Origin of the sequence: Comamonas testosteroni (assembly GCF_030505195.1) — a bacterium.
Taxonomy (GTDB): Bacteria; Pseudomonadota; Gammaproteobacteria; order Burkholderiales; family Burkholderiaceae_C; genus Comamonas; species Comamonas testosteroni_G.
This window is the reverse complement of record NZ_CP129672.1, coordinates 57,672-114,189: the sequence shown is the minus strand read 5'-3', so window position 1 is coordinate 114,189 and position 56,518 is coordinate 57,672. Positions and strand designations below refer to the sequence as shown.

Genomic DNA, 56,518 nt, shown 5'->3' with positions numbered 1-56,518 from the left:
GCTGGCGCAGCAGCTAGGCCAGCAACTGGGGCAGTCGGTCATCGTGGACAACCGGCCTGGTGCCAACGGCAACATCGGCAATGCGCTGGTGGCCAAGGCACCGGCCGACGGCTATACCGTGCTCTACAACACCTCCTCGATCGCGCTCAGCTTGTCGCTCTACAAGAAGATGAGCTATGACGTGACCAGGGACCTGCGCCCGGTGGCCTTGACGGCGGTGGTGCCGCTGGGGCTTGTCGTCAATCCCAAGGTGCCTGCCAACACCGTGCAGGAGCTTGTGAAGTACGCACAGGACCACAAAGGCAAGCTCTCCTACGGCTCGGCTGGCAACGGAAATGTCACGCATCTGGCGGCTTTTCAGGTGGTGCAGCACTACAACATGGATGCAAGTCATGTGCCTTACAAAGGCAGTGCCCCTGCCGATGTTGATCTGGTGGCAGGCCAGATAGATTTCATGACCGACACCATCAATTCGGTGGCACCTTTCATCAAGGATGGCAGGCTTCGGCTGCTGGCCGTCAGCACGGCAGGGCGGATTCCCAATTTCCCGAATGCCCCTACGCTGGCCGAAAGCGGCATGGCCGGTTTCGAGGCCGGAGCCTGGCAAGGCGTGATGGTGCCCGCAAAAACACCTGTTGCAGTCGTGGAACGCCTGAATGCCGAGCTGATGCAGGCACTCAAGGACCCGGGTGTGCTGGAGAAGCTGCGCGTGCAGGGAGCGGAGCCGCTGGGGTCTACGCCCAAAGCGTATGGTGACTACATCCAGAGTGAAATCAAGCGCTGGGCTGGCGTTGTCAAAAGCACGGGCGTGTCCCTGGACTGAGAGAAAGCAAGACGATGACCATTCTCGATGGACTGAGCCTGACAGGCATCCCGCCCGAAGGTGAGGCACTGCGCGCCGAGGTGCGTGCTTTTCTGCAGGACGCAGTCAAAGACATTCCTGCGCATGTCCGCGCCAAATCCTGGAGCGGGTATGACCCGGCCCTCAGCCGCAAGCTGGGTGAAAAGGGCTGGATCGGCATGACCTTGCCCAAGGCTTATGGCGGTGGCGAGCGCAGCGCGTTCGCTCGCTATGTGCTGGTGGAGGAATGCTTGAACTACGGTGCGCCTGTGGGCTCGCACTGGATTGCCGACCGCCAGAGTGCGCCGCTGATCCTCAAATACGGTACGGAAGCGCAAAAGCAGTTCTACATTCCGAGAGTCTGCCGGGGCGAAGTATTTTTCTGTATCGGCATGAGCGAGCCCAATGCTGGTTCGGATCTGGCAAGCGTGAGGACAAGAGCGGTTCCCAACGAGCAGGGTTTTTTGCTCAATGGTCAGAAGATCTGGACCACCAACGCGCATCACTGCCAGTACATGATTGCTCTGGTGCGAACCTCCGGCAGTGCCGAGGACCGTCACCAGGGCTTGTCGCAAGTCATCGTGGATCTGGCATTGCCCGGTGTGACGGTGCGTCCCATCCAGGATCTATCGGGCGACAGCCATTTCTGCGAGGTCTTTTTCGAGAATGTGCAACTGTCTGCCGATGCATTGATCGGTGCCGAAGGTCAAGGCTGGGAACAGGCTACTGCCGAACTCGCTTTCGAGCGCAGCGGCCCGGAGCGCCTGTTCTCCAGCATCGTGCTGTTCGATCAATGGCTGCAGTATGCGCGCACGCCGCAGGGACGCACCGAGTCCGGCATGCGGCTTGCGGGAAAGGTGCTGACACAACTGGCACCGCTGCGCGCGATGTCGGTATCCGTGCAGCAGAAGCTGACTCAGGGAGCAAGTCCTGCTGTCGAAGCCGCGCTGGTCAAGGAATTGGGCACGACACTGGAGCAGATGATCCCGGCTGCCATTGCCGAGGAGCTGTTTGCCCGACCGGCCGAGGATGTTCCGGTGGAGCTGCTGCTGACGCTCAAGTACGTCACCGAAGCATCTCCCTCGTTTTCCTTGCGCGGTGGCACGCGTGACATTCTGCGCGGCATGATCGCCCGTGGCCTGGGTTTGCGCTGATCGGAGACAAGTTCATGAGCAATAACGATTTGTTTGCAGATGCCGCGCGCAAGGTGCTGGCAGACTGCTGCACCCCTCAGGTGATTCGTGGGATCGAGAGCGCTGGCAGCCGCTCAGTGGTCGTCGCCAGGCTATGGCAGAAGTTGGAGGAAACCGGTTTGGCCGATGCCTTGCTGGCCGAAGCAGAGGGCGGCGCCGGTCTGGGCCTGGGCGAGATGTTTGGAGTGCTGGAGCAATGTGGTGCCCACGCCCTGCCTCTGCCTCTGGGAGGGACCATGCTAGCTCGGGCTTTGTTGGCGCAGGCGAATATGGCCTGCCCGGCTGGCAGCATCGCGCTGGCGCAGGGTGCGGTGCAGGTAGATGGCGGGTTGCATTGCGCGCTGGTGCGAGGCGGGCAAGTCGCGGACTCGGTGCTGGTTCAAGTGCAAGAAGAAGCCGGGGTCTGGCATCTGCTGAGCGTGTCACAGGCTAGGCTTGCGCCGCACGCTCTGGCGCTGGACGCATCGCTGAGCTGGTCATCAGAGCAGTTGCGGGCCGCCGGCGTCATCCGCCCCGGGCCGCAATTCGATGCCCGGAGCCTGCAGGCCGCCGTGGTGGCCGCGCAAATGGCGGGGGCCATGCGCGAGGTGTTCCAGCGTAGCTTGCAATATGCGAACGAGCGTCAGCAGTTTGGACGTGCTATCGGGAAGTTCCAGGCGATCCAGCACCAGTTGGCAGTCATGAGCGAGCATGTTTTTGCCGCCCGCATGGCGGCCCAGCTCGGTTGCAGCGGTGACGGCATCGTGCCCGACAGTTTGCGTGTGGCGGTCGCCAAGGCTCGCTGCAGCGAGGCGGCTCCGGTGGTCACGGAGCTTGCGCATGCGATTCATGGCGCGATTGGCTTCACAGAGGAATATGACCTGCAGCTGTTTACCCGCAGATTGCATGCATGGCGCCTGACGGCCGGCAGCGAAGGCTATTGGCAGGCATTGGCCGGACAGGCCCTGATGACGCATGAGGGCATGACACTGGATCTGATTCGACGGATCACCGATGTCGAGGTCCTGGCTTGAAGCAACTCAACAACGACGGAGACCTGGAACATGGCATTTCTGAACATTGAACGCGATGGCGGTATCTTGACCGTCACCATGAATCAGCGCGAGACCCGCAATGCGCTGACCGGCAATACGGCGGTGGCGGAATTCGTGCAGCTCTGCGCAGAAGTGCGCCAGGACGCGAGCGTGAAGGTGCTGATCCTCACCGGGGCCGGGCCCATTTTCAGCTCCGGCGGCAATGTCAAGGACATGAAGCGCTATTTCGACGATGCACTCACGCCGGACCTGATTCGCGAGGAATATCGCCAGGGCATTCAGCAGATTCCGAATGCCCTCTACCAGCTGGATGTTCCCGTGATCTGCGCCGTCAACGGACCGGCCATTGGCGCAGGTCTGGATCTGAGCTGCATGTGCGATATCCGGATTGCCTCGGAGAATGCCAGCTTCGCGGAAAGCTTTGTGCGCGTGGGCATTGTTCCTGGTGATGGTGGGGCCTGGTTGCTACCGCGTGTGGTCGGCCTGTCTAAGGCCAGCGAAATGGCTTTCACGGGTGAGGCGATCAGCGCGGCCCAGGCCCTGGCCTGCGGTCTCGTGAGCCAGGTGGTGGCGGCCGACGAGCTGCTGCCGGCTGCCAGGGCATTGGCGCTCAAGATTGCGGCCAATCCGGGCGTGGTGATGCGCATGACCAAGCGCTTGCTGCGCGAGGGCCAAAACTCCACTTTGGCATCGCTGCTGGAAATGTCGGCAGGCTATCAGGCGATAGCCCATAAGACTGCGGATCATCGCGAGGCCGTGACGGCTTTTATCGAGAAGCGCGCGCCACGTTTCGCCTAAGTAGGCTCGAGCGCAGACACGCCAAAGTGAGCATTTCGCGTCACTTTGGCGTTTTTTGCGTAGATAAAGGCCTTTTGCTGCGCCGGCAGAGGCCGGGGTCGCTCAATCCAGGGGCGTAAACGCTAGATAATACTAATTACATTGTGTTGCGAATTGCGCTAAGCGAGTGACGCGGCAAGCTGCATTGCCGGATCGGCCCCCATTTCATGTATCGGAGTGGCTGCTTTGCCGGCTATTTACTTTTATATGGAATGGATGAAAGCGATGAGATTGACCAAGCTGAACATTGGTGCCCGACTGGGCCTGGGGTTCGCAGTGGTGTTGGCGTTTGCTGTGGTGATCACGGTTATCGGCATCTGGCAGCTGCACTTGGTGGGCAAGGCCACGCAGCAGATGATGCAGGAGCCGCTGACCAAGGAGCGCCTGATCAGCGACTGGAACAGCAATGTCAGCGTGGCCGTGGCGCGCACCACAGCCATCGCCAAGAGCAGCGACGCAAGTCTGGTGCAGTTTCTGGCGGCGGATGCGGCCGCCACCACCAAGAGCACGGCCAATGTGCTCAAGCAGATCGAGCCCCTGATATCCGAGCCTGCGGAGCGCGAGATCCTGGACAGGGTCATGCAGGTGCGAAAGACCTATATCGCCAGCCGCGACAAGGTCAGCCAGCTCAAGGCCGACGGCATGGCCGAAGAGGCTGAGTCCACGCTGATCAACAGCTATGTACCGGCCGCCCAGGGTTATCTGAAGCTCTTGGGAGAGCTGCTGAATCTGCAGCGCGCCAGCCTCGACGCCAAGGCGGCAGAGGTGGAGCAGATCGAGAGCAGCAGCAGGACGTACTTTCTGGTTCTGGCCTTGCTGGCCCTGGCCATCGGCACCGTCAGCGCCTGGCGTCTTACGCAAGGCATCACTGCTCCGCTCAAGCATGCTGTCGGCGTGGCCCGCCGCGTCGCCGATGGTGATCTCACGGCACAGATCCAAGTCAACAGCAGCGATGAAACCGGGCAGCTCATGCAGGCCTTGCACGATATGAATGCCAGCCTGGATAGGCTGGTGGGACAGGTGCGTCAGGGCACGGACAGCATTGCCACAGCGTCGGGCCAGATTGCAGCGGGCAACCATGACCTGTCTGCGCGCACGGAAGAGCAGGCCAGCTCCTTGCAGCAGACGGCTGCATCCATGGAGCAGCTGACTTCCACCGTCAAGCAAAATGCCGATAACGCCAGTCAGGCCAATCAGCTCGCCCTGTCGGCCTCCGATGTGGCCGTCAAAGGAGGTATGGTGGTGTCGCAGGTGGTGGAGACCATGGGCGCCATCAGCCACTCATCGCGCAAGATCTCCGACATCATCGGCGTGATCGACAGCATTGCCTTTCAGACCAATATCCTGGCGCTGAACGCCGCCGTGGAAGCGGCCCGTGCCGGTGAACAAGGCCGTGGCTTTGCTGTCGTGGCATCGGAAGTGCGCTCTCTGGCCGGTCGCAGCGCTGAAGCAGCCAAGGAAATCAAGCTGCTGATCCAGGCGTCGGTCACCAAGGTGGAAGAGGGCAGTGAGCAGGTCAGCCAGGCCGGTCAGACCATGGACGAAATCGTCAGCAGCGTGCAGCGCGTGACGGACATCATGGGCGAGATCACTGCCGCCAGCCAAGAACAGACCAGCGGCATCGAGCAGATCAACCGTGCCGTGGCCGAGATGGATCTGGTGACCCAGCAGAATGCGGCCTTGGTGGAAGAGTCCACGGCTGCAGCCCAATCCATGCAGCAGCAGACCAGTGATCTGTCACGGATGGTCAGCGTCTTCCGCCTCAAGAGCGCCTGATTCCGTGACGCTGCCGCAATCCGGGCTGAAGGGCTTGCGGTTGCCGCTTCTGCTTTGCTGATCTCCGAGACATGAAATATGGTGTGAGGCACTTCCGCCATATTCCGTCCGGGCGGCTGCCTGCATTCTTTGCAGTGTGCCAGGACTAGATGCTGAGATCGGGCTGTGAGCTGCTTGCCCGTATTAGCGGTTGCGTACTTGAGCCAGCAACTGCTTGCAGTTCACATCGTCGTCAGCGGCAGGTACGGTCAGCGGTACCAAAGCCAGTGCCGCTGGTGCAAAAACGGCAGCAGCCACTGCAGCTCCGGCGCGGGCTGCCAGTGGGCCGGGCTCCAGGCCCACATCGGGCTTGGGAAAGCTGCCGCGCACATAAAGTGGCGTGCGCAACGAAAAGAACTTCCACTTCAGCGATTCGGGGACGATGCGCAGATTGAGCTGTTCCTGCGCCAGATTGATCTCGCCCGTGGCCTCAACAACGGCTTCTGTGGTGGCCAGCTTGGCCATGCGTGGGCGGGCAATGCCTTGTTGCACATTGAAGTCGGCCACGGCACAGCGCAGCTGAACTTCCTTGTCGCTGCCAAACAGCTTGGCGATGACAATGGAGCCTACGTTCAGCCCCGCCAGGTCCAGCAGTTGCGCGCTGAAAGTGCCATCGCGTACAAACAGGCGTAGCGAGCCATTGCCCGTGCCCAGCCACTGTGCCAGCGACTCGCCCTGTCCGGTGAGCGCGACTGCGCCATCGAGCCGGCCCAGGCTTTTTTTCATCTTTTCAATCGTGGGAAACAGGGCGGAGAGCTTGAGCGACTGCACCTGTGCGTTGAGTTTGGCAGCAACGGGCTTGGCATGGCTGTCCACGCTCGCATCGATATTCAGCGAGCCTTCGGCGAGGCCGAACTTCAGTGGCGAGAGGGTGAGTCTGCCGTTGTCCAGCAGCGCATGCACGCTGAGGTTTTGCAGGGGCAGAGCTTCGGGCCGCAGAATATGGCTGCTTTCATAGCGCAGGTCGAGATCCATCTTGTCCCAGTTATCGGTCTGGAACCGGACTTGTGGCAGTACCTTGCCGTTGACGGGTTGGGGCTTGTCGGGGCTGCTGGACGGGGCTGCGCCTATGACCGGTCCCAGATCCACCAGTCGCAGTTGTTTGGAGTGCAGCTGTGCCGTCAGCTTTGGCCGAGGCTGGGCGGAGCGGTATTGGAGATCGCCACGCAAATCGCTCTGACCCAGCTTGCCCTGAAACTTTTCGTACTGCCAGACGGCCTTGCCCGGCGCTAGGCTGCCGATCAGACGGCCGTTGGTCTCGAACGGCGGAGTGGCGGGCAGCAGCAAGCCGCTGAGCTCGAACAGATCGGCCATGCTCTTGCCGCGCACCTGAACTTGAAAGTCCAGTCCATCCAGTGCCTTGGGATTATCGAGGATCCCCTCCGCAAAGGCTTGCAGGCTGCCGGCCCTGGCCGATATGCGCAGCGGAAAGCGCAGCCTGTCGTGGCGCAGATCCAGTACCGGTCCCGCCAGACCCTGGGCCTGAATTTGCGCGCGGCTCTTGCCTTGGTGCAGATAGCCAGCGAGGCCAAAGCGCAGGCCATAAGGTTGATCAGCATTGACCGGTCTACGCAGCGTGTCGATACGGGCGCGCACGGCCATGTTCTTGATGGCGTCGGACCAGCCCAGAACGCCGTCGCTGATGCGCAGCTGGCCTATGTCAAAACTCCACTTCGGTCCGCTGCTTGCGGGCTTGTCAAATGTCCAGTTGTTCTCGCCCTTGTCGTTGCGGGCCAGCACCATATCCGGAGCCTGCAACAGCAAGGAGTCGAGTTGCACATGGCGCGCCAATAGTGGCCAAAGGCGCAGGCTGGCCGTTGCTTTTGCTGCGGTGATCATGGTGCGGGCATCGCGCTCGGGCGGTTGCCGGCCGGCATCGGCAATGGCGTCCTCGTCATCTGAAGCCGTCTTTTTTTCGTTCGCTGCCTGGCCTTGCCCGGGCAGGCGACCGGTGTTGAGTTCCTTGGGCGCCGCAGGCAATACCGGCTGTTTGCCATCGGATTTTTCAGGAGCTTGATGAACCAGCCAGCCCTCTGGCTGCGAAAGCGTCAGGTCGCTGGCATGTACCACCACGCCGGGCACCCAGTGACGCCAGCCGGTATCGAGAGGCTGTGGCCAGGTCCACTGCAGTTGCAGATCGCCATTGATGGCGAATTCGCGGCCCGTGGAAGTGCTGACTTTTTCATTGATCCATGGCTTGAGCTTGTTCCAGTCCATGAAGGCAATCAGCAGTGCCGCCGCCAGAATCAAGGCCAGCAGCAGCGCCATCGCAAGGGCTGACCAGCGCAGCCAGTGACGTGTCAGGCGCGAATGTGCAGGAGCGGATTCAGGGGCTGAAGTGCTGGTGGGATCGACCATGGCTGTTGCATCCTTTTTTGCCACATGCTATTGCGCATACGTGAAATGCCTCGTCATCCAATTGCCTAATGCATGTATGCCCGCATGCAATGAGCTCAGACTTTGCGACCGAGCCGGGAAACGATGCTGCAGCTGGAAGAGTTCTGTTGCTGCGAATGCAAACATCTGCAGCAATGACTGCGGTGCTTCATGAAGTGCTGCGAAGTGTTGCTCCATTGTGCAAAGTCATTCCGCTCGGCGTTGAGGTGCCAGTGCCTATCCGGTGCCTGCCGATTCCATGCTGTTAAACGGCAAGATTGCCGATGGACCAGGAAACACCGGTATCAAAGTTTGCCTTCAACTCGTCCGCTGCATGTTCCAGCTCGGTCAGGAACATTTCCATTGCGGCCGCCATCGCATAGCCGGTGCGCTGATAAGCGCAGCTGTGCAGCAGCGAACCGGCATCGTGCAACGCACGCCAGCTAAGACGCTCAGCGGCGATGTCTTCCGCCACATTGTCCGGCAGCATGAAGGCAAGTGCCTGGCCGCTTGCCACCAGGCGCCGGGCCATGGGGATGCTGCTGGTTTCCACCAGCGGCTGGATCCGGTTCAGTGCACCGTCGCCCAGACGCTCGAGCATGCTGCGCAACTCCATGTCGGGAGTCATCATGATCAGCGGATAGGCCAGGCAGTCACGCAGGCGTAGCAGTCGAGGCCGCATGCGCAGAGGGTGTCCAGGAGCCATCACCACGCCCAAGGGCTGGGCCCAGGAGCGCATTTCCTCGACACCGGCAGGAGGCGTTCGGCGCAGGCAGTAGGCCACATCGATCTCGCCCTGAGCCACATGGCGCAGCAGCTCTTCACCGATTCCGGCACGCACGCTGAAGGTGATATCGGGATAGCTGTGATGCATTGCGGCAATTACCTGGGGCACGAGGTATTCGGCCGTCGCGTGGGGTACACCCACGCTTACATGCCCGTGCCGCAAGGCATTCAGGTCTTCGACCTGGGCAAGAGCATTGTCAAAGTCGCGCTGGCTTCGCCTGACTGCTGCCAGCACGATCTCGCCGGCCACCGTCAGCTGCATGCCTCTGGGCAGCCGGTCGAACAGAGGCTGACCCACCTGCGCTTCGAGATTGAGGATTTGCTGGTTGACCGCTGCTGCGGTCAGGTGCAGGGTCGCCGAGGCCTTGCGCACCGAACCTCGGCGCGCCACCTCGTCAAAGCATCGAAAAGCCTGAGAAATCGCTGGCATGTCCTGAGTGTAAAGTTTTATCTGACACCTCTTAAAAAACAAACAGCTATTCCTGACGCTGACGAACTTCTAGAGTGGCAGCCATCAATCCCTTCTGTCACAGAAAGAACCCCATGGCTACCACCGTTGACCAGGTCACCCAACGCCGACGCGGCACAGGTCTTATCGCTTATGACAGCGCTCTGAGCGCCGGCGGCTACACATTGATCGCTCCCCAGACGGCCGACGGGCATGTCTACCTCATAGATATCCACGGTCAGGTGGCTCATGAGTGGAAGCTGCCCGTGCGCGCCGGCCGCCATGCGGTCATCCTGCCTAACGGCAATCTGGGCTACAACGGCAACCACCGTGAATCGCCGGACCTCTATGCGCCATGGTCCATGTGGCACGGCGGTGATTTTTACGAGGTCAGGCCAGACGGACAGGTGGTCTGGCGCTATGAAGACCCGACACACCACCATGACGCACAGTGGTTGCCCAATGGCCATTTGCTCTATGCAGCCTGCGCCCCTGTCCCCCCCGGCTTTGCCGAAAAGGTGCCCGGGGGCACGTCCCTTGGCGCAGCCGAGGTGATGTATGGCGATGTGATCCGGGAAGTGGACCGAGCGGGTAGATTGGTCTGGGAGTGGAAGGCCTGGGAGCATCTGGAGCCTGAGGACTTTCCCATTCATCCCGGCTTTGGCCGCTATCACTGGCCTTTGGTCAACGGCCTTGGGCTTGCTGCTGGCGGAACGGTGCTGATGAGTCTGCGCACTACCTCGGGGATCATTGGAGTGGACAAATCCAGCGGCAGGGTAAAGCTGCATATCCCGCCATCGGTGGTCTCGCACCAGCATGCTCCGGTTCCACTGGCGAACGGCCATGTCCTGACCTTCGATAACGGCAACTTCCGCGCGGGAGCACATGTGGCTTTCTCGCGTGTGCTGGAAATAGATCCTGTCTCCACCAAGATCGTGTGGAGCTACCAGGATGAGATGGTCAACGCCTTCTACACCGCCTTCATGGGCAGCGCGCAGCGGTTGTGGAACGGCAACACGCACATCACGGAGTCGGCCACCGGGCGCCTGTTTGAGGTGACACCGCAAGGCGAGGTGGTTTGGGAGTTCATCCTGCCCTGGTTTGGCGAGTATCCCGATGCCGCTGCACGACGCACAGGCCCGGGGCGCTTGAACACGGTGTTCCAGACATGGCGCTACCAGGCAGAACAACTGCCTTGGCTGTCCCGCTGAGCCACTCCAGATCCAGCAGAAAGATCAACATGCAAATACGACGCAGACAGTTTGCAGTCTGGGCGCTGGGCGCTCCGCTGCTGCAGCAGCTATCACTGGCAAGCCAGGCGGCTGCCCAGCCCTGGCCTGCCCAGGCACTGACGGTGGTGGTTCCCTTCGCGCCCGGAGGCAGTGTGGATGTGGCCGCCAGGCTGGTGATGCCGCGTCTGGCAGAGCGTCTGGGCCAGCCCGTGATTATCGAGAATATGGTCGGCGCATCGGGGACTATTGCCACGCAGCGTGTTATCAAGGCCAGGCCCGACGGCTACACCTTGCTCTTCGGTGTGGCCAGCTCGGTGCTGGTCGCGCCCATGATCTCGCCGGCAAAGTTTCGCTACGACGGCTTGCACGAGTTGAAACCCGTGGCACCTGTAGCTTCTTCGGTGTTTGCGCTTGTCGCCCGCCCGGGTCTTGCTGCAGGCAGTGCGGACGATCTCATTGAACTTGCGCGTCAGAAACCGGGGCGACTGACCCTGGGCACCGATGGCATCGGCACCAGCTTGCACCTTACGGGGGAGCTGATTCAACAGATGTCCGGTATCGATCTGGTGCATGTTCCCTACAGGTCTGGTCCACAGGTGCTTACCGAGCTGGCAGGCAGCCAGATCGACCTCGCCGTGCTGCCTGTTGCGCTGGCTCAACCGTTTGTGCTGGAGGGCAAGGTCAAGGCACTGGGCGTGACATCCCGCCAGCGCCTGGCCACGCTGCCCCAAACGCCAAGTCTTTCAGAGACACCGGCCCTTCGCAATCTGGAGGTCGAGGCCTGGCAAGGCTTGCTGGCTCCCACTCATACGGATGCCCGTATCGTCAAGCGTCTGGCCGATGAAATCGCGGTCTTGCAAGCGGACTTCGAGATGGCCAGAAAGCTGACGGAAGCCGGCTTCAAGCCCATGCGAATGGGGCATCCCCAGTTTCTGGCCTATCTGGAGCAGGAGAAAAGAGTTCTGGAGAACACCATTCGCAAAGCGAATATCCGAACGGATTAGCCGGCGCGAAGTCGCATCACTGTCTGGCAAGTGCGCGGGCGGTCACAGATCCGGCAGCAGCTGGTCGGGGTATTCATGACGCCCCGAGCTCAGGGGCCCATGCCGCCATGAGCGCCAGGAATCGAGTCAGCCACTAAAATCCCGCGCCATGCATAACTCCCACGATCCCAAGGTTCTGCCCGTGCGCGATGGCGTCAGCCCTAGTTGTGTGGTGTTGCCATCACAGGGTGCAGGCCTGTTGATCGACTTCTTGTGCGAACGCCTGCCCGCTGTGGGGCGTGCAGGCTGGCTGCGCCGCATGGCAGTCGGTCAAGTGGTCAGCGAAACCGGAGAGATGGCGGGTCCGGATGCTGCCTTCATGCCGGGGCTGCGCTATTACTACTATCGCGAGCAGGAAGGCGAGCCAGAGATTCCGTTTGCGGCTGAAGTCATCCATCGCGATGCGCATCTGCTCGTCGCCGACAAGCCGCATTTTCTGCCTGTGGTGCCCGCCGGCCAGTATCTGCAGAACACGCTGCTGGTCAGGCTCAAGCGCGAGTTCGATCTGCCCGAGCTGTCGCCGATTCATCGCATCGACCGCGACACTGCGGGGCTGGTGGTGTTTTCGGTGCAACGCGCCACACGCGGTATCTACCAGGGGTTGTTCAGGGACAGGGCCATTCACAAGGTCTATGAGGCCGTGGCGGCTTACCGCGCACAGCTGAGCTTTCCGCGCGAGCATGCGAGTCGCCTGGAGGAGAGCGGGCATTTCTTTCGCATGCATGAGGTCGCGGGCGAGCCCAATAGCCGAACCCTGATGGACATCATCGAGCACAACAGTGCCTGGGCGCGCTACCGGCTCAGTCCTGTTTCGGGCAAGCGCCATCAGCTGCGTGTGCATATGGCGGCGCTGGGTCTGCCGCTCAGGGGTGATGCCTTCTATCCCGTAGTCAACGACCCGGAGCCGGGCGACTATTCCAATCCCTTGCAGTTGCTGGCACGCAGCCTGACCTTCGATGATCCCTTGACCGGACAACGCCGCGAATTCACCAGCCGGCGCAGCCTGCAGGCGCTGCCGCAAGACTGAGTCTGGCTGCGCATTGCCCGACCCTGACCAGGGAAGGGGAAACGTTGGGTGCTGCCAATTATCGGACAAAACTGTCCGATAATTGGCGCCATGTCCACCACCCGTCCTCCATCCGCCGAACGCCGTGCCCAGTTGCTGGACGCTGCCGATGCCGTGTTTGCCGAGCATGGCGTGACCGCACCACTGGATCTCATCGTCGAGCGTGCCCAGGTGGGCCGTGCCACGCTGTATCGCCAGTTTCCGGACCGTCGTGCCATCATGCTGGCGCTGCTGGAGCGCTCGGTCGAGAAGACCCGGGACGCTGCCATCGCCTGGTGCGACGACGACCAGGCTTTCTTCAAGCTGCTGGCTCTGGTGGGCGAGCGCATCGCTGTCTCCGCCACGCTGGTGGACTACTGGCGTACGGTGGACCAGAGCGATGCAGAGGTCATCCATGCGCGCCAGCAAATGTGGCTGGTGTTCGAAGAGCCCATGAAGCGTGCTGTGGCCAAGGGCCTGTGCAAGCAGGCCTTGAATGCCAAGGATCTGTCCCTGGTGTTCGGCATGCTGGGCGGTGCCCTGCGTGGCGAGACTACTGCCCAGCGTAAACAACTGGCGCGTCGCGCCCTGCAAATCATTCTGGACGGAATCAAGGCCTGAGGTGTATGAGTCAAGCTGCAGCACAAGCCACGGGGGCTCAAGCCAATCAAGAAGGCCCGAAACCTCCCAGCAGCCAGGCTTCAGCACCTCCAGCGATTGCGCAGGGGCCCGTCATCCTGCTGCGCCGCCCGCCGGACTGGGCCGAGCATGAAAAGCCCGCGCTGCCCGGCTCGCCGGCCATGCCCCATCACGAGCCCTGGATTCGCGTCTGCTACGGGCTGATTGCAGTCTTGGTCGGGCTGACAGGTGGCCTGGGCAATGCCTTGTTCACAGCCAATCTGCCCACGATTCAGGGACAGTTGGGGTTGACGGCGGTCGAGACCGCCTGGCTGACGGGCGCCTACGTCATGTTCAATATGACGGCCAATCTGCTGGTCTACAAATTCCGCCAGCAGTTCGGCATGCGCCTGTTCACCGAGATCGGCCTGGGTTGCTACGCTGCGCTCAGCGTGCTGCACCTGCTGCTGGGCAGCTATGACAGCCTGATCCTGCTGCGCGCTGCCAGCGGACTGGCAGCAGCGACCTGCTCGTCGCTGAGCACGCTCTACATGCTGCAGGCCGCACCACGCACCTATGTGCTCAAGATGCTGGTGATCGGCGTGGGCGTGGGCCAGCTGGCCACGCCGCTGGCCTGGATTCTGTCGCCGGGTCTGCTCTATAACAGCGAGTGGCACAACCTCTATCTGTTTGAAGCAGGCCTGGCACTGATGTCCTTTGCTGCTGTGGTGCTGCTCAAGTTGCCATCGGGCTTGTACATCAGGACTTTCGAGAAGCTGGACTTCGTCACTTTCTGCCTGATGGTGCCGGGCCTGGGCCTGTTGATTGCTGTGCTGGTCCAGGGCTACTCGCGTTGGTGGTTCGATACGCCGGGGCTGGCCTGGATGCTGGTGGCCGCGATCGCGCTGCTCAGCGTCGCGCTTTACATCGAGCACCATCGCGTCAACCCCATGTTCCACACGCGCTGGTTCGCGCAGATGCCGACGATTCGTTTTGTGATCGGTGCTATCTTGCTGCGCTTTCTCACAGCCGAGCAAAGCTACGGCGTGGTGGGGCTGATGCGCACGCTGGGCATGACGTCCGATCAGATGCAGCCACTATTCATGGTGATTCTGCTTGGAACGCTTATAGGGGTTGCGCTGTCTGCTATTACTTTCGGTGTTCCCAATATGGGCAAGCAGATTGTGGTGGCGATTGCGCTGTTTGCCGTGGCAGCGGTTCTCGATCACCACCGCAGCAGCGTGGACCGGCCTTCGGATTTTTTCTTCAGCCAGTTTCTGCTGGCGGTGGGCTCGGGCGTCTTCATGGGCCCGCTGATGTTGACCGGAATCATCCAGGGACTGAAGTTCGGCGCCAACCACATGCTCACCGCCGTGGTCACCATTTCCATGACCCAGGCCATGGGCGGCTTGCTGGGTTCGGCCTTGCTGAGCACTTACCAGACCTACCGTGAGCAGATCTACTCCGTGGCCCTGGTGGCGCAGATAGAACCGACCAACCCCGTGGTGGCCGAGCGGCTCAAGATACAGAACCAGGTCTACGGCAAGGTGACGCCCGATCCCGCCATGCGCGCCAACCAGGGAGTGCTGCAGCTGTCGCAAATCGTGCGGCGCGAGGCCAATGTACGGGCCTATAACGATGTGTTTGCGCTGACGGCCGCCATCGCCTTGCTGTATCTGCTCTGGAGCCTGGGTGCCTCGGCGCGCGTGCGCCAGGCTGCCGCCATGGTGCGCGCCATGACACGGCAAAGCGGCAACCAGGTGGCGGCAGCAGCCGGGACCGACGGCACGCCCCAGCGCGCACCTTCGGTGGCACCGGTCGCAGAGCCCGAGGCAGCGAGCGCTCATGAGCCGAATGCATCGCAGCGCGTTACGGTGGTGGTGAAGCCCACGGCCACCGATGCCTATGGCGATGTGGAGGAGGGTGCTCAGATCGAGTCCGCCAGTCCGGCGCGGACCGTGGTGATCGAAGGCGCGCAGGCCCGGCGCCTTGCTGCCGCCGCGCAGGCCGCCGAGACCCGTGAGCAGGCAGTACTGGCCAGCCGCGACCCTCTGCAGGACAACACCCAGGCGCTCGATCTCGAGGCCGAGCTGGAGCAGGAAATCGACAAGGACGTCCGCAGCAGCCCTGCGGCCGGCGATGGCGGCCGGGATGGCTCTGCTCCCCCGGCAAGGAACTCAAACCCATAACAGCAAGAGATTGAGCATGAGCGACAGTCAACAACCCCATTCCCCCGCCGCCTCTGCGGCGACAGCAGCCCCTTCACCTGCTGCAGCCTTGCCTCCCACGCCCAAGAAGATCAAGCCTTCCTTGCGCAGCGTACTCGTCATGCTGGTGGTGGCCGTGGCAGGCATGCTGCTCGTGCTGCGGGCCTGGAATCTGTGGCCCTTCAACAGCTCGGTGGTGACCACGGACAATGCCTATGTGCGCGGCGCCGTCACCGTGCTGGCACCGCAGGTCAATGGCTATGTGACCGAGGTGCTGGTCAAGGACTACGAGCAGGTCAAGGCCGGCCAGCCGCTGGTGCGCATCGATAGCCGCAGCTATGAAGCGGCCGTCGCCCAGGCGCAGGCGCAACTGGCCAATGCACAGGCGCAGCTGAGCAATTCCGAACAGACACAGGCCCAGAACCGTGCCACGCTGAGCGCCAGCCGCGCCGGTCTGGCAGCCGTGGAGGCGGAGGCTCAGCGTTCGCAGGCGGAGCTCAAGCGTGTGCAGGAGCTGGCCGAGCGAGGCTCCGTTTCTCTGAACGAGCGCGACAAGGTGCGTGCTACCTCGCGCCTGGCCGCGACCAACGTGGCCAAGGCCCAGGCCGACATCGCGATCAATCAGGAAAAGATCAAGGCTACGACCGTAGGCCGTGACTCTCTCAAGGCTCAGGTGCAGATGGCCGAAGCGATGCTGCGTCAGGCCCAGATCAATCTGGACAACACCGTGGTCCATGCGCCCAGCGACGGACAGGTCAGCGAGGTATCGGTGCGCAAGGGCCAGTACGTGGCGGCCGGTACGCAGCTCATGTATGTGGTGCCGCCCACTTACTGGGTGGTGGCCAACTACAAGGAAACCCAGACCTCCCGGGTGCAGATCGGCCAGCTCGTGAGCTTCAGCGTGGACGCGTTGGGCGGCTTGCGCCTCAAGGGCCATGTGCTGGAGATTGCGCCGGCCACGGGCTCGGAGTTCAGCGTGCTCAAGGCCGACAACGCCACGGGCAATTTCACCAAGGTCGTCCAGCGTCTGCCCATCAAGATTGCCATCGACGAGGGCCAGGCCGACGCGGCGCGCCTGCGCCCCGGCATGTCGGTCATCGTGCGCCTCGATACTGCGCAAAAAAAAGAGCATTCAGCGCAGACCCCTCAAACGATTGAGGCCGATCTGGCTCAAAAATCTCAAGAGCCCGCAGCTTCCGCATCCGAACAGGCCAAGCCATGAAGAACGCTTTCCATATCGTGCGTGCCTTGCCCCTGGCGCTTGCATTGCTGATGGCCGGCTGCAGCGTGCCCCGTCTGACCCGGGCCCCCGACAGCGCCCGGCCCGCAGTGCCTGCCAACTGGAGCACGGATCAGGCCGTAAGCGGCGCCGATGCTGTCCAGGCCGGCTGGTGGCAGGCTTTTGGTGATGCGCAGCTGAGCAGCTGGGTGGAGCTGGCGCTTGTGCGCAACAACGATGTGCTCACCGCCCTCGCTCGGGTGGAGGAGGCGCGCGCGAATCTCGATGTGGCCGGGTCCGCCGCCGCACCGCAGCTGTCGCTCAGTGCACCGGGCTTGGCCAACCGCAGCCTGAGCGCGCGAACCGGTCAGATGGTGCATGTGCGCTCGGCCCAGCCCGTGCTGCAAGCGAGCTGGGAGCTGGATCTCTGGGATCGTCTGGGCAGTCTGAGCCGGGTTGCCGATCAGCGCCTGCAGGCCAGCCAGGCGGATCGTGACGCAGTACGTCTGACGGTGGCCGCGACCGTGGCGCAGGCCTATATCGCTTTGCGTTCACTGCAGGCCCAGCTGGCCGTGGCCGAGGACACGGTGAAGTCGCGTGAGGACGCTGTGCGCCTGCTCACCGATCAGGTGCGTGTGGGCTATATCTCGCAGCTGCAGCAAAGCCAGGCGCTGGCCGAGCTGGAAAGCGTGCGGCAATCGGTGCAGCAGCTGTCTCTGGCGCTGCAGCGCCAGCGCATAGCGCTGCTGCAACTGGTGGGCGGCAGCGGTGATGACCAGGCACAGGCCTTGGAACGCTCCACCTTGAGCGACCATGTCAGGCTCGAGTCCATGAGCTTGCCCGCTATGCCTGCACCGGGCTTGCCATCGGGCTTGCTGGAACGTCGCCCCGATATTGCACGCGCCCAGCTGCTGCTGGCAGCCAGCGACAGCAATCTTGCGGCACAGCGTGCGGCCTTTTTGCCCCAGGTGAGCCTGAGTGCGAACTTCGGCAGCCTGTTCATCAACGCACTGGATTACAACCCGGCCCGAGTCTGGTCGCTGGGCGGCAGCATTCTGGCGCCACTGTTCAACGGCGGTCGCCTGCAGGGCCAGTTCGATGCAGCATCTGCCCAGCGCGATCAGGCGGCCTACGCCTATCGCGGCGTGGTCATCAAGGCCTTTGGCGATGTGGAAACAGCGCTGGTCAGCTCACAGCAGCTGCAAGCGCAGTGGGAGCATGCCAAGGAACGCGAAAAAGTGCTGGGTCGTACCCTGGGCTTTGCCAAGGATCGCTATGAGGCCGGCTACGCCAGCTATCTGGAGGAACTGGATGCCCAGCGCAATCTGTTTGCCGTGCAGCAGGAAGTGCTGCGCCTGCGTCAGAACCAGCTGGAAAACGCCGTGGCGCTGTACCAGGCGCTAGGTGGCGGCTGGCAGTTGGCCGATACGGCCGCACCGCAAGCTTGAGTTCGAGCCGAAAGATCCTGAAAAGTGAGCTTTCTTCGCTTGTCTGCTAGGGGTTTCAAGGCATCTTGAAGTAGTACCAAAGGCCGGCGGCAGCCAGTGCCAGCACCAGCAGCCACAGATACCGGCCTTGTCCTCTGGGGACTTCGCCCGGTGATGGCGCTCCGGGCTGAAATCTGTTTGGGACGCTGGCCTGCACCGATTGCCGTTGCAGAATCTGCCAGTCCAGCGCAATGCCATCCATCGCCGCATCGATATGGTCCTTGGCCTGGGCCAGACCCAGGCCTGTGGCGTCGCGCAGCAGCTTGATGGCTTCGACCTTGTTGCCGCGTGCCATGGCGTCTTCCACCTTGGCCCTGGTCTCAGCGGGCACTGCGTTCGCGCCGGACATCAACGCCTCTAGGGCCTGTGCATGATCGCCGCTCACGGTGACGTTGGCGGTGGTCTTGCCATTGACGGTGGTGGTGATGGTCTTGATGGAGGTGAAGGAGCTGCCGGGCGCGATGTCTGCCCGATTCAGCTGGTCCAGCAGCAAAGTCGCATCTTTCATGCCCAGTTTTTCCAGCTGCTCGCGCAACTGCTGCATGGCCTGTGTCTGCTCTGTTGCGCCATGCTGGACAAAGTCCGGCTTGTCGCTGGCTTCCAGCAGGTCTTTGGCCTCCTTCAGACCCAGCCCGCATTGCTCGCGCAGCTGTTTGATGGCTTCGATCTTGTGACCGTTTTGCCAGTGCTTGAGGATCTCGGGTGGAATCTGTGTGGGCATGAGCTGCTCTTCATGGTTGTGGTTGTTGAACCAGGCGTCAGCCGCAGTCCACCTGCAGATGGCCGAAGTCCCAGGTGCGCAGCCTTGCATCCTCGATAAAGGCCATGAGCCGTGCGCCGTCCTGCCAGCACCAGTGGAATTCCTCGTGCGACTGCAGCGTCAGTAGCGAGCGCCAGTGCGAGCCGCCAGGGCAATCCTCGGCGTCGGGCGTGGGATCGTAACCGAGGCTGTCCCAGGAGGGGCGGCCCAGCAGATAGTCGCGAGGCAGATCGCCGCTTTCCTCAAGCCCATGGAGCCAGTCCTGGAGCTCATCGAAGTCCACTGGCCAGTCCTTGCGCAGCTCCTCGTGACGAGGAAGGTCGATGCCGTTTTCAAACTGCAGCGCACGGCTGTCCGTGACCCACTGATGGGGAGCCTGGATTTCATGCATGCCGCTGAGGTCCGGCCAGTAAAAAGCCTTGAGATAGTCCTGGTCGCGCCAGAAGATGGCGTCGTTCTCGTCAAAGCCGTGGAATAGCGACAGCAGGCCGCTGGGCGGCAGCTCTGCTGGGCGACCGGGTCCGTCGGGGAGCTCGGCAAAGTTGATCTGTCCGACAAACAGGTAGTGACCGTCCGGATGCTCAGGCCAGACAAAGCCCGCAGGCACCATGGGCTGGCCGCCAAAGCGGCTTTGCAGGGGCGTGCCTATGGTGTGGCCCAGGCGAATGGCCACGGCGGGCAGGGCCAGATTCAGGAAGTATTGCTTGTGCGCCTTCAGCAGCGGCGAGGCATCCAGGTGTTTTTCAAGCGTTGTGAAGTCCATGAAGCTTGGAGCAGTGAGTTTGCAGGCCATTCTGACCCAGACAGCGGCCGGGCTTTGCCAGAGACCGTCCGCTAGATGCAATAAATCGTCTGTTCATGGCATTCCTGGACTCTGATGCTTGCAAATTCATAGCTGCATGCGAAGGTATGCATTGGACTTGAGGCGAAATCGGCTCAAAGTTTCCGAGGAATTGCTGCACGAAACCGAAACCGGCCTGTCCAACTGATCGGTCCATGCCTTGTAGGTACGCAGTGCCATGGCATGCAGCTGGTCTATGCGTTGCGGCAGGCGGTCCAGGATCTGGGCCTCGCTCTGGACGGCCGGGCCCCGGGCCTGCAGCAGCTCATCGTGGCCCTCGCCGCACCATTGACGCACGCTGTCTGCGGTCACTTCCAGATGGCCTTGAAACGCCCATTGCCGCCCGTGGACAAAGCCTTTGTTCAGGCAATGCTGACCGTACATGGTGCGCCTGGCGGCCGTTGGAATGTCGAAAGTGTCGTAATGCCAGTTGAAGATGATGGCTTGCTCGGGCAGGTTCATCAGTTGCTGGGCGCTGGGGGTGATGCGGACTTCGCTCCAGCCGATATTCGCGCAGGGGTTGCGCCAGACGCCTGCGCCCATGGCGCGGGCCAGCATTTGCGCGCCAAAGCAGTGGCCCAGCACGGGGATATCGTACTGCAGGGCACTTTGAAGCAGGCAGCGCTCTTCATCGATCCAGAGCAACTGCTCGTTGGCGCAATGGTTGCTGCCCAGCACGATGATGCCGCGATAGTCGCGCGCATTGGCCGGGGCCGCGCCTTCGGCACAGGGATCTATCAGCACATGGGCAATGTCTTGCTGGCGCAGATGGTCGAGCAGGATGCCGGGGCCTTGCGATGCTTCATGCTGGAGGATGGCGACAGGCTTCATGGGAGGCGGGCTTGAAGGGCAAGCCGGTTGTTGCGAAGCCTTGAATCTAGAAAATCAGGCGTCAAGCCCCGGTATGGATTGTGGCTGCTGCTATCAAGATTACATAAAGAAAGACAGCTCGTTCCGGCGTCATCCAGGCTTTCCAATTTCCCTCAGCGTGCCATACTGAGCTGCCGCAGCCCGGCTGCGGTGGCCTTTATCACTGCAAAATCATGGCTATGTCACAAAGCAAAAACGGGCTTCAGGGGGCTGGGAATACGGGGCAGGGCAGCAGCCAGTCGGCACTGACATTGGCGGCTTTGGGCGTGGTGTTCGGCGATATCGGCACCAGCCCGCTCTATGCGTTCAAGGAGGCTTTTACCGGCACACATGGGCTGACGGTGGGCCCCGAGAATGTGCTGGCCGCGCTCTCGGCCCTGCTGTGGGCCGTGATCGTCATCGTCGCCATCAAATATGTGTGGGTGGTGCTCAGCCACGATAACGATGGAGAGGGCGGTGTGTTGGCGCTGACGGCGCTGGCCCACCGCGTGATGGGCGATCAGTCTCGCCGCTCGCGCTTTGTGGTCGGGGCCGGCGTGTTTGCGGCTGCACTGTTCTATGGCGATGCCATCATCACGCCGGCGATTTCCGTGCTCTCTGCCGTGGAGGGCATGAGCATTGCCACGCCGGAGTTCGAGCATTTCATCGTACCTATCACGATAGGCATTCTGATCGGACTGTTTTCCATTCAGATGAAGGGCACCAGCGTGGTGGGGAGACTGTTCGGCCCGGTCACCATTGTCTGGTTCCTCTGCATCGCCTGGGCCGGCGTGGCCAGCATTGTGCAGACGCCCATGGTGCTGCAGGCCGTCAACCCGCTGCATGCACTTCGCTTCGCCGTGCAACACACAGACAAGGCCTTCTTCCTGCTGTCGGCCGTGTTTCTGGCCATGACAGGTGCCGAGGCCCTTTATGCCGATATGGGCCACTTCGGCAGCCGGGCCGTGCGTCTGGGCTGGTATGGGCTGGTGTTCCCGGCTCTGATGCTCAATTACTTCGGCCAGGGCGCGTTGCTGTTGCGCGATGCGACTGCGGCCAGCAATCCCTTCTTTTTACTGGCTTCGCCTTCCTGGTTGCTTATTTTTGTCGTGCTGGCAACGGCTGCCACGGTGATTGCCTCGCAGGCAACCATCTCGGGGGCTTATTCCATGACGTTGCAGGCCAGTCGTCTGGGGTATTTGCCGCGTGTGCGTGTATTGCACACCTCCGATCAGGAGCAGGGGCAGATCTATATTCCCAGCGTGAACTGGTTGATGCTGCTGGCCGTGATCGCGCTGGTGCTGGCCTTCAAGTCCTCGGGGGCATTGGCTGCGGCCTATGGCATTGCCGTGTCGGGCACCATGCTGATCACCACCATGCTGGTGGGCTTTGTGGTCTATCTGGGGCGCAGCCGCGCAAGAGTCGTCACATTAGCAGCGTTGGCCTGTTTTGCGGTGCTGGAGATAGGTTTTTTTGCATCCAACCTGACCAAGCTGGAGCAGGGCGGCTGGCTGCCGCTGACGCTAGGCGCCATCATCTTCATCGCGCTGACGACCTGGCGCGACGGCACCCAACTGGTGGCCGAACATCGCCGTCGCCTCGATATTCCCATGAGCGATCTGATGAGCTCGCCCATGAGCGGCGTGCCGGTGGTCTCCGGCACTGCGGTCTATCTGACTTCCGATCCCAAGCTGGTGCCGAACGCGCTGTTCCACAATCTCAAGCATTTCAAGGTCATGCACGAGCAAACGGTGTTTCTCCACGTGATCAACGAGAACATACCCTATGTGCATGATGGCGAGCGCCTGCAACTGAAGCCTATGTGCAATGGGGTCTGGGCACTGGACATGCATTTCGGCTTTCGCGAGCAGCCTGATATTCCGGCGGCGCTCCAGCGGCTGACACCGGATGCCGATGGTGAAATACCAAATCTGGACCCCATGTCGACCAGCTTTTTTGTTGCCAGGGTGCAGGTTGTGGATGGGCCCGGCGGTCTCTCTGCCTGGCGTTGTGCACTGTTTGGCTGGATGTCCCGCCAGTCGGCCAGCGCGGCGACTTATTACAAGCTGCCAGCCAACCAGGTGGTCGAGCTGGGCACGCAGGTTGTACTTTGAAGGGCAGGGATGGCAAGCCTGCCAAGCGCTGGCTGGTATCTTTTAGAAGATTACTCGTCCAAAGCGTCCAGAGCGCGGGCCGAGTAGACCATGGCGGCGCCCGCATTCAGGGCCACGGCTACACCCAGGGCTTCTGCAATTTCTTCCCGGCTGGCACCGGCCGCCTTGGCGGCCTTGGTATGCACGGCGATACAGCCGTCGCAGCGCGTGGTCACCCCCACGGCAATGGCAATCAGCTCGCGTGTTTTGGCATCGAGATGACCGGTCTTCTTGCCCGCGCCGGACAAGGCCTTGTAGCCCTCCATGGTGCCTGGACTCAACTCGGAAAACTCTCCCAGCCTGCCTGCCAATTCCTTGCGGTATTCGTTCCAGTCCAGCATTGCCAGCTCCTTGTTGAATGAAGCTTTGATTGTGTGCCACTGTCATCGGGCATTCAAGCTGCAAGCGTTTCGTCCGCTGATCAGCAATCATTGGTCGGATGAATCTGCAGGGATTTATGAGCTGTATGAAAATACAGGTCGTATGGTCGGCACCCACCCGTCTTTTCGCCGAGCATTTTGTGAGGGGCATCGTGACCGCATCCCAAGCCGCCATTCTTCCGCCGCACCGCTTCTACTATCTGCATAACTTCCAGCGGGCGCTGGACTGGTTGGCGCAGCGCTATGGCGATCTGCTTAGCGAGCAGGAGGCCGATTTCATCGCCGGCTTTGCGCGCTTGCCGCAGAACGCCAGGGCGCTGCTGGTACGCATGCTGATGCGGCGCGGGCCCTGGTTTCGCGCCAGCAAGCTGGCTTACGAGGAGATTCCGGTGACGGTCGATGCCGCAGCGCCCTTGCTGGAGCGTGGCTGGCTCAGTGCTACCGAGCCCATGGAGGCGGTCGAACTATTCGGCCTGCACACCAAACCCGAGCTGCTGCAGATCTTGACTGGCTTTGAGCTGTGCTCTTCCATGCGCAAGGCCGAGATGCTGCAGCGGCTGGCCGAGAGGCAACCCGAGCCCCGGCCTTATGCCGTCTGGCATCCCGAGGCCGTGGAGCCTGTCTGGCGCGTCATGGTGGGCGAGTTGGGAGAGCGTCTGCGGCTGATGTTCTTTGGCAATCTCCACCAGGACTGGTCGGAATTCGTGCTGGCCGACCTCGGTATCTTCCGCTACGAGCCGGTGGCGCTGGATGCCGACTCGCGTGCATTTCAGCGCCGCGAAGATCTGGACTTCTATCTGGAGATATCGGCCCGGCGTCAGGCTCTCGACGAAGGCGTGGAGCCCGCGCAACTGCTGCCTGCGCTTATTGAAAATAATAGCGAAAACCCATGGCTGGACATGCGCCGGGCCAAGGTTTTGCTCAAGCTTGGCCAGGTGTGCGAGAGGCTGCAGGACTGGCCGCTGGCGGCTCAGGCCTACACGGCCAGCCGCTATGCGGGTGCACGCCACCGTCATATTCGCGTGCTGGAGCGCATGCAGTGCTTTGATCAGGCGCTGGCTCTTGCCAGCCAGGCGCAAGCCGCGCCTGAAAGTGAGGAGGAGCGTCAGCGCGTGGCGCGCATGCTGCCGCGTCTGAGCCGCAGCATGGGACTCGGCGCCATGGGGCGCCAGCGAGCTCTGGCCCCGGCCGTGGCGGCCCTGCGCGGCGATGTGCAGCTGGAGCGACCCGCCCAGCCCATGTCGGTGGAGTACGCTCTGCAAGCCTATTGGCATAGTGCCGAAGCGCCCGTGTTCTATGTGGAGAACGCGTTGGTCAACTCGCTATTCGGTCTGCTGTGCTGGCCCGCCATCTTTGCGCCGCTACCGGGGGCGTTTTTTCATCCCTTCCAGAGTGGGCCGGCCGATCTGGGGGCACCGGACTTTGTGCCGCGCCGCCAGCCGCTGTTTGATGCCTGTCTTGCCGAGCTGGAGGACGGTCGCTATCGGGCCACGATTCGCCGGCGTTTTGCCGAAAAGCAAGGGGTGCAGTCGCCGTTTGTGTTCTGGGGCACGTTGAGCCAAGAGCTGCTGGAGCTGGCGCTCGATTGCATGCCTGCCGCCCATCTGCAGATTCTTTTTACACGGCTGCTGCTGGACGTGAAAGCCAACCGCACCGGCTTTCCCGATCTGGTGCGCTTCTGGCCCCAGCGCTCCGGTGCCGATTCACGCTACGAGCTGGTGGAAGTCAAAGCGCCGGGAGACAAGCTGCAGGACAACCAGATTCGCTGGCTGGCCTATTGCACGGAGCAGGGCATTCCCGTGCGCGTATGCCATGTGCAATGGCGTGACGAAGGTAGCACGCCATGAAGCCTGCGCTCTGCGTGGCAGTACGCGCGCTGTGCGAGTTCACGGCGCGGGGCGGCGATCTGAATCTGCGTTTCACGCCCGCGCCAAGTGCCCTGGATGGGATGGAGGGCCATGCCGTGGTGCAGAAGCGGCGTAAAAACATCAGCGGCTACGAGACGGAGCTGGTGCTCGGCGGCCGGTTCGAAGAGCTTCAGGTTCGCGGCCGTGCCGATGGCTTTGATGCCGTCAAGCAGCAACTCGAAGAGATCAAGACGTACCGGGGACGGCTCGACAGCGTGCGCCCTCATCATCGGGCCCTGCACTGGGCCCAGGCCAGGGTCTATGGTCATTTGTTGTGTCAGGAGCGCGGCCTTGAGCGGATCAAGCTGGCGCTGGTTTATTTCCAGATCGGCAGCGCAGAGGAGACCGTGCTGGTAGAAGAGTGTTCTGCCACCGAACTGCAAGCCTTTTTCGAGTTGCAATGTGCCCGCTATCTCGACTGGGCACGCAGCGAGGCCGCCCACCGGCGGGCGCGCGATGCGTCCATGGCGCAGCTGCAGTTTCCTATGCCTGCCTTCAGAGCCGGGCAGCGGGAGCTGGCCGTGGTCGTCTATCGCACAGTCCATGGCAGCACAGGCGGTCGCTGTCTGATGGCTCAGGCACCGACCGGCATCGGCAAGACTTTGGCCACGATTTTTCCCATGCTCAAGAGCATGGCAGCAGTCATCGCCAAGGGTCCCTCTGAGGCTGATACAGCCGGCCTGGACAAGCTGTTCTTTCTCACTGCCAAGGGGACGGGACATGGACTGGCGCTGCATGCGCTGGGCCAGCTGCAGCAAGCCTTGTCGGCATCGGCATCGGCATCGGCATCGGTTGCGCCACTGCGTGTCCTGGATATGCAGGCGCGCGAAAAGACCTGCGAGCATCCCGACAAGGCCTGCCATGGGGAGTCCTGTCCGTTGGCGCGTGGCTTCTTTGACCGACTGCCTGCGGTCAGGCAACAGGCGCTGCAACTGCCTCTGTGGGATGCACCGACGTTGCGGACTCTGGCCTTGGAGCACTGCATCTGCCCCTATTACCTGTCGCAGGAGTTGGCGCGCTGGGCTGATGTGGTGGTGGCCGACTACCACTATTACTACGACAGTGCCGCCATGCTCTATGCGCTGGCCTCGCAGCAGGACTGGCGCGTGGGCGTGCTGGTGGACGAGGCGCACAATCTGCTGGAGCGCGCACGCAGCATGTACACGGCACCGCTGTCCCAGTTGGATCTGGCGCAGGCCCGCCAAGGCGCGACCGGTGCTGTCAAAAAAGCACTTGATGCACTGCAACGCCAGTGGCAGGCGCTGAACAAGGCCCAGCATCAGGCCAGTTACCAAAGCTACGAGAGCATTCCTGGCGCGCTGCTGGGCGCCATACAGCGGGCCGCAGGCGCAATAGCTGATCAACTGGCTGAGCAGGAGGTAGTCGGCCATGCGGCCGCAGGGGGGCAGCCTGCGCTTGCCGACCATGCCTTGCTGGATTTTTACTGGGAACTGCTGCACTTTCAGGCGCTGGCCGATCAGTTCGGGCCGCATGCGCTGTTTGATATTCAACTGGCCACGCCGCTGCAGCGTGCGAGCAGAGTGCGTACGCCGGCATCCACACTGTGCATTCGCAATGTGGTGCCCGCGCCGCATCTGGCGGCACGCCATGAGGCGGCACAGGCCACGGTGCTGTTTTCGGGCACGCTGAGTCCACCACAGTTCTATCGCGATCTGCTGGGCCTGCCTGCGGATACGGCCTGGCTGGATGTTCCGGCGCCGTTTTCGGCCCGGCAGTTGGAGGTGCATATCGCACGCCATATCTCGACACGCTGGCGAGATCGCGAGGCATCACTGATTCCCATGGCTGAGCTGATTGCGCAGCAATATGCACGACTGCCTGGCAACTATCTGTGTTTTGTCAGCAGTTTTGACTATCTGCAGCAGGTTGCCGCCACCCTGGAACGCCTGCACCCGCAACTGCCGCTATGGCTGCAGCAGCGCGGCATGGACGAGTCCGGGCGTGCCGAATTCCTGGCCCGCTTTGTCGATGACGGTCAGGGCCTGGGGCTGGCTGTACTGGGCGGGGCGTTCTCCGAGGGGGTGGATCTGCCCGGCAGCCGTCTGATAGGTGCTTTTATTGCCACGCTGGGTCTGCCCCAGCTCAATCCTGTCAACGAAGCCATGCAGCGTGCCATGGATCAGGCCATGGGATTGGGGCAGGGCTATGACTACACCTATCTTTACCCGGGCTTGCGCAAGGTGGTGCAGGCAGCTGGCCGGGTTATACGCAGCGAGCATGATCGCGGCGTTGTGCTGCTGATGGACGACCGCTTCGCGCGCGCCGAGGTGCGTGCACTGCTGCCTGCCTGGTGGCAGATCGATGGGGGTGAACGGGGCTTTTGAACCCATGGTTGCCAGAAACGCTCGCTCACATCTCAGTTTGTAATCCTGCTCGAACGGCTTTCGCCTGCCTTGATACTTGGGGCAAAGGAGAAAAAGGCCATGAATTCCCGCGAAACCTACGACTCTCAAACCCACGCTAACGGGCAAGAGGGCAGCCAGGGATGGGATGCAATCGATGGGGCGCTGCAGACGGTTTATGGCGATCAGCAGCCCGCGCATTTCGGCCCGCTAATCAAGTTTCGTCTAGGGGGAGAAGAGCCGCTGGACGGCGTCAGCGTTTATAGAAGCGAGCAGGGCGCGCCACACTGGCACTATGTCAGCTATGGCTTTAGCGACCTGTATGGCGATCTGGATGACAGCTACGACATCGCTCCAGGCAAGCCCAGTGGCTATGGTTTCGAGTTGAGCTTCAGGCTGATGCGTGCCGCCAGCGAGCAGGAGCCACCTAGTTGGCCTGTTAACTTTTTGCAAAATATTGCTCGATATGTATTTCGCACCGGCAATGTGCTGGCCCCCGGCCACTGGATGACGGCCAACGGCCCTATCAAGGCCGATGCCGACACGTTGCTGACCGAAATGGGCTTTGCGCTGGATCCGGAGCTGCCGGCCATTCATACGCCCTATGGCGACCTGATGTTTCTGCAACTGGTGGGGCTGACCAGTGATGAGTTGCGCGAGGTACGCCGATGGAATGTGCAGGGAGCGCTGCATTCCCTGCAGAGTTACATGCCCCTGTGGATCACCGATCTGGCCCGACCCAGTCTGCATGACTTGCCCGATGTGCAGTCCGCCATCGACGCGGGAGCAGCACGAGAAGGCTCCAAGACGGGCGTGCTCTACAACGATGTGCTTGGCTTCAGCCATCGCAAGCGCCTGCTGCGCAGTCCGCAGACAGTGATACGTCTGGGAAGCCTGGGCGTGCGCGACCTCAAGGCCATGCTGCCGGCTCGCCTGCCCCATGGGCGTCCGCTGATTCTGGCAGGCGATGGTTCCACGCTGGAGCTGGTGCCTGCCGGCGACAGTGAAGGCGGGATGCTGGACTGGCATAGCGACCGTGAGCTCAAGCTCAGCCTGACCCAGGCTCAGATGCAGGCCTGGAAGCAGTCCGTCAAGGGGCGCGACGGCGAGTACACCGTGCCAGGGCTCGACGGTCTGGTCTGGCAGGTCAAGAGCAGTGTGGTGACGGATAGCCAGGGGCGCGTGACCGGCAGGTACGAAGAGCGCTAAGTGCCGTGCCATGCATCAAGTAGCTATCAAATTGCTGCATGCGCTTTGGAGATGGACGCATCGGCTGTTCCAGCTCGGAAAACAAATAGCTCTTAACGCATGCGCTCGTCGGAGAGTCTGCCCGGCAACTGATCCAGCCCTCTGGCAAACCAGCCTATGCCTTCTGTCTCACGCACATCCAGCTGCGACACATAGGGTTTGATGTCGAGCACGGGCGTGCCATCCAGCATGTCGTTACCGCGGAAATGCAGCCAGCACCTGTCCATGCCGAGCAGCTCGACAATGGACAGACCGATGCGGTTGGGCCTTGCCGGTGCCCTTGTGGCAAACACTCCATGGCTGTTGGTGTCCATGAAGGGAACGACTTCCAGCTTTTCTGTGGCCTCATGCAGGTGCGTGAGCAGGATCAGGAATTAAAACTCCTGCACATCGCGCAAGCCCGCAGCAAAAGGCGAAAAAACCTCGATCCTTCCCTCATGCTGCTGGGCCGCAACGGTCTGTATGGGCATTCTCACGGCATGCTTGAACGGGCTGTGTACGGGGCCTATCGGCTGCATAACAATAGATTCGTTCATCAGGGCAGCACCGCCAGCACGACCTGAGAAGCCTTGAACAGGGCCGTGGCCGTCTTGCCCACGGCAAGGCCCAGGTTTTCGGTGCTCTCCTGCGTGACCATGGCCACCACCTGCAGACCCTGGGCGTCTATGGTCACTTGAGCATTCACCGCGCCGGGCTTGATTCGGGTCATCTTGCCGTTGAGTTGGTTGCGCGCCGAAAAGCGCACGCCTTCGCAATTCGTCACCACCATCACAGACGGCGCCTTGACCATGGCGATCACCGAACTGCCGGCCTTCAGGCCCAGGCTGACGGCGCTGCCATGCGTGATGGTCGCCACCAGCTCAGCATTGTGTTCGGTACGGATCTGGACTTCATCGGTGACGATGCCGTGACTGATATGGGAGACACTGCCCTTGAACTGGTTGCGTGCGCTGCTTTGCATGAGGGTTTCCTGAAAATACCGGCGGGAAGGAAGCCGTATCTATTCTTATAGCACCCAGTCCTGTGCAGTTAAACGCTGCACAGGCCACGGCTGCTTGGTCCTTGCCCATAATACCGTCTCTGATTTGGGTGCCTGAGGCCAAGAAATGAGTGATCTGAACATCGTGCAATGCACGCACGAACGCCACGCCGCCGCGATTCTGGACATTTTCAACGATGCCATCGTCAACTCCACGGCGCTCTACGACTACCAGCCGCGCACGCCACAAAACATGGTCAGCTGGTTCGAGGCCAAGCGTGCAGGCAGTTTCCCCGTCATCGGCATTGAGGATGAACAAGGGCAGTTGCTGGGCTTTTGCTGCTGGGGAAGTTTTCGCGCCTACCCCGCCTATAAGTACACGGTTGAGCATTCGGTCTATGTCCATCCACTGCACCGGGGCCGAGGTTTGGGGCAGCAACTGATGGAGTTGTTGATTGCCGAGGCCAGGCAGCGTGGAGATGTGCATGTGCTCGTCGGTGCCATCGACGCCGCCAACGCGGGCAGCATTGCACTGCACAAGCGATTGGGCTTCGAGTCCGTGGGGCTGATGCCTCAGGTGGGCTTCAAGTTCGGCCGCTGGCTGGATCTGGCTTTCTACCAGCTCACGCTGCAGACGCCGGAAGACCCTATCGACGGTTGATTTGCAGTCAAATCAGGAGCATCAATCTTTTCGATAAAAGGATTGATGCTTTTGGGGTTTCGGATCTTGGATACATTCTGTGGCAGACCGGTAATGCCTCGCTCTTGCCATCATTCAGTTTGACCGCAGTTGAGATTGGATTTTTTCACTTTTGCTGGAGTGACTGCCATGTGGAAATCGGGTCGTCTGCTGACAAACTTTCGCAAGGAGCTGCTGCTCGCCTGGGCCGTGCTGCGCGACCCGCGCTCGCCCAGGGCGGCCAAGCTGGTCACCGTGCTGGCAGCGCTCTACATCGTCAGCCCCATAGACTTCGTACCTGACACCATTCCCATTCTGGGCTGGCTTGACGATGGTCTGATCGGCTTTTTGCTGCTGCAACTGGCTTTCAGGTTTGTGCCGGCCGGGCTTCTGGCATCACTGCGCGAACGCGTGGGCACCAAAGCTGCTTGAGCAGCTGTCTCTAAACCTTGGCGACCAGCGCTGGTACATCGAGCACTGGTCGTTTTTGGGGGTCATTGCTTGGATGTCAGACGGGTAACCTGGGTCTCCAGTCTTTCAATCTCGCGGCGTGCCTCGTCGCCTTCTGGTATGTTGCGGCCCGAGTCGCGCCACTGTACGGCAGCCTTGAAGCCTTCAGCCTGTGCATAGCGGCGAAACCACATGCCTTCGGGGTTGTGGCGTGTGATGCCATCAAACACCGTGGCCAGCATTTGACCTTGTTCCAGACCCATGGTCAGCATGGTCTGGTTGACCACCAGCTTGTGCATGGCCAAGTGCCCGCGCGGCACGGCGGCAATGCGGTTGGCTATCCTCATGGTGCGGGCCTCCAACTCGGATGCGTCTACGGCTTCGGTGGCCAATCCCCATTCAGCAGCTTGCGCACCGCTGATCACATCGCCTGTGAACATCATCTGCTTGGCGCGCATCGGTCCCAGACGCTGGGTCCACATTGCTGTGGTGGGGCATCCCCATACGCGTGTGGGCATATAGCCGATGCGGGCGTCATTAGCCATTATGAGCAGATCGCAGCACAGTGCAATATCGCTGCCACCAGCCACAGCGGCACCGTGTACCTTGGCAATCGTGGGCTTGCTGCAACGCCACAAGCTCATGAAGTCTTCGGTATTGCGCTTCATGAAAGCATAGTCTTCCATGGGATCCCAAGGCGCTTTTTCCTGCTGGCAGGGGTGCTCAATTTCCTGTTCGGCGGTTTCTGCCAAGTCATAGCCACCGCAGAAGCCCTTGCCCGCACCCTCAACAACGATGACATGGATGTCCGGATTGTCCTGAGCCCACTCCACGGCCTTGCGAATCTCGCGCGGCGTCTGGTTATTGATCGCATTCAGGCGCTCGGGGCGATTGAGTAGTAGCCGTGCAATGCGTGGATTGTGGGCGTCTGTGGTGACCGATAAAGTGCTGTAGCCGGGCATGGATAGTCTCCTGATTGAAATGTGAGAAATTCAATCAACTATGAGCGATTAATTGATAAATAACTGTTTTTGACAGTCAGTGTTGACTCTATGTGCATTTGTTTTTACAGTCAACATAGACTGTCAGTTTGGGGGCGAGTATGTCTATTAACCTCAAGGCGGCTGAGAGCAGCACCTTGCGTGAACAGCAGAAACAGGCGACACGTGCGCGCATTTTGAACAGCGCCATGACCTGCCTGATGGATCTGGGCGTTGCGCGTACCACTACGCTGGAAGTGCAGCGCCGGGCGGCAGTCAGCCGCGGTGCATTGCTGCACCACTTTCCTACGCATGCAGAGCTGCTTTGCGCAGTCGTCGATGCCATCGTGGTGCGCAACGAAGAGGCAGTCCTCAAGCATCTGCGCCGCAAAGCAAGACGTAGTGACCCTGTCGAGCATGCGATTCACACACTGGTCGATAGCATGAGAGAGCCTTCATTTCTGGCCGAGCTGGAGCTGTGGGTGGTGGCACGTACCGATACCGAGCTGCGCGAAGCCCTGGTCGCTGCAGAGCGCAAAGCCTTGCGTGACAGGATGCGTGTACTTGATGAAATCTTCGCTCCATTGAGTGCCTTTCCGGCCTACGAGTTGGTAGTCAGCACCAGCGCTGAATTTGTGCGCGGTCTGGCTGTCTCCGGCATTTTGCGCAGCAACCCTCAGTCGGTGAAGGCGCTGACTCAGCAATGGATATGGGCAGTGAGGCAACTGCTGCCACTGAAGCCGCCTAGTCAATGATTTTTTCTCATCACACACGGAGGAGACTTAGATGCCCCAGCTATCGAGCCCGCTGAACTGGTCCTACTGGCCTGCAGACACTTCGCGTGAGGTGCTTAACATCACCGAAGGGCAGGCGCTGCGTGAAGCGACCTTGCAGGCGCCTGAACGATGGGCGCTAGTAGAGAAAATGCCTGCCGGTTGGACGTCGCTGACCGGCGTTGCCGAGACCGATAGACGCTGGACTTATGCGCAGTTGCTGGACGACGCCACGGCCTGTGCACATTGGCTGCTGCGGCGATACAAGCCTGGGCAGCGCATCTGCCTGTGGGCACCGAATGTGCCGGAATGGGTGATTTTGCAATACGGTGCATCACTGGCCGGTATGGTGTTGGTCACCGCCAACCCGGCGCTGCGCGCACAGGAGCTGCAATATGTGCTGCGCCAGTCTCGCTCATGTGCCTTGTTCCATATCGACTGGTTTCGTGGCAGCGATATGGCGGGTATGGCCAAAGCGACAGCTGAAGGGGGGGCGGGTGTGGTCGATGTTATAAGCCTCAGCGGCTGGCTAGATGAGGTGCAACAGTTCCCGCGAGAAGGCTGCCTGCCCGAGGTGGATCCGCGCAGTCCTGCGCAAATCCAGTACACCTCGGGAACCACGGGCGAGCCCAAGGGCGCATTGTTGCATCGTAGGGGTTTGGTCACCAATGCATGTTTCGTCGCCGCACGTGCGCAGCAGCATGAGGATGTGTATGTCAGCCCCATGCCACTGTTCCACACGGCAGGCTCGGTGATGAGTGTTCTTGGCTGTGTCACTACCTTGTCCACTCTGGTGCTGATCGTGGCTTTCGATCCAGACCTAGTTCTGCAGGCCATCGAGGACGAACGCGGCACACGCTTTGGCGGCGTGCCCACTATGCTGCTCGCTTTGTTGGAACAGTGCAAGGCCAAAGACTATGACCTATCCAGCCTCCAGTTGGCCATGTCCGGCGGGGCTCCTATACCGGTGGCGCTGACCGAGCGCGTGCGTGCCGAGCTGGGTTGTGACTTAGTCACCGTCTATGGTCAGACCGAACTCAGTCCCATTGTTTGCCAGACTGCACCCGATGACAGTGCTGCAGACAAGGCCAGGACTGCAGGCCAGCCGCTATGGCAGGTCGAGGTTCGTATCGCAGGGCCGCACGGCGAAGTCTTGCCTGTGGGTGAAGAAGGTGAGATTCAGGCGCGCGGCTATCAAGTCATGCTGGAATACTTCAAGCAGCCAGAAGTCACGGCTCAGACCTTGCTTAGCGATGGCTGGTTGCGCACGGGTGACCTGGGCATCATGGACGAACGCGGCTATTGCCGCGTCACCGGCAGGCTCAAGGACATGATTATTCGTGGCGGTGAGAATATCTACCCTGTGCAGGTAGAAGGCGTGTTGATGAAGCACCCGGCCGTGGCCGATGTTGCGGTGTTTGGCATGGCCGACGAGCACTGGGGTGAACAGGTGGCAGCTGCGATCCGCTTCAAATCTGGAGTGGATGTTTGTCCGGCCGAGGAACTGAGACAGTTCTGCCGCCAACATATCGCGCCCCACAAAACGCCAGAGCATTGGTTTATCTGCGAGGCTTTTCCGTTGACGGGTTCGGGAAAGGTGCAGAAATTTCGTCTCAAGGAGCTTGCGCGCCATCAGCAATTGAGCACATTGCCTAGACAATGACTCTTTGAAAACCATGGCTGCCAGCGCTTGTCTGCCAATGGCTGGCGCTGCAGGAAGCGATCAAGGTGCGGGTGCCACAGCCTTCGCACCTGCCGTGGGCTTACTGTGCGTTGATACTCCCGTCTGTCAAACTATGGGGCAAGACTTGGCGCACTGCACGTACGCCGAAAATTGCCAGCCATTAAGATAATACATGGGTCATGAATACGGGCCTACGGCTTGTAGTCAACAGCTACTGCCAAGGCAGTCCCTGATAGGTTTGACAAAGGACTGATGCCATGAATGCCGCTGAGCCAATACCATGAGCTTCAAAAGTACTTCGGCGGCCTGCTTTTTGGGCTTGGATGGCTATGCAGGGTGAGGCCTTGGAAGAGGATGTCTAATTCGAAGAGTAGCCTTAGATTCCCAGAGCCTGAAAAGGCTTGGAGGGCTTGAATTCTGTGGTGGCATTGCCGCAATAGGTATGGCTCTGGTCGGCCCCCGGGTCCAGCTTCATGACCTTACCGGTTTGCGCATCGAAATCCAGTGCCTTGAGATCGACCCAGATGGTATTGGGTGTAAGAGCCGACTCGCAGAAGTACAGCTTGAGCTGGTGGTCAAACACCGTACGCCAGCGCGTGGACGAGATACTGGGCTGATCGGGCGTGCTGATGCCGTGGGGCACCAAGACATTGCGGATCACACTAGCCAGTGCCTTGTTGGGATTGGGGTCCTCGGGAATGGCGTTCAAATAGAACGATGCCCGAGCAGAGCGATCGGCCGCGCGGTTGGTGCCGGTAGCTGTGGAGCGCCAGTTGCTGATCGAAGGTAGGGGAGTTGGTCATCACCTGGCACTTGCGGTCATGGTGAATGACTTGCTTGCCCCGGATGTATTCGACGATGGCGCTGTCGCCGCTGGCGTCCGACATGGAAAGATGCAAGGTGGTCAGGCGGCTTTCCCCGTGCACATTGTCCGAGACAATGGGGAAGGGCTCCTGCTCCAGCGCGGCCACTGCCTCCTTTACGCTGGCACAGTTGTCCAGCACATATTGCGCCCAGGCGGCAATCGTCAGCCCGGGTTTGCTCTTGGCATTAAAGCTCGGGTACTGGGACTCCACCAGCTACAGTAGATTGGCGTTGAGACCGGCTTCATTGATGCCGTCCGTGGTCGAGATGTCATCGCCCAAAGTGATAACGCTGCCGTATTTGGACTTCCAGCGCAGCGTGTTCTGGCCGGTCTGACCATTGCATTCCATGCCGCGCGGCAGCACCCAGAGATTGCTGACAATGTCGCTTTTCCAGTCTATGGAGCGGGCCGTCATGACCTGACCGTTGACACCGTGAAAGACCAGGCGGGTGCAGGCTCAGGCGCTGGTGGTAGCGGCCATAGCTGAAGCGGCCATCAGCAGGACGGCCAGTTGGGGGGGATGCGCGGCATTCTGGTCAAATCTACTCCTTGATCCGTAAGCATGATTGAAGACTGGCGTGACTGCTGCCGTGATTGAGCATGACAAGGGCCTTGTCTGGCTGCTGGCAGTCCCATGCGCATAGCCTAACCTACCAGGGAGGCCTGGAGGCAAGCCGCATCTCGCCCCGTCCCTATGCCGCGCATCGTAGAAACGGCTGGCATACTGGCACCATGATGGCAAAGCCCATGATTTCTCTTGTGTTGCTGGCGCTGACCGCTCTGGCGGGCTGTGATTCGGACGCTCCCCCAGCACCTCTGAGCAAGCAGGCGCAGGCCACGCGTGATGCGGCGCCGGAGCAGGTCTTCAAAGGTGTGCTGGCAGGCCAGCCGGTATTCCTCTTGGTCCACGACTGCGAGGTCTTTCTCGTGGAGCCCCTAGAAAAGGGGGAAGTCCACTGGGAAAAAGTACTTGCTCCCGAGCCCTACCCGTTCTTCACCTCCTGTCAGCGTCAGTCCATCCGTTACGAAGCAGGCGTGCTTCAGGTCACACTGGGACGAATGGCCTTTGGCGCGGGCGGCTGCTGTGCCACGGGAGGCGACTACCGCTCCACGGATGGCCGAAACTGGAAAAAGACCTCCTGAAGCCCTGAAGTCGAAACCAGGGGCGCCAGGTAACTGTCCGCAGGTTGGAGCGCTGCGGGCCGACTCCTGCGATCAGAGCGCTGTCAATGTCCATCTCCCAGAGGCAAAGCTGAGTTGGTGCGTCAACTCCAGAGCCTGGAGCAGCATCGCGTCGTGGGAGACGATGAGTAGCGTGCCCGAGTATTGGCGCAACATGCTCTCCAGCGCCTGTAGGGACGGCAGATCCAGGTGGTTGTCGGGCTCGTCCAGCAGCAGTAATTGAGCAGGTTCGTCGCGGTAGAGCGCACAGGCCATGGCGGCCTTGAGGCGTTCGCCCCCGCTGAGCTGCCCGGTGGGCTGGTCGATATGGCGCAAGTCCAGCCCGATCTGTGCCAGGCGCATGCGTTGCAGCGACTCGGGCGTGCCCGGACTCTCGGTCAGCAACTGGCTCAGTACCGACGATGAAGGTTGCAGCAAGCTCTGGTGCTGGTCGAGCACGGCATGTGTCGCATTCAGCTTGCATTCACCCGCCAGCGGCTGCAATTGAGCGGCCAGCAGTTGCAGCAGTGTGGACTTGCCGCAGCCATTGGGCCCGGTGATGGCCATGCGTTGACCGGCACGCAGCTCAAGGCTCAAGGACGAGTGCGCTGCCACATGAGGCAGTTGCACCTCGCGCAGCTCGGCCACTATGCGATCTCCGCTGCTCGTGAGCCCTTGCGGCAGATGCCAGTGAATGCTCTCGGCCTGCCAGTCCACTTGGCGCTGCAGTGCCTGGGCGGCCTCGCGCACGCTTTGGTTCAGGGCTTCGCGCGCTGTGGCCTGCTGGGTCGCCAGCTTGCCGCCCGAACTCTGTGCGCGCTCCTTGCTCGCGTCCAGCAGAATCTTGGCCTGATTGCCGTTCTTTCCCAGCTTTTCACCGCGTGCCTGCCTGCGACTCTGGCGTTCCTGCTGCGTGCGCAAGGCTTGCTCGGCGCGGCTGCGTTCCAGCTTGAGGCGGGCCAGCTCGTCTTGTGCATTCTGGCTTTTCTGGCGTTGGACTTCCCTGTAGAAAGAGTAATTCCCGCCGTAGATGGTGATTGCGCTGGAGGTCAGCTCCGCAACAGAGTCCATAGCCTCCAGCAAGACTCTGTCATGGCTGATCAGCAGCAGACCGCTGCGCCATTGCTGCAGTTGCTGCGCCAGGGCAGAGCGGCTGGCAGCGTCCAGATGATTGCTGGGCTCGTCCAGAATCAGAAAGTCGGCCTGGGACAGTTGTGCACCCAGCAGCGCCACGCGCATGGCCTGGCCGCCGCTGAGCTGGCTGGCAGGTGTTTGCGGTGCCAGCTGAGGCAGGCCGATCCGTTCAAGCTGCATCTGAAACTGCTGACGTATGTCCCAGCGCTCGGCTAGCAGTTCGTAGTCGCTGGCTTCGCAGCTGCCTTGTTCGATGCGCTCCAGTGCCAGCAGCGTGTCGCCCAGGCCTGCAAGTGCAGCAAGGTTCAGTCCCGGACGCGATGCCAGCGGGTTTTGCGGCAGATAGTGAATGCGGCCCGCTCGTGTCACGCTGCCGCCGCCAGGAGACAACTCTCCAGCCAGGATGCGGGCCAGCACGGTTTTTCCGACGCCATTGCGGCCCACCAGCGCCGTGCGCTGTGAGCCGAAGCTGCAGCAAAGATTGGAAAAGAGCGGCCACCCATTGGGCAGCGTGTAGGTGACGCCATTCAGCGTCAGGCGAGCTTCTGTCATAGAACCATGCGATGGGTTGATGCCTAACATCCCCAGGCTGCACATATGGGCGGCAGCGATTGGGAGGAGGGGAGGTGGCCGTCAATCAGACGGCGGCATCAATGGCGCATGGGTGAAGTGCCTCGGTGGAAAGTTGAAGTGGTCTATTTTAGGCTGTGCGGCGCTGAGGTCAAGAAAGGCGTGGCGTGGATACCGCTGCCTGATTGCCGAACTTCGCCAGCACCGCCAGCACGCTGGCGACCGCAGGGTTCAGCGTCGGCAATTGGCGATGGGCGATGGCCATGGGGCGCATCAAGGTGGGTGACAGATGCCGTATTTGCACACTGCTCTGTTGTTGCTGCTCTTCCATGGCCTCCAGCGGCAGCAGAGCTGCAGCCTGACCAGCGGCAGCCAAGCTTTTGAGCGCCTCGGTATAGGTCAGAGCAATGAATGGGCGAGGACTCAGGCCTGCCTGGCCGAACCAGCCGGCAATCAGGCCGTGCATCTGCGTGGCGGAAGCAAAGCAGGCCCAGGGGCGGCTTGCCAGCCATTCGGGGCTGACCCGTTCGGGGACCTCCCAGGCTGCGGGTAACAGGGCCACCATAGGGTCGTTACGCCAGGGCGTGAGCATGATCTCGGCCGTCTCCGCCTGCGGGCTGGCGACCAGGCCGATATCGAGCGTTCCGGCCTTGAGGCGCTGCATGGAGTCGGCCGAGCCAACAGCCTCCAGCTTGATGTCAATGCCCGGGTTGTGACGACTCAGGGCATCGAGCATCAGCGGAAACAGCCGGATATTGACTCCGGCCGATACACCCACCTTGACTAGGCCGGCGCGGCCGCTGGCGTGACGCTGCACCTGATCGATCAGGTCGTCGCCGGCCTCGAGCAGCTTGCGTCCTTTCTGGACCAACACTTGGCCGGCCGATGTCAGCTCTGCCTGGCGCCTGCCGCGCAGCAACAGCGTGGCGTTCATGCGAGCCTCCAGCTCCTTGATGTGCAGGCTGACCGTGGGTGGTGCCAGATGCAGCGCCTGGGCTGCCGCGGCAAAGGTGCCGAGATCGGCGATGGCAATTAGGGTCTGCAGTTGATCGAGATTCAGGTTTCGCATGGACTTTGAATCAGATTTTCTGAATTGAATGGTCAGATCATTCAACTTTACAGATGTTTGGCCGCCAAAGACCATTGGCTGACCATGAAAAATCATCGAATTGAAGGCCGCAGCGCGGGATATGACGCATTGGATGACGGAGCTGTAGCAGCGTCCACTCACAGGCTTGAAGCGGCAGGGCCTGGGCAGGCTCGCGCATGGCGCTGGCTGGCACAAGTCCGGAATTGGCTGGAGCGCGCCGAGGCGCGAGTAGGGGCAGGCTTCAGAGTGCCACCCAATGGCGGGTGAGGAGGAAGCAGACATTCTCGGGGGTCGATTGCTTCTGGATGCATGCGCGGCATGCTTCTCACGCGATCTCAGCTTCTGCATATCGGTTGCTTTTCAGCACCAGGCCAGCGCTATATTTGTGGACCGCTGTTTTGCAGAGTCCTTGATAGCTTATGTTGCTGAAGCAAATTGAATCCGTCGTGCTGTTTGTGCAAGATATTGATGCCGCTTCTATCTGGTATGCCGAGTTGTTTCAGACCGAGGTGCAATATGAGAATCATCACTACGCTTTTATCAGGACACCAGGATGCCTGATTGGTTTCCATCCGCAGGACAGTAAGTCTCCAGGTGGAGTCGGCGGGGCGACAGTCTATTGGGCGGTGGCTGATCTGCAGGAGGCGATATGGGAACTTGAACAAAGAGGGGCCGTTTTGTACCGAGGTCCTATTGTCACAAGCCTTGGTGCGGTTGCGGCAATGCTGCTTGACCCCTTTGGCTGCACCATAGGTCTGAATCAGTCACACCCTCATTCCGCGCAAGCAGTCCAGACACTGCCAAGCGTTAGCTAGCAGCTGGAGCCGATGCTTGGCGAATGAGCCATCAAGTCAATGTCGAGCCATGCATCGATTTGAAGCCTTTCACGAGACTTCTGGATACCAGGATCAAATGTCAGAATCCCGATGTTATTGACTTATGCATCAAGGGGGATCAATGCGTGCACTGGCAGAACTTTTGGAGCGCGACGAGCCGGCCTTGTCGCTGATACAAGCCTGGGCTCAGGACGCGAGCGTTCCTGTCGAATGTCTTCCTCCCTCGGCCCAGAGAGACTCCGTATTGCTTGCATTGCAGGTCACGACACGCTCGCCGCTGGGTGCCATAGCCCATGGAACCGGTGGAGTTCTCATTGACGGGGGATGGCTCAGAATGCTGGGCTCGGGGCATCCCATGCTCACGCGCGATCTCGCGGCGTGGAATCGCGCGCGCAGCAGCGGATTTTTGCTGATTGCCGACGATGCCGTAGGTGGATTCTTCGCCATCAATGGCGGGGCACTTGGCGAGGATCTGGGGGCTATCCATTATCTAGCGCCAGACACCTGGGCCTGGGAATCGCTGGAGATGAGGCATACGGCGTTTGTGCAATGGGCTTTCACGGGGGGGCTGCGCGACTTCTATCGTGATTTGCGTTGGGAAGGCTGGGAAACCGAGGTGGCCGGCATGGGCAATGATGCTTGCATGAGCTTCTATCCTTTTCTCTTCACGGAGCAGGGCTCCATACATTCGAGTGCGCGCAGACCGGTACCGGCGGCAGAACACTATGCATTCATGAGCAAGAGTGGATAGAAAGAGCCTGCCTGAGCTAAGACAAAGGATGAGGTATCAGGTGGCTGCGCCGCTTTCACCGCCTGCGTGCGACCGGCTCAAGCGGGTATCAGCGCTTTTTTCGCGTCGCAATCTCATGGCGTGCTGTCGCCATTTCAACCAATTGGGCAATCGTGTTGATATTTCTGGCAGTACCTTGGGCAGCTGCTGGAATCTTGAGCTTGGAACTGCCCATTCGCGCACCATAAGCCACATAGATCTCGCGCCGTCCCAACTGCAGTTGTTCGTCCTTGCGACCCTTGATCTGGGTCAGCGTGTCTGCAGGTGGTTCTTCATCGAGAAAGATGGCAACAGTGCGGTTGCCCGGGGATTCGGGAAAGGGGTTGTTGGCCAGGACCTCCGTCATCTCCCGGGCCGTGCGCACGATGACATCCACGGGCTTACCTGCATAACTGGCCAGGCGTCGCTCCAATGCCGACTTGAGCTGCTGCTCAGTGCAATCTGCATCCAGCACCACATTGCCGCTGGCAATATAGGTCTGTACCTGCGCAAACCCTTCGGCCTTGCACATGGACTTCAACTCCGCCATGGGGAGTTTGCTGGTTCCGCCAACATTGACGGCCCGCAGCAGGGCAACATAGATGGGCATGACGGATAAATGGGCTGGATCTCGAAGGGGCAGGCGGAGAAATCCCGCACGATGCGACAGAGCGCCAAGGTGCAAAAGAGAATGCTAGCGTATCGCAGCAGCCCGCTAGATTGGGGCTGCCTGGATAGAGCGGATTCAGGAGGACTTGCAGTCCACAATGGATCAGGCTGAGGGGTTGCAGAGGCATGGTTTAAAGCGCAGCCAGTACTCTTCAGTGCTTGTATGGATTTGCCCTTCCATGAGACAGAAATTCCACAGCTGCGTCAACTGGGCTTGCCTTGGACCAAAGCTCTAGTCATTGCACGGATTGCTGCTGCATTTCACAGAATTCGCCCAGGCTCATGCTGCCCTTGTGCCGCCCGTGGGGATTGGCTTGAGCGCTCGTCAGTTCGGATAGAAGCTTGCCGTTTGCCTGGACTCAATTGCCTGTCCGAGACCGGCGCCAGAAGCGGCCTGCTCGGTAGACGGTGCAGGACTGCCTTGTGCCGAAGCATCCGGGCCGTAGTTGTTGCGGCGCTCGTCTGCAGTCATGGATTGCGGGCATTTCGAGCCCGTGATCTCCAGTGCCACGCGAGCGGCGGGATCCATGCAGTCCATTGCCAGCGAGGCGGCCTTCATGCCCTTGTTCCAGAGCTCACGGCTCATTTTCAGGCGCTTGCAATGCTCGTCCGTCCAGGTGGTGCCGAAGCTCACGCCAAAGCCAGGGCCGTTGGCACTGCCGCTGCTGCTGCCCATGCAGGTGTCATTGCTGGTCGTGAGGTTTGGGCCGTTCACGCTGGGAACGTTCTTCATGGTGTAAGTACCTGTGTACTCCACAATGTTCTTGGACGTCCCGGACACCGTATTGTTCAGGTTCTGCGTGGTTGTTCCGCTTGTTGTTATTTTTTGGTCGGAAGTTGAGGTGGATCTGCTGTCCATCGTGGATACAGACCGACTGTCCGCCGGAGCAGCAACCGGATTGACGATGGTGACCGACTGATTCTGTTGTGCTCCCACGGACGAGGAGTTGGAGAGGCTTTGTGCACTGCTGTCGGCGTTCTGCGCAAAGCTGCACAAAGGGACACAAAGGCTTAGCAAGGCTATTGAGGCTTTCATGCTGTTTCTCCTTTGTCCCCGAGTCTTGACTTGGGAGGCCTCAACTCGGGGGGGGCAATACAACTGAGTTCGCGGACCTTCTCTAGTTGGCAGCCGAGTTCGCCCATCCGTAAGCATTGCCCGAAGTTCCGCCTCCATTGGAGCCTCCGAAGGCTGTACCCAGGCTGAACCCGGTAGTTGTCGCGTTGCCAATAGAGGAGGCGCCAGAGTTATTGCTGGTCGAGGTTCCTCCAGGACCCGAGATCGCCTGCGAGTTCGCGCCAAAGTAGGAGTTGGTATGGGCCGCGCTGTTCACCACCGCAATGCCATTGCCGATGGACGCAGTTCCTGCCATATTGTTGGTGCTCGAGTTTGCGTAGCCTCCGGCGCCACCGCTGACCAACTTGCCGGGAGCGTGGCCGAGGTAATTGCTACCTACATCCGAATGTGCGTTGGCGTTGGTGACTCCGTAGCCGCCAGCAACGCCTCCCCCGCTGGTCGCAGCAAGACTGGTGACAGTTCCTGTGGTGGATGCGCTTCCGCCGACATTCGATTGGCCCGAGGCCACAGGCCCCCAGGAACCGGTTGTACCGGTGCTGGTTCCAAAGCCGCTTGCGTGAGCGCTGGCCGTCGCACTATTGAAGCTCACAGCGCTGCCGGTGCCGGAGCTTGCAACCGAGGAATAGGTTCCCGAGGATGCATTGGTCCCCGTGTTGGTTGCAGCAGATGCCACACCAGCCAAGGCAGCAACCGCCATGACAATCAAAGACTTTTTCATGATCATTCCTTTGAACAGCGAGTTCTCAGACCACCGGGATGAATTCAGGCGAAAGATCATTTGCCATTGCACAGTGATCAATGCCAACCGAAGTTGCGTTTTGGCTTCGCAGGTGTCTGGTCTGTTCCAAAACGTTCATTCGGTTAATGGCAGTTTCAATAAGCCGGATGAAAACAGAAATACCTTGTTTGGGCACGAAATAGGATTTTGCTTATCTGCTGCTGCTATTTGTGCAATTTATTGAAATTTATAACTTCATTGCTATCAACAATGAAGCGAAATCAGATAATTTAGATATTGTTTTTAAGTGTAATTTTCAAAACAATATAATCATCTATATTCTGATGCTTGTATGCGGAAAATTTTCCGGAGAAGAAAAAACCTTGTTTTCTTTGATTTTAAATACCAATATTGAGTGGTTTTTAATTGTAAAGAATGTACTTTCCTATTTGATTGAATAGTGTTTCATGAATTTATTGCCATTTTTCGAGCTTTCATAGAAGCTGAAAGACGGTCATCCGGGAATGGGGCTTGCGGTTTGCCATGTCCAATGTTGCGGTAAACCAAATCCCTAATCCGGCCTCGATTTTTGCTGCAAGCCAATGGGCAGCAATGCGGTTGCTCCTCGGCAGGCTCAAGATATCGCAGCGGGTTGTTGGCAGTCGTTTCAAGGCCATCCCTGGTAGATGCGAGCGACGGGATTTTTCGTCCCGATCGCCCGCCAGAGCTTCAGGCCCTAATCAAGCTTTTCTCACTCTCACTGGTAACCCTTGCCTGACCACTGCCCCTGATACCCAGTCAATCCATACATTGTCCTTTTCAGGTCGGGTCGGATCGGTAAAGCCCAGAGCATTGAGGTTCACGCCATTGCCGTGCTGCGGGTTGGCATGGGTGGGCTGGCCGTCGACCTTGTGGGACACGGTGCCTAGTTGCTTGTGACCGTAGCCATGCTCAATGGCGATCGCACCGGGCGCGATACCAGCGCGTACCAAGGCCACGCCTTGGAGTTTGCCGCCGGGGGTGCTGAGTACGATGTGGTCGCCATTGGCGATGCCCAGCTTTGCCGCGTCGGCCTTGTTGATGCTCACAGGATTGTGCGGGTGCACCTGGCGCAGCCGTGAGGCGGCGATGGACATGCTGCTCATCAAGTTGGACTTGTAGCTGGTCATGGTCAGCGGCCAGTCTTGCTCGGAAAACACTTGGCGCATGTCCGAGCCATCGGCCAGGCGCGTGGGGTACCAGGTGGGGCAGCCGCTGTAGCGCTCGCCCGTCATGGAGTGGCGCATTTTGGAGAGGGCTTCGTTCCAGAAGGTGACGGGGAACTTGGCTTGCAGCTTGAGCTGGTCGCCCTTCCACGCGTCGTCCTGGCGGTCAAAGCGGCCGCCACGGCTCATGACCATGGCGACGCGGCGCACTTCTTCGGGTTTGACGCGGGTTTCGACCGAGGGCATCCACTTTTTCAGGCCCGTGATCTCGATGTCGTCATCGCTGGCTTCAGGCACGGGCTTGCCCGCCTGGTAGGCGATATTGCACATGCCGCGCAGGTAGAAGTCCTCGACGTTTTCCAAATCCAGCGGCTCGCCATCCTTGGTGGACATGGCGTTTTTGCCAAAACCGGGCAGGCCCAGCTGCTTTGCCACGGCAAAGATAAAGCTCTCGAAGCTGATGGGTTGGCCATCGGCCGTTTTGGCGGTGGCGGCTTCCACGGTGGGCCAGCGCACAGTGCTGCTCTTGGCCACCACATCGGCCCAGGGCGCGCCAATGCCCCAGCTCTCATAGGTGACGGTGTCGGGCACGATGTAGTCGGCCAGGGCAGAGGTCTCGTTGATGAAGGGATCGACCGAGACGAAAAGCGGCAGCTTTTTCACATCCTTGACGGCATCGGCCAGCGTGTTCTCAAACCCGCACATGGCGTAGATGGGGTTGCTCATGTGGTTGATCCACGCCTTGACCGGGTAGGGGTAGCCCAGCATGCCGGCGGCCAGCATTTCGCTGCTAAGGCCTCCGGGCGCGGGGTACCAGGGCGCTTTGGCGGGGTAGGGGTTCTGGCCCGCTTCCTTTTTGCGCTGGAATTCGCTGGTCTTCTCGTAGGGGAACTTGGTGCGCGACAGGGCCACGCCCTTGGGTTTAACAGCCCCTTCAAACTGCGCAAAGTTGTAGCGCGGGCCGGGGCCAAAGGGGCCGAACGGGCCAGCGTCCATGACCCAGCCGCCGCGCACGTTGAGGTTGCCGATCAGGTTGTTGAGCATGGCGATGGCGTAGGCGGTGTAAAAGCCCGAGCCATTCATCGTCCCGCCATGCGAGTTGGCCACGGCCTGCTTGCCGTGGCTGGTGAATTCGCGTGCCAGGTCTTCGATTTCCTTGACGGGTACGTTGCACAGGGCGGCGTATTCCTCCAGCGTCTTTTTGTGCGCCTCGGCGCGCAGTTTGACGAATGCGGTGCAAACCTGAATGGGGGCGGACTCTTCGGTAGCGTCAGCGGCCTTGATAGGTGTGAACTCGCGCTCCACGATCAGCTCGGCAGGTGTGGTCACGGTGTGGGCGGCGTGCGTTCCATCGGCCAGTTGCACCACATACACGTCTTCGGCGGGAGTGTTCTCGTCCACGGGCTCGGGCATGGGCAGACCGATATCGGCACCGCGCAGGAACTGGCCAAAGCGCGGGTGCTTGGGCTCGTTGATCAGTAAATGGGTAGCGTTGCTCCACGATGCTTCGCCCACGGCGGCCATGGCGGCGGGGCCGGGCTGGGCCAGGAACTGCTTGTCGTAGCGCTCGTTGTCGATGATCCAGCGGATCAGGCCCATGGCCAGCGCCAAGTCGCTGCCGGGCTTCACAGGCAGCCAGCGGTTGTTGTTGCCCGCGGCCACGCTGGAAGAGGTGGGCAGCATGGGCGAGACGACGACGTATTGGTAGGTGTTCTCGCCGCGCGAGCGGGCCTCGGCCAGCTCGCGGCCCACGCGTTGGAAAGGGTTGCCCGATTGCGCGGGTGAGGTGCCGATAAACAGGCCAAAGCGTGAGTTCTTCCAGTCGGGTTTGCCGTGGGGCATGCCTGCGATGTCGCCCAGGGCTGCACCTGTGCCCACGCGGTAAGTCTGGCCGCAGTAAGAGCCGTGGTTGGACACATTGATGGTGCCGAACGACTGTTTGGCAAAGCGGTTGACCAGCGGTGTGCGGCCTTCGTTGGCGGCCTCGGTCAGCAGCAACTGGTTGGATTTGGGGCCGTATTCGGGATTGGCTTCGTCGATCAGCGTCTTCACATCGCGGATGGCACGCAGGCCGTCAACATGGCCTTCGCCAAACAGGTTGCCGCCTTCGCAGATTTCCTGAACCAGCTCTTCGAGCGTCATGGTCTTCCACTGGCCCGAGCCGCGCGGGCCGACGCGCTTGAGCGGCTTGAGTACGCGGTGCGGAGCTTTCTGGTGCTCCAGCATGGCCGAGCCGCGTGCGCAACTGGTGGCGCGGCCTTCCAGGCCGTTGTCGCCGCCCAGCATGGCGTAGACCTCGCGCACTGGCGTTTCCATGGGCGCGGGGTTGGTGGTGGCCAGCGGGTGGTAGGGGTTTCCGGCGATACGGATGATCTGGTTGTGATCGGTATCGACCCGCACGCGCACGCCGCACTGCGTCCAGCAGCCCAGACACGAGGAGGGGCTGACCACTTGGCCGGGCTGGGTCGTCAGCTTGCCGCTGATGGGGTCGATACGGAATTCGGGCGTCAGCGAGTTGCCGCGCGTGGCGCTTTGGGTGGTTTTGCCCGAGGTGCCGGTGATCAGCCCCTTGGCTCCCTTGGCCACGGTTTCGCCATAGCCGGCGGCAAAAGCAGCCAGACCGCCTGCGACGGCACCGCCGCGCAGCAGCATGCGGCGGCGGCCGGCATCGGTGCGACCGGCATCGATGTGGCCGGCCTCGGTATCTTGTGATTGTTCGGGGGAGAGTCTCTTGTCAGTCATGGTCTTGCCCTGTGAGTGAGGGAAGGGCAAGCGCTGCAGCGGTTCTATGGTTTTGATAGCTGCTAGCGCTTGCGGGTATTGCGTTGTATACGTACTTGGCTTGATTTTTAGGCGGCGCTAGCGGGCTTGCGAGCCGGGAACAGCTCCAGCGCCCAGGTGGCCAGCGCAACCAGTGCCACGCACAGGCCAGCCATGCCCAGCATGCCCATCAGCCCTTCACCGCCCAGAGGCATGCTGTACAGATACAGGCCTGCGCCAAACTTGGGCACGCCCTGCACGCCCATGAACAGTGCCCAGCGGAAGGCCCATGCCGATGCCGCCAGGCCTGCGCCCAGCACCAGGGTGTAGCCTTTGGCTGCCAGACGATGCTCGCCGCGCAGCAGGGCCATCACCACGGCTGCGCCAAACACGGCCGAGCCCAGCATGGAGATGCGCCAGACTGGGAATTCATTGAACAGGCGCACCGCCATGTCAAATGAAGGACTCTGGCCCGCGATCCCGGTAATTCCCCAGGTCAGGGCGCTGGCAATCAGGCCGGTGGCCAGCCACAGGCCCAGATTGCGTAACCCTTGCAGGGCTGCCGCATCAGGCTGCAGGGCTTGGGGCAGAAAGCGGTAGAGCACAAAGCCCATGCCCACGGTGGCCAGCCAGCCGCTGAGTGTCAGATTGATCGGTACCCACAGCGTGTTCCACAGCGGGCGCGAGCGGATGACCATGATTTCGGCGCCCGTGTAGACCACGATGCTGAGTGTGGACAGCACCAGTACAGGCACCAGCAGGCGCATCAACCGGTGCTTGCCCAGCCACCACAGCGCGCACATCAACACGCACAGCCCGACAAACGTGGGCATGAGCACGGCACCCAGGCTCATCCACGACCAGGGTGTGAGGTGGGCATAGAAATGCCAGAAGCGCGCGGGCTGGTGCAGGTCGGCCAGCAGGGCCACAGGTGCGGCAATCGCGCTCACGGCCAGCACCAGTACGGCAGTGGGCAGCAGGCGCTGGAGCAAGCCTCGGGCCGGGCCGAACGCGCAGGCCGAAGTCAGCAGTGCGGCCCCCGTGGCCATGCCGACGAGAAAGAAATACTGCACGGCCCATGGCAGCCATGCTGCTTCGTAGGCCGGGGTCAGGAGTTCAATGATTTGCATGAAGGCACTCCATTCACAGATGTTCGGCAACAAGGCGAACCGAGGCCTGACCATCGACACCGTTCACAAACTCATCGGGCAGGCCGATGTAGAAGACATGCGGCTTGGTCTTCATGCCGGGCTTGAGGACCTTGATCTCGTCCTTGTGAGCATTGATGCGCTGGTTGATTTCGCTGTGTGCGTCGTTCAGGTCGCCAATCACGCGTGCACCGCCCACGCAGCTTTCCACGCAGGCGGGCAGCAGGCCAGCTTCAAGGCGGTGTTCACAGAAGGTGCATTTGTCGGCGGTCTGCGTTTCGTGATTGATGAAGCGTGCGTCGTAGGGGCAGGCCTGCACGCAATAGCCGCAGCCCACGCAGCGCTCGTTGTCGACAAGAACGATCCCGTCGGTGCGCTGAAATGTGGCTTGCACCGGGCACACGGGCACGCACGGCGGTTCGTCGCAGTGGTTGCACAGTCGCGGCAGACTGACCATGGCGGCAGCCGTGTGGCCGGCCTGCTCGATTTCGTACTGCAGCACCGTGGTGCGGAACTGGCCGATGGGGGGCTGGTTTTCGACCGAGCAGCTCACCGTGCAGGCCTGGCAGCCAATGCACTTGCGCATATCGACCAGCATGCCGAAGCGCTTGCCTTCCATGCCGGGTCGGCGTAAGGGCTGAAAGCTGGGGTCGCCGGGCAGCGCTGCGCGGGCGCTGCCCGCAACGCCGAAGCTGGCCGCCATGGCAATCAAGTCCTGCAAGAAACCGCGCTTGGTGGGCGCCGTCACTGCCTGCTGAGGTGTCCGGGCAATGGATGGGGTGCTGCAGGTGCAGGCCGAGTTGCTGGTTGAGCAGTCGGAGAGTTCTCGTTTCTGAAGTGGCATGGCCCTTCCTTTCATCGTCGCACTGGCACCAGAAGACCCCGATGCCTTAAACATAAAAGAGTATTAAATTAATATCTTTTATGTCTAATTGACTATATGAAAGTTGCCGTTTGCGTTACTTGATTTGAGTCAAGTCTTCGCTTGCCCAAGATTTTTCTGCATGGAAATCTCGCAAAAAGATGACTTGCCGCCGAGCATGCAGTCACTTTATTAATGAACTGTTAAGCAATCAGTGTGTTGCCGTATGTAATCCGCGTTACTTGGCGGCAAGTGCTGGAGATCAAGCTATGCATACATGGTGTGCCTGAGCGCATGCTGAGTTCGATCTGCTGCGCCACCGCAAAGGCTGCTGCAGCAAACAGATTGGTTTGGAGCCTTGAGTGGCTTTATATTCCTTGATATGAGGCAGTTTCGTTGCTGTCCGACAGTGCTGCAGGCCCGGGAGTTTCTTGGAGGCGGTGCGTTTTCTGTAAGATGTTCACATGCTGCAGGTTTTATGAGCGGCCGGCCCTGATGCTTGCTGTCTCGCAGCTATCTTGGTGCACTACCAAGTGCATGCGATATTCCAATTTCGTCACATTGAAAGGATCGATATGTCACGCTCTGTTTCCGACGCCGTTTCCACCGCCCAAGACGATCTGGAAAAACTGGTCAGCGATCTGCGTGGTCTGCTGTCCGCCCGTGAACTGGACAAGCTTCCTGAAATCGGCGTGCTTCGTCAGCGCATCGACGACGGCATGGCCAACGTGCGCGAGTCTGCCGTGCGTGCCGCTCAGGATGCCGCTCGTCAGGCACGTGAAGCTGCCGATGTGGCGGATCGTTACGCTCACGACGAACCCTGGCGCGTCGCCGGTGCCGCGCTGGCAGTGGGTGCACTGCTGGGTTTCATGCTGGGTCGCCGCTAAGCATTGCTAAGCTGCAAAAGGACAAGTGCCTGTGAATTTGATTTCACTACTGGGTCTTGATTCCCTGCTGGAGCGCTGGCGTGCCAATCTGAACGAGGCCGCGATTGCGGCCGAAGATCGGGTTGATCTTGCGCAGCTTGAGTGGCAGCAGCACAAGCGCAGCATGCAAGCGCTGGCGGTATTGGCCATTGTGCTGGGCGCGCTCACCGTGGTCGTGCTCATCGTCCTGTCCATGGCTGTGCTCGTGCAGTTCTGGGATAGTGAGCATCGTCAGTTGGTGGCGTGGCTGCTGGTCGGTGGCTGGGTTCTGGTCTGGGGCCTGGGGTTGTGGCGACTGCTGGCAGCTGTCAATCAACTCTCCAGCCCTTTCAAGCTCACGCGGCGCGAGCTCAAATCGGATTGGCAAGCGCTGAAGGAGAGGATTTAGCATGAACGGCATCTCTCCCGATTCGCGATCCGCAGAGTTGGAGCCCGTCAAGCCCGCAGGCATGGATGCTCTGCTTTGGAATGAGGCGACCGCCGAGCAGAAGCTGGTGCTTTTGCGCATTGCTAAGCAACGTGCACGCATCAAGGCCAGGGCTGCGGCCAAGGCGCAGGCGCTTGGCCTGCGCACTACGCAAACTCCGCATGTGGACGCAGAGGCTCCCTTGCCTGAGCGACTGCTGTCTTTTGTTCGCCTGCATCCGCTGGCAACGGCGGCTGCTGGTGGCTTGCTGATGGTCCTGGGGCCACGCAAGCTGATTCGCTGGGGCAGCGCAGCACTGCCCTGGATCCTCAAACTGCAGCAACGTACACGCGGCTGAAGGGTCGTAAAAGAACAGCCCGTCAGGCTCAGGCATGACGGGCTGTTCTTTTTGCGCGGCCAGGCCACGCGTCAAGCTCAGTGCATATGGGCGATGGCCTGGGCTGCTTCGGTGACCAGGTCGGGGCCGCGATAGATCAGGCCGCTGTAGATCTGCACCACATCGGCACCCGCGCGGATCTTGCTCACGGCGTCGGCACCGCTCAGGATGCCGCCCACGCCAATGATGGGAAAGCGGCTGCCAAGGGCTGAGCGCAGCTGGCGAATGATCTGGTTGCTGGCTTCGAGCACGGGCGCGCCGGACAGGCCGCCGGCTTCTTCGGCATGCTGCAGACCCTTGACGGCATCACGGCTGATGGTGGTGTTGGTGGCAATCACGCCATCCATGCCGTGGCGCTCCAGCGTCGCCGCAATCACGCCGACCTGCTCTTCATCGAGGTCGGGAGCGATCTTCACAAACACCGGCGTGCGCTTGCCATGCTGGCTGGAAAGCTGTTCGCGGCGATTGGCGACAGCACCCAGCAGAGCATCCAGCGCCTCATCGCTTTGCAGTGCACGCAGATTCTTGGTGTTGGGCGAGCTGATGTTGACCGTCACATAGTCGGCATGAGGGTACACGCCGTCCAGCGCCTTGATGTAGTCGCTGGTGGCCTCTTCGATGGGGGTTGTGGCGTTCTTGCCGATGTTCAGGCCCAGCAGCATGGCGCCGCCATTGGCGCGCACTTGCGAGCGACGCACATTGGCCAGGAACGCATCCAGGCCTTCGTTGTTGAAGCCCAGGCGGTTGATCAGTGCATTCTTTTCAGGAATGCGGAACATGCGGGGCTTGGGATTGCCGGGCTGGGGGCGGGGCGTGACGGTGCCCACTTCCACAAAGCCGAAACCCATGGCGGCCAGCGCATCGATGCAGCGTGCATTCTTGTCCAGGCCTGCGGCCATGCCCACACGGTTCGGGAACTTGAGGCCGGCCAGCTCGATGGGGTCGCTGATCAGAGGGCGCGCCCAGGCTTTCTGGAGCAAGGTGTTTTGCCCCTTGGCCATGAAGTTCATGGTGAGGTCGTGGGCCGCTTCGGGGTCCATGCCGAAAAGAATAGGACGCGTCAGTGAGTAAGGAATAAGAGACATGGGGATAATCGCAGGATTACCTGGATTTTCCCTCATGACGACATCTGCTGCACCTCTTTCTCAAGATGAACTGAAAACTTTGGTCGGACAAGCTGCCCTGAAATATGTGGTCGCCGGTGAAATTGTGGGCGTGGGCACAGGCTCCACGGTCAATAAGTTCATTGATGCACTGGCCTCCATCAAGGATCAGATTCCTGGCGCCGTCTCCAGCTCCGTGGCCAGTACCGAGCGCCTGAAGGCCCTGGGCATCAAGGTATTCGATGCCAATGAAGTCACCAGCCTGGCTGTCTATATCGACGGTGCCGACGAGATCGACGGCAAGGGCTATATGGTCAAGGGCGGCGGTGCTGCGCTGACGCGCGAGAAGATCGTGGCGGCGCTGGCTCAGCGTTTTGTCTGCATTGCCGATGAATCCAAGCGCGTGCAAGTGCTGGGCAATTTTCCGCTGCCTGTGGAAGTCATCCCCATGGCGGCAGCCCAGATCGCGCGTCGCTTCGAAGCCATGGGCGCTGAAGTGACGGCGCAGATTCGCATGAAGGATGGTGCACCGCTGGTGACCGACAACGGCCAGCATATTCTGGATGTCCGCGGTCTGAAGATCGCCGAGCCACTGGCCTTCGAGTCCGAAGTCAACCAGTGGCCCGGCGTGGTGACCGTCGGCGTGTTTGCCCATCAGAAGGCTGCAGTGTGCCTGCTGGGAACCGCGCAAGGCGTGCAGACGCTGGAATACTAATCAGCAATCTGCTACCAGAAGCCACCTGCTTGTGCAGGTGATTCTTTGTGAAATTGATAGCTGCTAGCGATTGATGCGTAAGCGTTAGAGCCTGATTTCATTGAAAATTCCTGAATCCTAGAAGCGCAAGCCCGCGGGGTTGTCGGGTCTGGGTGCGCCCGGGGCAGGGGCTGCGGGAGCCGTGATGCGTGCAGCGGGACGCTCTGCAGGCTTGGCTGCATCGGTAGCGGCTGGTGCCGGCACGGTCAAGGGCTTGGCAGCGGGGGCTTTGTAGTTCTTCGGCAGCTGGGGCTGCTTGGGGTAGCCGGCAGCGCTCAGGTACTGATCCCAGCTGTCGGCGCCAAAGCCCTTGAGGTGCTGGTTGCCTATGGTGGCAAAGGGCAGGCTGTCCTGTCCGCTGAGCTTTCTGAGCGCTGCAACATCGCTGCTGGTATCTATGGTGCGCTCGTTGAACGGGATGCCGCGACTTTGCAGATGCGACCGAGCCTCGTCGCAGGGACCACAGTCCTTGCCCGTATAAATCATGACGGGGTAGCGGTTGGCAGTCTGGCGCAAGTCGTAAGGAAGCTGTGCGTTGGCCGAAGACGCCGGGCTATCGGCGTTGCTCACGGCTTCGGCGCTGGGCTTGGCGTTGGGGCTGATGGCCCGGTCGGAATAGGTGACCCGCCCGTCGGGACCCACGCTGCGGTAGAGATTCTGAGCCGAGCTGACTCCGCTCGCCAATGCGGCAAAGGCGGCTACAAGCGTCATCAGCAGCAGGGCGTTGCTTGACGTCGGTTTCTCGGCCGAAGGCCGGGCAATAAAAGATCGTGGCATCTCAATCTTGATCAATGTAGTGCAATGAAGAGGTCTGAGGGCGCGAACGCCAATGGGCAGAGCATAGCCTGCATGAAGGACTGTCTGCAGCCAGGCTGCGGTCTGTCTTGATCTGGTCCCGGTGCGCAAGTCAGTCAGTGTCAGTCTAGGCCTTCTGCGCGCAGTCGCCGGCATGAAAAAGCGCCCATGAAGGGCGCTTTGGGGGAAGCGGCAGCAGAAGACTCAGGCCGCCTGACTCATTCCTTGATGGCGCAGCAGCGCGTCAATCTGCGGCTCGCGGCCACGGAAGGCCTTGAAGGACTCCATGGCGGGGCGGCTACCGCCGGCTTCCAGAATCGACTCGCGGTACTTGCGGCCGGTTTCTGGGTTGGGTGAGCCGTCAGCAAGCACGGTTTCTTCAAAAGCCGCATAAGCGTCCGCGCTCAGGACCTCGGCCCATTTGTAGCTGTAGTAGCCAGCGGCATAGCCACCGGCAAAGATATGGCTGAAGGTGTGGGCCATGCGGTTGTAGGCCGGCGATTGCAACACGGACACCTCGGCGCGCACCTGGTTTAGCAGCGCCATGAAGTCGTCTGCTGGGTTGTGCTCGGTGTGCAGCAACATGTCGAACAGCGCGAACTCGATCTGGCGCAGGGTCTGCATGCCGGACTGGAAGTTCTTGGCGGCAATCATCTTGTCGTACAGCGTGCGGGGCAGGGCCTCGCCCGTGTCCACATGGGCGGTCATGTGCTTGAGCACATCCCATTCCCAGCAAAAGTTTTCCATGAACTGGCTGGGCAGTTCGACCGCATCCCATTCCACGCCGGCAATGCCCGAGACATCGCGCTCGTTGACCTGCGTGAGCATGTGGTGCAGTCCGTGGCCGGTTTCGTGGAACAGGGTGATCACGTCATCGTGTGTGAGCAGTGCGGGCTTGCCGTCCACGCCGGACGCGAAATTGCAGACCAGATGGGCCACAGGTGTTTGCAGCTGATGGGTGTCGGGGCGCAGCCAGCGCGTGCGCACATCGTCCATCCAGGCGCCGCCGCGCTTGCCCTTGCGCGCCTGAGGGTCCAGATAGAACTGGCCGACCAGCTGAGGGCCTTGTTCGGTGGAGCGCTCGATCCGGTAAAACTCCACGCAGGGGTTCCAGACCGGAGCTTCATCGCGGCGGATGGAGACTTCGAACAGGGTTTCGACAATCTTGAACAGGCCGGCCAGCACCTTGGGGGCCGGAAAGTACTGCTTGAGCTCCTGCTCGCTGAAGGAATAGCGGGCTTCCTTGAGCTTTTCGCCGATGAAGGCCCAGTCCCAGGGCTGTGGGTCGGCAATGCCGAGCTCAACCTTGGCAAAGGCACGCAGATCGGCCGCATCTTTTTCGGCATAGGGGCGGGCACGTTGCGCCAGATCACGCAGAAAGTCCGTGACCTGCTGGGGCGAATCGGCCATCTTGGGTACGACCGATACCTCGCCGAAGTTCTTGTAGCCCAGCAACTGCGACTCTTCCAGGCGCAGGGCCAGGATTTCCTTCATCACTGCGGTGTTGTCAAAGCGTTTGCCGTCACCCTCGGCCTGCTCGGAAGCTCGGGTCACATAAGCCTGATAGATCTTCTCGCGCAGTGCGCTGCTCTTGGCAAACTGCATCACCGGCAGATAGCTGGGCATCTTCAGCGTCAGCTTGTAGCCTTCCTTGCCATCGGCTTCGGCGGCGGCCTTGGCCGCGGCGATTACATCGGCCGGAACACCGTCCAGCTCGTCAATCTTGGCGTAGTAGGCAAAGGCATCGGTGGCGTCCAGTGCGTTCTCGCTGAATTTTTGGGCCAGCTCGGCCGAGCGCGCTTGAATCTGTGCAAAGCGTTCCTTGGCAGCGCCCTGCAGTTCGGCGCCCGAGAGCACAAAGCCACGCATGGCATGGTCCCAGGCGGCACGCTGTTCCTTGTTAAGGCTGGCCGGGTCAATGGCCTTGTACTTGGCGTACAGGCGTTCATCGGCGCCCAGATTGGTCCAGAACTCGGTGACTTTTGGCAGGGCGTCGTTATAGGCCGCGCGCAACTCGGGGGTGTCGGCCACGCTGTTGAGGTGGTTGATGGCCGACCAGGCAGTGCCAAGCTTTTCGGTCGCCACATCCAGCACGGCAGAGATGGCTTCCCACTGTGCGGGGAAGTCCGGTGCAACCACGGTCTCCAGCGCCTCGCTGGCACGGGCCAGCAAAGTGTCGATGGCGGGTGCCACATCCGCAGGCTGAATGCGGTCAAACAAGGGCAGGGAGGAGGATTCGAGAAGTGGATTGCTCATGCTGTATTAAGTGCCGGCAAGGTCGGGAAAATCAAGCGCTCTCAGGGTATTTATTGCTATCGCCTTCATAGCGTCAGCCTGTGGTCAGAAGCGTACTTGCGCCAGGGTAGTGTGCAAGCGCCACCGCGCAGCAAAGCTGTCGTCCCTCTCGGTCGCTCATAGCCAGAGAGGGAGGAGCCGCAGAGCGGCTCGGAGGGAGTTAGCCAGCTGCGCGCTCTGCCGATTCCATGGTGTTGACCAGCAGCATGGTAATTGTCATGGGGCCGACACCACCGGGCACAGGGGTGATGTAGCCGGCTACTTCCTTGACTCCGTTGAAGTCGACATCGCCGCACAGCTTGCCTTCGGCGTTGCGGTTCATGCCCACGTCGATGACCACGGCACCGGGCTTGACCATGTCGGCGGTCAGCACATCCACCTTGCCCACGGCCGCGACGATGATGTCGGCCTGGCGCGTCATGGCGGCCAGATCGGCGGTGCCGCTATGGGTGACGGTGACCGTGGCGTTGGCGGCCAGCAGCATCATGGCCATGGGCTTGCCCACGATGTTGGAGCGGCCGATGACCACGGCATGCTTGCCGCGCAGATCCTTCATGCCGATGGATTCCAGCATCTTCATGCAGCCATAGGGCGTGCAGGCCTTGAAGCCGACTTCGCCGACCATCAGTGCGCCGGCGCTGGCCACGTGGAAGCCATCCACATCCTTGGTGGGGGAAATAGTTTCGATGACCTTGTGGTCGTCAATGTGCTTGGGCAGGGGCAGTTGCACCAGAATGCCGTGAATGCTGGGGT

The 56,518-nt window shown here is 60.8% G+C and carries 47 protein-coding genes and 2 pseudogenes (2 of these 49 only partly in view); 27 read left to right on the top strand and 22 right to left on the bottom strand.

Features of this window, described 5'->3' with window-relative positions:
* The 5 genes from QYQ99_RS00475 to QYQ99_RS00455 all read left to right on the top strand — a co-directional run.
* On the top strand, positions 1-823 hold the 3' portion of the coding sequence (locus QYQ99_RS00475) for a Bug family tripartite tricarboxylate transporter substrate binding protein (RefSeq protein ID WP_302090932.1). The gene continues 170 nt to the left of window position 1, outside the view; only the last 823 of its 993 coding nucleotides appear in the window; the start codon falls outside the window, past its left edge; it ends in the stop codon at positions 821-823.
* Between the two features lie 14 nt (positions 824-837).
* Positions 838-1,995: an acyl-CoA dehydrogenase family protein gene (locus tag QYQ99_RS00470; RefSeq protein WP_053282154.1), complete on the top strand. Its 1,158-nt coding sequence runs from the start codon at positions 838-840 to the stop codon at positions 1,993-1,995.
* Between the two features lie 14 nt (positions 1,996-2,009).
* The gene (locus QYQ99_RS00465) at positions 2,010-3,047 is read left to right on the top strand and encodes an acyl-CoA dehydrogenase family protein (protein ID WP_302090931.1); all 1,038 of its coding nucleotides are present in this window, start codon (positions 2,010-2,012) and stop codon (positions 3,045-3,047) included.
* Positions 3,048-3,077: 30 nt separating this feature from the next.
* Entirely contained in the window at positions 3,078-3,866 is a 789-nt protein-coding gene (locus tag QYQ99_RS00460) for a crotonase/enoyl-CoA hydratase family protein (RefSeq protein ID WP_053282152.1), read from the top strand.
* Positions 3,867-4,130: 264 nt separating this feature from the next.
* Positions 4,131-5,681: a methyl-accepting chemotaxis protein gene (locus tag QYQ99_RS00455; RefSeq protein ID WP_053282234.1), complete on the top strand. Its 1,551-nt coding sequence runs from the start codon at positions 4,131-4,133 to the stop codon at positions 5,679-5,681.
* Between the two features lie 183 nt (positions 5,682-5,864).
* Here QYQ99_RS00455 and QYQ99_RS00450 read toward each other — a convergent pair whose 3' ends face one another.
* Positions 5,865-8,078 carry an AsmA family protein gene (locus QYQ99_RS00450; protein WP_302090930.1) on the bottom strand — a complete coding sequence of 738 codons (2,214 nt, stop codon included), beginning with the start codon at positions 8,076-8,078 and terminating at the stop codon, positions 5,865-5,867.
* A gap of 283 nt (positions 8,079-8,361) precedes the next feature.
* Positions 8,362-9,312 (bottom strand): LysR family transcriptional regulator, encoded by a 951-nt coding sequence (locus QYQ99_RS00445; RefSeq protein ID WP_302090929.1) that lies wholly within the window; start codon positions 9,310-9,312, stop codon positions 8,362-8,364.
* A gap of 113 nt (positions 9,313-9,425) precedes the next feature.
* On the opposite strand from QYQ99_RS00445, the gene QYQ99_RS00440 reads away from it, so the two are divergent.
* The 7 genes from QYQ99_RS00440 to QYQ99_RS00410 all read left to right on the top strand — a co-directional run bounded on the left by QYQ99_RS00440 (position 9,426) and on the right by QYQ99_RS00410 (position 18,142).
* On the top strand, positions 9,426-10,541 hold the full coding sequence (locus QYQ99_RS00440; protein ID WP_302090928.1) for an aryl-sulfate sulfotransferase: 1,116 nt from the start codon (positions 9,426-9,428) through the stop codon (positions 10,539-10,541).
* Positions 10,542-10,570: 29 nt separating this feature from the next.
* Positions 10,571-11,566 carry a Bug family tripartite tricarboxylate transporter substrate binding protein gene (locus QYQ99_RS00435; RefSeq protein ID WP_302090927.1) on the top strand — a complete coding sequence of 332 codons (996 nt, stop codon included), beginning with the start codon at positions 10,571-10,573 and terminating at the stop codon, positions 11,564-11,566.
* Positions 11,567-11,714: 148 nt separating this feature from the next.
* Positions 11,715-12,632 (top strand): pseudouridine synthase, encoded by a 918-nt coding sequence (locus tag QYQ99_RS00430; RefSeq protein WP_302090926.1) that lies wholly within the window; start codon positions 11,715-11,717, stop codon positions 12,630-12,632.
* 90 nt (positions 12,633-12,722) lie between these two features.
* Positions 12,723-13,271 carry a TetR/AcrR family transcriptional regulator gene (locus QYQ99_RS00425; protein WP_302090925.1) on the top strand — a complete coding sequence of 183 codons (549 nt, stop codon included), beginning with the start codon at positions 12,723-12,725 and terminating at the stop codon, positions 13,269-13,271.
* A 5-nt stretch (positions 13,272-13,276) separates the two neighbouring features.
* Positions 13,277-15,457: an MFS transporter gene (locus QYQ99_RS00420; RefSeq protein WP_302090924.1), complete on the top strand. Its 2,181-nt coding sequence runs from the start codon at positions 13,277-13,279 to the stop codon at positions 15,455-15,457.
* Positions 15,458-15,473: 16 nt separating this feature from the next.
* Complete coding sequence (locus QYQ99_RS00415) at positions 15,474-16,697, top strand: HlyD family secretion protein (protein WP_302090923.1); 1,224 nt, start codon at positions 15,474-15,476, stop codon at positions 16,695-16,697.
* Positions 16,694-18,142, top strand: a complete 1,449-nt coding sequence (locus tag QYQ99_RS00410; RefSeq protein WP_302090922.1) for an efflux transporter outer membrane subunit — start codon at positions 16,694-16,696, stop codon at positions 18,140-18,142. Before QYQ99_RS00415 ends, QYQ99_RS00410 begins: the two co-directional genes overlap by 4 nt.
* Before the next feature lie 55 nt (positions 18,143-18,197).
* Here the strand turns inward: QYQ99_RS00410 and QYQ99_RS00405 are convergent, their stop codons facing one another.
* From QYQ99_RS00405 to QYQ99_RS00395, 3 genes are all read right to left on the bottom strand, one after another.
* Entirely contained in the window at positions 18,198-18,902 is a 705-nt protein-coding gene (locus tag QYQ99_RS00405) for a ribosomal protein L7/L12 (protein ID WP_302090921.1), read from the bottom strand.
* A gap of 37 nt (positions 18,903-18,939) precedes the next feature.
* On the bottom strand, positions 18,940-19,704 hold the full coding sequence (locus QYQ99_RS00400; RefSeq protein WP_302090920.1) for a YwqG family protein: 765 nt from the start codon (positions 19,702-19,704) through the stop codon (positions 18,940-18,942).
* Positions 19,705-19,830: 126 nt separating this feature from the next.
* Positions 19,831-20,613: a type 1 glutamine amidotransferase gene (locus QYQ99_RS00395; RefSeq protein ID WP_302090919.1), complete on the bottom strand. Its 783-nt coding sequence runs from the start codon at positions 20,611-20,613 to the stop codon at positions 19,831-19,833.
* Positions 20,614-20,831: 218 nt separating this feature from the next.
* Between QYQ99_RS00395 and QYQ99_RS00390 the strand changes: the two genes are divergently transcribed.
* A complete protein-coding gene (locus tag QYQ99_RS00390; RefSeq protein WP_302090918.1) occupies positions 20,832-22,745 on the top strand; it encodes a potassium transporter Kup in 1,914 nt (637 codons plus the stop codon).
* Between the two features lie 50 nt (positions 22,746-22,795).
* Here QYQ99_RS00390 and QYQ99_RS00385 read toward each other — a convergent pair whose 3' ends face one another.
* Positions 22,796-23,125: a carboxymuconolactone decarboxylase family protein gene (locus tag QYQ99_RS00385; protein ID WP_256630424.1), complete on the bottom strand. Its 330-nt coding sequence runs from the start codon at positions 23,123-23,125 to the stop codon at positions 22,796-22,798.
* A 212-nt stretch (positions 23,126-23,337) separates the two neighbouring features.
* Here QYQ99_RS00385 and QYQ99_RS00380 point away from each other — a divergent pair, with 212 nt between their 5' ends.
* The 3 genes from QYQ99_RS00380 to QYQ99_RS00370 all read left to right on the top strand — a co-directional run bounded on the left by QYQ99_RS00380 (position 23,338) and on the right by QYQ99_RS00370 (position 28,643).
* Complete coding sequence (locus QYQ99_RS00380; protein WP_302093292.1) at positions 23,338-25,011, top strand: VRR-NUC domain-containing protein; 1,674 nt, start codon at positions 23,338-23,340, stop codon at positions 25,009-25,011.
* The gene (locus tag QYQ99_RS00375; RefSeq protein WP_302090917.1) at positions 25,008-27,416 is read left to right on the top strand and encodes an ATP-dependent DNA helicase; all 2,409 of its coding nucleotides are present in this window, start codon (positions 25,008-25,010) and stop codon (positions 27,414-27,416) included. Before QYQ99_RS00380 ends, QYQ99_RS00375 begins: the two co-directional genes overlap by 4 nt.
* A gap of 99 nt (positions 27,417-27,515) precedes the next feature.
* A complete protein-coding gene (locus tag QYQ99_RS00370; protein ID WP_302090916.1) occupies positions 27,516-28,643 on the top strand; it encodes a suppressor of fused domain protein in 1,128 nt (375 codons plus the stop codon).
* Between the two features lie 92 nt (positions 28,644-28,735).
* Here QYQ99_RS00370 and tsaA read toward each other — a convergent pair.
* Positions 28,736-29,218: pseudogene (gene tsaA, locus QYQ99_RS28320) on the bottom strand (tRNA (N6-threonylcarbamoyladenosine(37)-N6)-methyltransferase TrmO).
* On the bottom strand, positions 29,218-29,643 hold the full coding sequence (locus QYQ99_RS00355; protein WP_302090913.1) for a TOBE domain-containing protein: 426 nt from the start codon (positions 29,641-29,643) through the stop codon (positions 29,218-29,220). Before QYQ99_RS00355 ends, tsaA begins: the two are co-directional and overlap by 1 nt.
* Positions 29,644-29,788: 145 nt before the next feature.
* Here QYQ99_RS00355 and QYQ99_RS00350 point away from each other — a divergent pair, with 145 nt between their 5' ends.
* A complete protein-coding gene (locus QYQ99_RS00350) occupies positions 29,789-30,322 on the top strand; it encodes a GNAT family N-acetyltransferase (RefSeq protein WP_302090912.1) in 534 nt (177 codons plus the stop codon).
* Positions 30,323-30,490: 168 nt separating this feature from the next.
* Entirely contained in the window at positions 30,491-30,772 is a 282-nt protein-coding gene (locus QYQ99_RS00345; RefSeq protein ID WP_302090911.1) for a YkvA family protein, read from the top strand.
* A gap of 62 nt (positions 30,773-30,834) precedes the next feature.
* Here the strand turns inward: QYQ99_RS00345 and QYQ99_RS00340 are convergent, their stop codons facing one another.
* Positions 30,835-31,752 (bottom strand): crotonase/enoyl-CoA hydratase family protein, encoded by a 918-nt coding sequence (locus tag QYQ99_RS00340; protein ID WP_302090910.1) that lies wholly within the window; start codon positions 31,750-31,752, stop codon positions 30,835-30,837.
* 140 nt (positions 31,753-31,892) lie between these two features.
* Here QYQ99_RS00340 and QYQ99_RS00335 point away from each other — a divergent pair, with 140 nt between their 5' ends.
* Both QYQ99_RS00335 and QYQ99_RS00330 read left to right on the top strand, forming a co-directional pair.
* The gene (locus QYQ99_RS00335; protein WP_302090909.1) at positions 31,893-32,525 is read left to right on the top strand and encodes a TetR/AcrR family transcriptional regulator; all 633 of its coding nucleotides are present in this window, start codon (positions 31,893-31,895) and stop codon (positions 32,523-32,525) included.
* 31 nt (positions 32,526-32,556) lie between these two features.
* Positions 32,557-34,206, top strand: coding sequence for an AMP-binding protein (locus tag QYQ99_RS00330; protein ID WP_302090908.1), 1,650 nt, complete (start codon positions 32,557-32,559; stop codon positions 34,204-34,206).
* Positions 34,207-34,603: 397 nt separating this feature from the next.
* Here the strand turns inward: QYQ99_RS00330 and QYQ99_RS00325 are convergent.
* Positions 34,604-35,588 (bottom strand): annotated as a pseudogene (locus QYQ99_RS00325) (linear amide C-N hydrolase).
* Positions 35,589-35,824: 236 nt separating this feature from the next.
* On the opposite strand from QYQ99_RS00325, the gene QYQ99_RS00320 reads away from it, so the two are divergent.
* Positions 35,825-36,235: a hypothetical protein gene (locus QYQ99_RS00320; protein WP_302090907.1), complete on the top strand. Its 411-nt coding sequence runs from the start codon at positions 35,825-35,827 to the stop codon at positions 36,233-36,235.
* Between the two features lie 72 nt (positions 36,236-36,307).
* Here QYQ99_RS00320 and QYQ99_RS00315 read toward each other — a convergent pair whose 3' ends face one another.
* Positions 36,308-37,939, bottom strand: coding sequence for an ATP-binding cassette domain-containing protein (locus tag QYQ99_RS00315; RefSeq protein WP_302090906.1), 1,632 nt, complete (start codon positions 37,937-37,939; stop codon positions 36,308-36,310).
* 169 nt (positions 37,940-38,108) lie between these two features.
* Positions 38,109-39,026, bottom strand: a complete 918-nt coding sequence (locus QYQ99_RS00310; protein WP_302090905.1) for a LysR family transcriptional regulator — start codon at positions 39,024-39,026, stop codon at positions 38,109-38,111.
* Between the two features lie 440 nt (positions 39,027-39,466).
* Between QYQ99_RS00310 and QYQ99_RS00305 the strand changes: the two genes are divergently transcribed.
* Both QYQ99_RS00305 and QYQ99_RS00300 read left to right on the top strand, forming a co-directional pair.
* A complete protein-coding gene (locus QYQ99_RS00305; RefSeq protein ID WP_302090904.1) occupies positions 39,467-39,862 on the top strand; it encodes a VOC family protein in 396 nt (131 codons plus the stop codon).
* Between the two features lie 142 nt (positions 39,863-40,004).
* Positions 40,005-40,634, top strand: coding sequence for a DUF2625 domain-containing protein (locus tag QYQ99_RS00300; protein WP_302090903.1), 630 nt, complete (start codon positions 40,005-40,007; stop codon positions 40,632-40,634).
* Between the two features lie 88 nt (positions 40,635-40,722).
* On the opposite strand, the gene QYQ99_RS00295 is transcribed toward QYQ99_RS00300, so the two are convergent.
* From QYQ99_RS00295 to dsrO, 6 genes are all read right to left on the bottom strand, one after another.
* Positions 40,723-41,262 carry a DUF1697 domain-containing protein gene (locus QYQ99_RS00295; RefSeq protein ID WP_302090902.1) on the bottom strand — a complete coding sequence of 180 codons (540 nt, stop codon included), beginning with the start codon at positions 41,260-41,262 and terminating at the stop codon, positions 40,723-40,725.
* A 384-nt stretch (positions 41,263-41,646) separates the two neighbouring features.
* A complete protein-coding gene (locus QYQ99_RS00290; protein WP_302090901.1) occupies positions 41,647-42,357 on the bottom strand; it encodes a hypothetical protein in 711 nt (236 codons plus the stop codon).
* Between the two features lie 82 nt (positions 42,358-42,439).
* Positions 42,440-43,114 (bottom strand): hypothetical protein, encoded by a 675-nt coding sequence (locus QYQ99_RS00285; protein ID WP_302093291.1) that lies wholly within the window; start codon positions 43,112-43,114, stop codon positions 42,440-42,442.
* Positions 43,115-43,854: 740 nt separating this feature from the next.
* Complete coding sequence (locus QYQ99_RS00280) at positions 43,855-47,061, bottom strand: tetrathionate reductase subunit A (RefSeq protein WP_302090900.1); 3,207 nt, start codon at positions 47,059-47,061, stop codon at positions 43,855-43,857.
* A gap of 107 nt (positions 47,062-47,168) precedes the next feature.
* Positions 47,169-48,209, bottom strand: coding sequence for an NrfD/PsrC family molybdoenzyme membrane anchor subunit (gene nrfD, locus QYQ99_RS00275; protein ID WP_302090899.1), 1,041 nt, complete (start codon positions 48,207-48,209; stop codon positions 47,169-47,171).
* A 13-nt stretch (positions 48,210-48,222) separates the two neighbouring features.
* Positions 48,223-49,071, bottom strand: a complete 849-nt coding sequence (gene dsrO / locus QYQ99_RS00270) for a sulfate reduction electron transfer complex DsrMKJOP subunit DsrO (RefSeq protein WP_302090898.1) — start codon at positions 49,069-49,071, stop codon at positions 48,223-48,225.
* Positions 49,072-49,664: 593 nt separating this feature from the next.
* Here dsrO and QYQ99_RS00265 point away from each other — a divergent pair.
* The 3 genes from QYQ99_RS00265 to QYQ99_RS00255 are packed head-to-tail and all read left to right on the top strand — an operon-like array spanning position 49,665 to position 50,779.
* The gene (locus QYQ99_RS00265; RefSeq protein ID WP_003079290.1) at positions 49,665-49,976 is read left to right on the top strand and encodes a DUF883 domain-containing protein; all 312 of its coding nucleotides are present in this window, start codon (positions 49,665-49,667) and stop codon (positions 49,974-49,976) included.
* 25 nt (positions 49,977-50,001) lie between these two features.
* Positions 50,002-50,403, top strand: a complete 402-nt coding sequence (locus QYQ99_RS00260; protein ID WP_302090897.1) for a phage holin family protein — start codon at positions 50,002-50,004, stop codon at positions 50,401-50,403.
* Between the two features lies 1 nt (position 50,404).
* Complete coding sequence (locus QYQ99_RS00255) at positions 50,405-50,779, top strand: hypothetical protein (protein WP_302090896.1); 375 nt, start codon at positions 50,405-50,407, stop codon at positions 50,777-50,779.
* Between the two features lie 77 nt (positions 50,780-50,856).
* Here QYQ99_RS00255 and QYQ99_RS00250 read toward each other — a convergent pair whose 3' ends face one another.
* Positions 50,857-51,903 carry a quinone-dependent dihydroorotate dehydrogenase gene (locus QYQ99_RS00250; RefSeq protein ID WP_302090895.1) on the bottom strand — a complete coding sequence of 349 codons (1,047 nt, stop codon included), beginning with the start codon at positions 51,901-51,903 and terminating at the stop codon, positions 50,857-50,859.
* 34 nt (positions 51,904-51,937) lie between these two features.
* Between QYQ99_RS00250 and rpiA the strand changes: the two genes are divergently transcribed.
* Positions 51,938-52,636, top strand: a complete 699-nt coding sequence (gene rpiA, locus QYQ99_RS00245) for a ribose-5-phosphate isomerase RpiA (RefSeq protein WP_302090894.1) — start codon at positions 51,938-51,940, stop codon at positions 52,634-52,636.
* A gap of 117 nt (positions 52,637-52,753) precedes the next feature.
* Here rpiA and QYQ99_RS00240 read toward each other — a convergent pair whose 3' ends face one another.
* The 3 genes from QYQ99_RS00240 to folD all read right to left on the bottom strand — a co-directional run.
* Entirely contained in the window at positions 52,754-53,452 is a 699-nt protein-coding gene (locus QYQ99_RS00240; protein WP_302090893.1) for a glutaredoxin domain-containing protein, read from the bottom strand.
* Positions 53,453-53,674: 222 nt separating this feature from the next.
* Positions 53,675-55,726 carry a M3 family metallopeptidase gene (locus QYQ99_RS00235; protein WP_302090892.1) on the bottom strand — a complete coding sequence of 684 codons (2,052 nt, stop codon included), beginning with the start codon at positions 55,724-55,726 and terminating at the stop codon, positions 53,675-53,677.
* 199 nt (positions 55,727-55,925) lie between these two features.
* Positions 55,926-56,518 carry the 3' portion of a bifunctional methylenetetrahydrofolate dehydrogenase/methenyltetrahydrofolate cyclohydrolase FolD gene (folD, locus tag QYQ99_RS00230; RefSeq protein WP_302090891.1) on the bottom strand. Its footprint extends 262 nt past the window's final position, so only the last 593 of its 855 coding nucleotides appear in the window; its start codon lies beyond the right edge, outside the window — the gene reads right to left on this strand; its stop codon occupies positions 55,926-55,928.

Bases quoted from the DNA above. Each gene is read 5' to 3' on its own strand.
- QYQ99_RS00390 (WP_302090918.1), top strand. From the start codon at position 20,832: ATGTCACAAAGCAAAAACGGGCTTCAGGGGGCTGGGAATACGGGGCAG.
- QYQ99_RS00335 (WP_302090909.1), top strand. From the start codon at position 31,893: ATGTCTATTAACCTCAAGGCGGCTGAGAGCAGCACCTTGCGTGAACAG.
- QYQ99_RS00305 (WP_302090904.1), top strand. From the start codon at position 39,467: ATGTTGCTGAAGCAAATTGAATCCGTCGTGCTGTTTGTGCAAGATATT.
- QYQ99_RS00450 (WP_302090930.1), bottom strand. From the start codon at position 8,078: ATGGTCGATCCCACCAGCACTTCAGCCCCTGAATCCGCTCCTGCACAT.
- rpiA (WP_302090894.1), top strand. From the start codon at position 51,938: ATGACGACATCTGCTGCACCTCTTTCTCAAGATGAACTGAAAACTTTG.
- QYQ99_RS00465 (WP_302090931.1), top strand. From the start codon at position 2,010: ATGAGCAATAACGATTTGTTTGCAGATGCCGCGCGCAAGGTGCTGGCA.
- QYQ99_RS00445 (WP_302090929.1), bottom strand. From the start codon at position 9,312: ATGCCAGCGATTTCTCAGGCTTTTCGATGCTTTGACGAGGTGGCGCGC.
- QYQ99_RS00265 (WP_003079290.1), top strand. From the start codon at position 49,665: ATGTCACGCTCTGTTTCCGACGCCGTTTCCACCGCCCAAGACGATCTG.
- QYQ99_RS00330 (WP_302090908.1), top strand. From the start codon at position 32,557: ATGCCCCAGCTATCGAGCCCGCTGAACTGGTCCTACTGGCCTGCAGAC.
- QYQ99_RS00395 (WP_302090919.1), bottom strand. From the start codon at position 20,613: ATGAAGCCTGTCGCCATCCTCCAGCATGAAGCATCGCAAGGCCCCGGC.
- QYQ99_RS00425 (WP_302090925.1), top strand. From the start codon at position 12,723: ATGTCCACCACCCGTCCTCCATCCGCCGAACGCCGTGCCCAGTTGCTG.
- QYQ99_RS00370 (WP_302090916.1), top strand. From the start codon at position 27,516: ATGAATTCCCGCGAAACCTACGACTCTCAAACCCACGCTAACGGGCAA.
- QYQ99_RS00285 (WP_302093291.1), bottom strand. From the start codon at position 43,114: ATGAAAAAGTCTTTGATTGTCATGGCGGTTGCTGCCTTGGCTGGTGTG.
- QYQ99_RS00255 (WP_302090896.1), top strand. From the start codon at position 50,405: ATGAACGGCATCTCTCCCGATTCGCGATCCGCAGAGTTGGAGCCCGTC.
- nrfD (WP_302090899.1), bottom strand. From the start codon at position 48,209: ATGCAAATCATTGAACTCCTGACCCCGGCCTACGAAGCAGCATGGCTG.
- QYQ99_RS00385 (WP_256630424.1), bottom strand. From the start codon at position 23,125: ATGCTGGACTGGAACGAATACCGCAAGGAATTGGCAGGCAGGCTGGGA.
- QYQ99_RS00470 (WP_053282154.1), top strand. From the start codon at position 838: ATGACCATTCTCGATGGACTGAGCCTGACAGGCATCCCGCCCGAAGGT.
- QYQ99_RS00350 (WP_302090912.1), top strand. From the start codon at position 29,789: ATGAGTGATCTGAACATCGTGCAATGCACGCACGAACGCCACGCCGCC.
- QYQ99_RS00405 (WP_302090921.1), bottom strand. From the start codon at position 18,902: ATGCCCACACAGATTCCACCCGAGATCCTCAAGCACTGGCAAAACGGT.
- QYQ99_RS00345 (WP_302090911.1), top strand. From the start codon at position 30,491: ATGTGGAAATCGGGTCGTCTGCTGACAAACTTTCGCAAGGAGCTGCTG.
- dsrO (WP_302090898.1), bottom strand. From the start codon at position 49,071: ATGCCACTTCAGAAACGAGAACTCTCCGACTGCTCAACCAGCAACTCG.
- QYQ99_RS00410 (WP_302090922.1), top strand. From the start codon at position 16,694: ATGAAGAACGCTTTCCATATCGTGCGTGCCTTGCCCCTGGCGCTTGCA.
- QYQ99_RS00300 (WP_302090903.1), top strand. From the start codon at position 40,005: ATGCGTGCACTGGCAGAACTTTTGGAGCGCGACGAGCCGGCCTTGTCG.
- QYQ99_RS00415 (WP_302090923.1), top strand. From the start codon at position 15,474: ATGAGCGACAGTCAACAACCCCATTCCCCCGCCGCCTCTGCGGCGACA.
- QYQ99_RS00235 (WP_302090892.1), bottom strand. From the start codon at position 55,726: ATGAGCAATCCACTTCTCGAATCCTCCTCCCTGCCCTTGTTTGACCGC.
- QYQ99_RS00240 (WP_302090893.1), bottom strand. From the start codon at position 53,452: ATGCCACGATCTTTTATTGCCCGGCCTTCGGCCGAGAAACCGACGTCA.
- QYQ99_RS00440 (WP_302090928.1), top strand. From the start codon at position 9,426: ATGGCTACCACCGTTGACCAGGTCACCCAACGCCGACGCGGCACAGGT.
- QYQ99_RS00315 (WP_302090906.1), bottom strand. From the start codon at position 37,939: ATGACAGAAGCTCGCCTGACGCTGAATGGCGTCACCTACACGCTGCCC.
- QYQ99_RS00295 (WP_302090902.1), bottom strand. From the start codon at position 41,262: ATGCCCATCTATGTTGCCCTGCTGCGGGCCGTCAATGTTGGCGGAACC.
- QYQ99_RS00400 (WP_302090920.1), bottom strand. From the start codon at position 19,704: ATGGACTTCACAACGCTTGAAAAACACCTGGATGCCTCGCCGCTGCTG.
- QYQ99_RS00290 (WP_302090901.1), bottom strand. From the start codon at position 42,357: ATGAAAGCCTCAATAGCCTTGCTAAGCCTTTGTGTCCCTTTGTGCAGC.
- QYQ99_RS00320 (WP_302090907.1), top strand. From the start codon at position 35,825: ATGATGGCAAAGCCCATGATTTCTCTTGTGTTGCTGGCGCTGACCGCT.
- QYQ99_RS00250 (WP_302090895.1), bottom strand. From the start codon at position 51,903: ATGTCTCTTATTCCTTACTCACTGACGCGTCCTATTCTTTTCGGCATG.
- QYQ99_RS00310 (WP_302090905.1), bottom strand. From the start codon at position 39,026: ATGCGAAACCTGAATCTCGATCAACTGCAGACCCTAATTGCCATCGCC.
- QYQ99_RS00420 (WP_302090924.1), top strand. From the start codon at position 13,277: ATGAGTCAAGCTGCAGCACAAGCCACGGGGGCTCAAGCCAATCAAGAA.
- QYQ99_RS00430 (WP_302090926.1), top strand. From the start codon at position 11,715: ATGCATAACTCCCACGATCCCAAGGTTCTGCCCGTGCGCGATGGCGTC.
- QYQ99_RS00340 (WP_302090910.1), bottom strand. From the start codon at position 31,752: ATGCCCGGCTACAGCACTTTATCGGTCACCACAGACGCCCACAATCCA.
- QYQ99_RS00455 (WP_053282234.1), top strand. From the start codon at position 4,131: ATGAGATTGACCAAGCTGAACATTGGTGCCCGACTGGGCCTGGGGTTC.
- QYQ99_RS00435 (WP_302090927.1), top strand. From the start codon at position 10,571: ATGCAAATACGACGCAGACAGTTTGCAGTCTGGGCGCTGGGCGCTCCG.
- QYQ99_RS00375 (WP_302090917.1), top strand. From the start codon at position 25,008: ATGAAGCCTGCGCTCTGCGTGGCAGTACGCGCGCTGTGCGAGTTCACG.
- QYQ99_RS00280 (WP_302090900.1), bottom strand. From the start codon at position 47,061: ATGACTGACAAGAGACTCTCCCCCGAACAATCACAAGATACCGAGGCC.
- QYQ99_RS00460 (WP_053282152.1), top strand. From the start codon at position 3,078: ATGGCATTTCTGAACATTGAACGCGATGGCGGTATCTTGACCGTCACC.
- QYQ99_RS00355 (WP_302090913.1), bottom strand. From the start codon at position 29,643: ATGCAAAGCAGCGCACGCAACCAGTTCAAGGGCAGTGTCTCCCATATC.